The sequence below is a fragment of the Streptococcus caledonicus genome (assembly GCF_042656225.1).
GTDB lineage: Bacteria > Bacillota > Bacilli > Lactobacillales > Streptococcaceae > Streptococcus > Streptococcus caledonicus.
Genome location: NZ_JBHSOJ010000023.1, coordinates 1 through 57,671 on the forward strand (window position 1 = coordinate 1; position 57,671 = coordinate 57,671).

The 57,671-nt window shown below is 37.7% G+C and carries 46 protein-coding genes, 1 tRNA gene and 7 pseudogenes (1 of these 54 running past the window's edge); 42 read left to right on the forward strand and 12 right to left on the reverse strand.

What is annotated here, in order from left to right:
• Positions 1–110: 110 nt before the first annotated feature.
• Positions 111–230, reverse strand: a pseudogene (locus ACFPQ3_RS08490) (helix-turn-helix domain-containing protein); the annotation flags it as partial.
• 203 nt (positions 231–433) lie between these two features.
• Between ACFPQ3_RS08490 and ACFPQ3_RS08495 the strand changes: the two are divergent.
• The 3 genes and pseudogenes from ACFPQ3_RS08495 to ACFPQ3_RS08505 all read left to right on the forward strand — a co-directional run.
• A pseudogene (locus ACFPQ3_RS08495) lies at positions 434–1,155 on the forward strand (IS30 family transposase); the annotation flags it as partial.
• A gap of 28 nt (positions 1,156–1,183) precedes the next feature.
• Positions 1,184–1,417, forward strand: a pseudogene (locus ACFPQ3_RS08500) (ISAs1 family transposase); the annotation flags it as partial.
• A 265-nt stretch (positions 1,418–1,682) separates the two neighbouring features.
• Positions 1,683–3,014, forward strand: coding sequence for a uracil-xanthine permease family protein (locus ACFPQ3_RS08505; RefSeq protein WP_156805982.1), 1,332 nt, complete (start codon positions 1,683–1,685; stop codon positions 3,012–3,014).
• A gap of 42 nt (positions 3,015–3,056) precedes the next feature.
• Here ACFPQ3_RS08505 and ACFPQ3_RS08510 read toward each other — a convergent pair whose 3' ends face one another.
• The 6 genes and pseudogenes from ACFPQ3_RS08510 to ACFPQ3_RS08535 all read right to left on the reverse strand — a co-directional run bounded on the left by ACFPQ3_RS08510 (position 3,057) and on the right by ACFPQ3_RS08535 (position 9,242).
• Positions 3,057–3,551, reverse strand: a complete 495-nt coding sequence (locus ACFPQ3_RS08510; protein WP_156805983.1) for an AAA family ATPase — start codon at positions 3,549–3,551, stop codon at positions 3,057–3,059.
• A complete protein-coding gene (locus ACFPQ3_RS08515) occupies positions 3,548–4,585 on the reverse strand; it encodes a M42 family metallopeptidase (RefSeq protein ID WP_156805984.1) in 1,038 nt (345 codons plus the stop codon). Before ACFPQ3_RS08515 ends, ACFPQ3_RS08510 begins: the two co-directional genes overlap by 4 nt.
• 249 nt (positions 4,586–4,834) lie before the next feature.
• Positions 4,835–5,023: a hypothetical protein gene (locus ACFPQ3_RS08520; RefSeq protein WP_156805985.1), complete on the reverse strand. Its 189-nt coding sequence runs from the start codon at positions 5,021–5,023 to the stop codon at positions 4,835–4,837.
• A 135-nt stretch (positions 5,024–5,158) separates the two neighbouring features.
• Positions 5,159–5,620 carry a class Ib ribonucleoside-diphosphate reductase assembly flavoprotein NrdI gene (nrdI, locus tag ACFPQ3_RS08525; protein ID WP_156805986.1) on the reverse strand — a complete coding sequence of 154 codons (462 nt, stop codon included), beginning with the start codon at positions 5,618–5,620 and terminating at the stop codon, positions 5,159–5,161.
• 213 nt (positions 5,621–5,833) lie between these two features.
• A pseudogene (rsgA, locus tag ACFPQ3_RS08530) lies at positions 5,834–6,692 on the reverse strand (ribosome small subunit-dependent GTPase A).
• A gap of 196 nt (positions 6,693–6,888) precedes the next feature.
• Positions 6,889–9,242, reverse strand: a pseudogene (locus tag ACFPQ3_RS08535) (bifunctional 2',3'-cyclic-nucleotide 2'-phosphodiesterase/3'-nucleotidase).
• Between the two features lie 541 nt (positions 9,243–9,783).
• Between ACFPQ3_RS08535 and ACFPQ3_RS08540 the strand changes: the two are divergent.
• The 3 genes from ACFPQ3_RS08540 (at position 9,784) to ACFPQ3_RS08550 (ending at position 12,860) form a co-directional block, all read left to right on the forward strand.
• Positions 9,784–12,000: a RelA/SpoT family protein gene (locus ACFPQ3_RS08540; RefSeq protein ID WP_156805989.1), complete on the forward strand. Its 2,217-nt coding sequence runs from the start codon at positions 9,784–9,786 to the stop codon at positions 11,998–12,000.
• Positions 12,001–12,008: 8 nt separating this feature from the next.
• Positions 12,009–12,452: a D-aminoacyl-tRNA deacylase gene (gene dtd, locus ACFPQ3_RS08545; RefSeq protein ID WP_156805990.1), complete on the forward strand. Its 444-nt coding sequence runs from the start codon at positions 12,009–12,011 to the stop codon at positions 12,450–12,452.
• A gap of 78 nt (positions 12,453–12,530) precedes the next feature.
• The gene (locus tag ACFPQ3_RS08550; RefSeq protein WP_156805991.1) at positions 12,531–12,860 is read left to right on the forward strand and encodes a hypothetical protein; all 330 of its coding nucleotides are present in this window, start codon (positions 12,531–12,533) and stop codon (positions 12,858–12,860) included.
• A 233-nt stretch (positions 12,861–13,093) separates the two neighbouring features.
• On the opposite strand, the gene treR is transcribed toward ACFPQ3_RS08550, so the two are convergent.
• Positions 13,094–13,804, reverse strand: a complete 711-nt coding sequence (gene treR / locus ACFPQ3_RS08555; RefSeq protein ID WP_156805992.1) for a trehalose operon repressor — start codon at positions 13,802–13,804, stop codon at positions 13,094–13,096.
• A gap of 167 nt (positions 13,805–13,971) precedes the next feature.
• Here treR and treP point away from each other — a divergent pair.
• A pseudogene (treP, locus tag ACFPQ3_RS08560) lies at positions 13,972–15,471 on the forward strand (PTS system trehalose-specific EIIBC component); the annotation flags it as partial.
• Between the two features lie 96 nt (positions 15,472–15,567).
• A complete protein-coding gene (gene treC, locus ACFPQ3_RS08565; protein ID WP_156805993.1) occupies positions 15,568–17,193 on the forward strand; it encodes an alpha,alpha-phosphotrehalase in 1,626 nt (541 codons plus the stop codon).
• Positions 17,194–17,422: 229 nt separating this feature from the next.
• Here treC and ACFPQ3_RS08570 read toward each other — a convergent pair whose 3' ends face one another.
• Together ACFPQ3_RS08570 and ACFPQ3_RS08575 are read right to left on the reverse strand one after the other, a co-directional pair.
• Positions 17,423–18,673: an Nramp family divalent metal transporter gene (locus tag ACFPQ3_RS08570; RefSeq protein ID WP_156805994.1), complete on the reverse strand. Its 1,251-nt coding sequence runs from the start codon at positions 18,671–18,673 to the stop codon at positions 17,423–17,425.
• A 23-nt stretch (positions 18,674–18,696) separates the two neighbouring features.
• On the reverse strand, positions 18,697–19,671 hold the full coding sequence (locus ACFPQ3_RS08575; protein ID WP_156805995.1) for a dihydrodipicolinate synthase family protein: 975 nt from the start codon (positions 19,669–19,671) through the stop codon (positions 18,697–18,699).
• Between the two features lie 155 nt (positions 19,672–19,826).
• Between ACFPQ3_RS08575 and ACFPQ3_RS08580 the strand changes: the two genes are divergently transcribed.
• The 12 genes and pseudogenes from ACFPQ3_RS08580 (at position 19,827) to ACFPQ3_RS08635 (ending at position 25,958) form a co-directional block, all read left to right on the forward strand.
• Entirely contained in the window at positions 19,827–20,891 is a 1,065-nt protein-coding gene (locus tag ACFPQ3_RS08580; protein WP_232323203.1) for a LacI family DNA-binding transcriptional regulator, read from the forward strand.
• An 8-nt stretch (positions 20,892–20,899) separates the two neighbouring features.
• Positions 20,900–21,235, forward strand: coding sequence for a VOC family protein (locus tag ACFPQ3_RS08585; RefSeq protein WP_156805996.1), 336 nt, complete (start codon positions 20,900–20,902; stop codon positions 21,233–21,235).
• A gap of 236 nt (positions 21,236–21,471) precedes the next feature.
• On the forward strand, positions 21,472–21,921 hold the full coding sequence (locus ACFPQ3_RS08590) for a LytTR family DNA-binding domain-containing protein (RefSeq protein ID WP_156805997.1): 450 nt from the start codon (positions 21,472–21,474) through the stop codon (positions 21,919–21,921).
• A 5-nt stretch (positions 21,922–21,926) separates the two neighbouring features.
• On the forward strand, positions 21,927–22,250 hold the full coding sequence (locus ACFPQ3_RS08595) for a DUF3021 family protein (protein ID WP_156805998.1): 324 nt from the start codon (positions 21,927–21,929) through the stop codon (positions 22,248–22,250).
• Between the two features lie 9 nt (positions 22,251–22,259).
• Positions 22,260–22,643 (forward strand): DUF3021 domain-containing protein, encoded by a 384-nt coding sequence (locus tag ACFPQ3_RS08600; RefSeq protein WP_156805999.1) that lies wholly within the window; start codon positions 22,260–22,262, stop codon positions 22,641–22,643.
• A 107-nt stretch (positions 22,644–22,750) separates the two neighbouring features.
• Positions 22,751–22,885 (forward strand): 50S ribosomal protein L34, encoded by a 135-nt coding sequence (rpmH, locus tag ACFPQ3_RS08605; protein WP_002885866.1) that lies wholly within the window; start codon positions 22,751–22,753, stop codon positions 22,883–22,885.
• A gap of 222 nt (positions 22,886–23,107) precedes the next feature.
• Positions 23,108–23,296, forward strand: coding sequence for a hypothetical protein (locus ACFPQ3_RS08610; protein ID WP_156806000.1), 189 nt, complete (start codon positions 23,108–23,110; stop codon positions 23,294–23,296).
• 108 nt (positions 23,297–23,404) lie between these two features.
• The gene (locus ACFPQ3_RS08615; RefSeq protein WP_156806001.1) at positions 23,405–23,743 is read left to right on the forward strand and encodes a hypothetical protein; all 339 of its coding nucleotides are present in this window, start codon (positions 23,405–23,407) and stop codon (positions 23,741–23,743) included.
• A gap of 211 nt (positions 23,744–23,954) precedes the next feature.
• Positions 23,955–24,203 carry a hypothetical protein gene (locus ACFPQ3_RS08620; protein ID WP_156806002.1) on the forward strand — a complete coding sequence of 83 codons (249 nt, stop codon included), beginning with the start codon at positions 23,955–23,957 and terminating at the stop codon, positions 24,201–24,203.
• A gap of 8 nt (positions 24,204–24,211) precedes the next feature.
• Positions 24,212–24,411 (forward strand): annotated as a pseudogene (locus ACFPQ3_RS08625) (helix-turn-helix transcriptional regulator).
• Between the two features lie 137 nt (positions 24,412–24,548).
• Positions 24,549–25,334, forward strand: coding sequence for a GTP-sensing pleiotropic transcriptional regulator CodY (gene codY / locus ACFPQ3_RS08630; RefSeq protein WP_156806003.1), 786 nt, complete (start codon positions 24,549–24,551; stop codon positions 25,332–25,334).
• 72 nt (positions 25,335–25,406) lie between these two features.
• Complete coding sequence (locus tag ACFPQ3_RS08635) at positions 25,407–25,958, forward strand: cysteine hydrolase family protein (RefSeq protein WP_156806004.1); 552 nt, start codon at positions 25,407–25,409, stop codon at positions 25,956–25,958.
• A gap of 38 nt (positions 25,959–25,996) precedes the next feature.
• On the opposite strand, the gene ACFPQ3_RS08640 is transcribed toward ACFPQ3_RS08635, so the two are convergent.
• Positions 25,997–26,587, reverse strand: coding sequence for a VanZ family protein (locus tag ACFPQ3_RS08640; protein ID WP_156806005.1), 591 nt, complete (start codon positions 26,585–26,587; stop codon positions 25,997–25,999).
• A gap of 344 nt (positions 26,588–26,931) precedes the next feature.
• Between ACFPQ3_RS08640 and ACFPQ3_RS08645 the strand changes: the two genes are divergently transcribed.
• From ACFPQ3_RS08645 to ACFPQ3_RS08690, 10 genes are all read left to right on the forward strand, one after another.
• Positions 26,932–27,017: transfer RNA gene (locus tag ACFPQ3_RS08645), tRNA-Leu, on the forward strand.
• Between the two features lie 134 nt (positions 27,018–27,151).
• On the forward strand, positions 27,152–28,003 hold the full coding sequence (locus ACFPQ3_RS08650; protein ID WP_156806006.1) for a transporter substrate-binding domain-containing protein: 852 nt from the start codon (positions 27,152–27,154) through the stop codon (positions 28,001–28,003).
• Between the two features lie 475 nt (positions 28,004–28,478).
• Positions 28,479–30,494: an ATP-dependent DNA helicase RecG gene (gene recG, locus ACFPQ3_RS08655; RefSeq protein WP_156806007.1), complete on the forward strand. Its 2,016-nt coding sequence runs from the start codon at positions 28,479–28,481 to the stop codon at positions 30,492–30,494.
• Between the two features lie 152 nt (positions 30,495–30,646).
• A complete protein-coding gene (locus ACFPQ3_RS08660) occupies positions 30,647–30,865 on the forward strand; it encodes a hypothetical protein (RefSeq protein WP_156806008.1) in 219 nt (72 codons plus the stop codon).
• A gap of 334 nt (positions 30,866–31,199) precedes the next feature.
• A complete protein-coding gene (locus ACFPQ3_RS08665; protein WP_156806009.1) occupies positions 31,200–31,481 on the forward strand; it encodes a hypothetical protein in 282 nt (93 codons plus the stop codon).
• A gap of 132 nt (positions 31,482–31,613) precedes the next feature.
• Positions 31,614–32,636 (forward strand): LacI family DNA-binding transcriptional regulator, encoded by a 1,023-nt coding sequence (locus ACFPQ3_RS08670; RefSeq protein ID WP_156806010.1) that lies wholly within the window; start codon positions 31,614–31,616, stop codon positions 32,634–32,636.
• Positions 32,637–32,801: 165 nt separating this feature from the next.
• Positions 32,802–33,722 (forward strand): ABC transporter permease, encoded by a 921-nt coding sequence (locus ACFPQ3_RS08675; protein WP_156806011.1) that lies wholly within the window; start codon positions 32,802–32,804, stop codon positions 33,720–33,722.
• Positions 33,723–33,731: 9 nt separating this feature from the next.
• The gene (locus ACFPQ3_RS08680) at positions 33,732–34,619 is read left to right on the forward strand and encodes a carbohydrate ABC transporter permease (RefSeq protein ID WP_156806012.1); all 888 of its coding nucleotides are present in this window, start codon (positions 33,732–33,734) and stop codon (positions 34,617–34,619) included.
• 68 nt (positions 34,620–34,687) lie between these two features.
• Positions 34,688–36,295, forward strand: a complete 1,608-nt coding sequence (locus ACFPQ3_RS08685; RefSeq protein WP_156806064.1) for an ABC transporter substrate-binding protein — start codon at positions 34,688–34,690, stop codon at positions 36,293–36,295.
• 3 nt (positions 36,296–36,298) lie between these two features.
• Positions 36,299–37,666 carry a glycoside hydrolase family 32 protein gene (locus tag ACFPQ3_RS08690; RefSeq protein WP_156806013.1) on the forward strand — a complete coding sequence of 456 codons (1,368 nt, stop codon included), beginning with the start codon at positions 36,299–36,301 and terminating at the stop codon, positions 37,664–37,666.
• Positions 37,667–38,128: 462 nt separating this feature from the next.
• On the opposite strand, the gene ACFPQ3_RS08695 is transcribed toward ACFPQ3_RS08690, so the two are convergent.
• A complete protein-coding gene (locus ACFPQ3_RS08695; protein ID WP_156806014.1) occupies positions 38,129–39,658 on the reverse strand; it encodes a DUF5597 domain-containing protein in 1,530 nt (509 codons plus the stop codon).
• A gap of 105 nt (positions 39,659–39,763) precedes the next feature.
• On the opposite strand from ACFPQ3_RS08695, the gene ACFPQ3_RS08700 reads away from it, so the two are divergent.
• From ACFPQ3_RS08700 to ACFPQ3_RS08755, 12 genes are all read left to right on the forward strand, one after another.
• Positions 39,764–40,594: a helix-turn-helix transcriptional regulator gene (locus ACFPQ3_RS08700; protein ID WP_156806015.1), complete on the forward strand. Its 831-nt coding sequence runs from the start codon at positions 39,764–39,766 to the stop codon at positions 40,592–40,594.
• Positions 40,595–40,826: 232 nt separating this feature from the next.
• Positions 40,827–41,927, forward strand: a complete 1,101-nt coding sequence (locus ACFPQ3_RS08705) for a Gfo/Idh/MocA family protein (RefSeq protein ID WP_156806016.1) — start codon at positions 40,827–40,829, stop codon at positions 41,925–41,927.
• Between the two features lie 226 nt (positions 41,928–42,153).
• Complete coding sequence (locus tag ACFPQ3_RS08710) at positions 42,154–43,224, forward strand: Gfo/Idh/MocA family protein (RefSeq protein ID WP_156806017.1); 1,071 nt, start codon at positions 42,154–42,156, stop codon at positions 43,222–43,224.
• A 62-nt stretch (positions 43,225–43,286) separates the two neighbouring features.
• Positions 43,287–44,201 (forward strand): sugar phosphate isomerase/epimerase family protein, encoded by a 915-nt coding sequence (locus tag ACFPQ3_RS08715; RefSeq protein WP_156806018.1) that lies wholly within the window; start codon positions 43,287–43,289, stop codon positions 44,199–44,201.
• Positions 44,202–44,213: 12 nt separating this feature from the next.
• Positions 44,214–45,218, forward strand: a complete 1,005-nt coding sequence (locus ACFPQ3_RS08720; protein ID WP_156806019.1) for a sugar phosphate isomerase/epimerase family protein — start codon at positions 44,214–44,216, stop codon at positions 45,216–45,218.
• Positions 45,219–45,229: 11 nt separating this feature from the next.
• On the forward strand, positions 45,230–45,619 hold the full coding sequence (locus tag ACFPQ3_RS08725) for a C-glycoside deglycosidase beta subunit domain-containing protein (RefSeq protein WP_156806020.1): 390 nt from the start codon (positions 45,230–45,232) through the stop codon (positions 45,617–45,619).
• A 229-nt stretch (positions 45,620–45,848) separates the two neighbouring features.
• Positions 45,849–47,276, forward strand: a complete 1,428-nt coding sequence (locus ACFPQ3_RS08730; protein WP_156806021.1) for a PTS transporter subunit EIIC — start codon at positions 45,849–45,851, stop codon at positions 47,274–47,276.
• Positions 47,277–47,284: 8 nt separating this feature from the next.
• A complete protein-coding gene (locus ACFPQ3_RS08735) occupies positions 47,285–48,694 on the forward strand; it encodes a glycoside hydrolase family 1 protein (RefSeq protein ID WP_156806022.1) in 1,410 nt (469 codons plus the stop codon).
• A gap of 52 nt (positions 48,695–48,746) precedes the next feature.
• Positions 48,747–50,945 carry a helix-turn-helix domain-containing protein gene (locus tag ACFPQ3_RS08740; protein WP_156806023.1) on the forward strand — a complete coding sequence of 733 codons (2,199 nt, stop codon included), beginning with the start codon at positions 48,747–48,749 and terminating at the stop codon, positions 50,943–50,945.
• Positions 50,946–51,050: 105 nt separating this feature from the next.
• The gene (locus tag ACFPQ3_RS08745) at positions 51,051–53,465 is read left to right on the forward strand and encodes a GH39 family glycosyl hydrolase (RefSeq protein ID WP_156806024.1); all 2,415 of its coding nucleotides are present in this window, start codon (positions 51,051–51,053) and stop codon (positions 53,463–53,465) included.
• A 147-nt stretch (positions 53,466–53,612) separates the two neighbouring features.
• The gene (locus ACFPQ3_RS08750; RefSeq protein ID WP_156806025.1) at positions 53,613–54,671 is read left to right on the forward strand and encodes an AraC family transcriptional regulator; all 1,059 of its coding nucleotides are present in this window, start codon (positions 53,613–53,615) and stop codon (positions 54,669–54,671) included.
• A gap of 394 nt (positions 54,672–55,065) precedes the next feature.
• Positions 55,066–57,671, forward strand: partial view of a family 78 glycoside hydrolase catalytic domain gene (locus ACFPQ3_RS08755; protein ID WP_156806026.1) — the 5' portion only. The gene runs 10 nt beyond the window's last position; only the first 2,606 of its 2,616 coding nucleotides appear in the window; its start codon is at positions 55,066–55,068; the stop codon falls past the right edge of the window.

The window sequence follows — 57,671 nt, forward strand, 5'->3', positions numbered from 1 at the left end:
GTATTTAATGAGTGGGGAATGTTTTAAGGGGAGACGTGCTTTTCAGAGAAAGATTAAAGCTAAGTTAGGGAGACTTGGATGGGGGAGCGATTATCGGTGGGGTGCTTCTAGGAAACAGTAACATGAGATCTTAGGATGACTTTACCAATAGCTTTGAATGTTTCACCGCGTTCTAAGCTAAGTTGGATATCATTGCGGTCTGAGAGGGTAAGGTGTCTGTGTTTTGTAATAATAAGGACTCATTTCTAACGCAAACGTCTCAGACTTAATTCTACCATAAAAATCCATTTTAGACTAAGAACACTTCGAAAGCTAAAGTGGAACTTACTTTGGGAAATTACCCTCTCTGCGTTGTAAAATGAAGTGCAACAGAAAAGACATGTTAGTCTGATATACTAGAGTTCCCCCAACTCAGTATAGAAAGCAGATGAACATGTCCACTAATCATTCTACCAAAAATCGATCTTATTCACACCTCTCAGCCTCTGAACGAGGAGAAATTAGTGCCTATCTCAAGATGGGTAAGAAAACCGCTGAGATTGCTCGCCTTCTAGGTCCTCATCGCTCGACGATCAGTCGCGTGGCAGCGTCACTCAAGTTCAAGATAAGAATGGAAAACTCTTATACTCAAATGTCTACTTTCCAGACAGTGGTCAACGTGTCTATGAGACCAATCGACAAAATAGTACTTATTGCAAACTAGGAGATTGTTCCAAGACCTTCTTTGAGAAGTTGGAGAAGACTTTGAAATCCCAACCTCGCTGCCACAGTATCGATACCTTTGTCCAAACCTACAAAGAGGAACATCCGTTTGAAGTCATTCCGTCAACCAAAACAGTGTACCGTTACATCAAAGATGGCCTGTTGACGATTAAACCAATTGATTTACCTAAGATGGTGAGCATCCGAAAACGGTCTAAAGTCACATCTAAGGTCGCAAAGAAAGTCCTAGGTAATTCCATAGAAGAACGTCCTGAGTCAATTAACGACCGTTCTACGTTTGGTCACTGGGAGATTGACCTTGTACTCGGTAAGAAAACCAAGAGTGAAGCTGTTGTTATGACCTTGGTAGAACGCCAGACTCGGTTTGCCCTTGCTTGTAAATTGCCGAATAAGCAAGCAGAGACGATTAACGCTACAGTTAAGGAACTTCTTTAAGGATATTGAAACATTTGCTCGTTGTGTTAGAGGACATTGGTCGGTAGAAAGCATGCACTGGTTATTAGATGTTGTTTATCGAGAAGACCATAACCAAACCTTGGATAAACGGGCTGCCTTCAATCTGAATGCCATCCGTAAACTATGTCTTTATTTCTTAAAAGTCATTCAATTTCCTAAAAAGGATCTCAGTTATCGTAGAAAACAACGCTATATTTCTGTCCATTTGGACAATTATTTACCACAGTTATTTGGATAGTAGAGGTCGACTAATGGATATAAGTAGTTATCCACCTTTCAAAAATTGCTCCAAAGTACAAAAAGACTAGAAGAAGTTTTTCATGCGTTTGGCGTGAAATATTGGTTAATTATCTAGCATTTTGAAGTTATTTGTGATAGAATATCAAAAGCGTAGGTTTTTAAACTCATCCCGTGAGGTGAGAAAGACATTTCAGGAAAAACGAAGAGCCTATGACTACTAATTATAAGACTGGGCTCTTTTTGTGTGCCTAGATGGAGGAATCATGGAATTAAAAGTGCATGTTAGAGAACATGAGAATCATACAGCGTTAGATCTTGATGTTTCAAAGGTTGATTTGATTTTAGATGTTGAGGAAAAGCCAGAGTTTGCTCAAGGATTGTTGCTTTCTTTCCAGCACGTTTTTGCGATGTTTGGGGCTACGATTTTGGTGCCGCTTATTTTGGGAATGCCTGTGTCAGTAGCACTTTTTGCATCTGGTATTGGAACTTTGATTTATCAGGTAGCTACGAAGGCTAAGGTACCGGTTTATCTGGGGTCATCTTTTGCTTATATTACAGCTATGGCAACGGCTAATGAAGCTATGGGTGGAAATGTTTCGGCGGCTCAAACAGGTGTCTTCTTTGTTGGTTTGATTTATGTTGTAATCGCTGGTCTGATTAGTGTTTTGGGGACTAAGTGGATTGACAAGGTTCTGCCGCCAATCGTTATTGGTCCTATGATTATTGTCATTGGTCTTGGTTTGGCTAATTCTGCGGTCACTTCGGCTGGCTTTGTTGCGGATGCTGATTGGCGTAATATTTTAGTGGCTATTGTAACTTTCTTGATTGCTGCTTTTATCAATACTAATGGTAAGGGATTTGTTAAAATCATTCCATTCTTATTTGCAATTATTGGTGGGTATACCTTATCAATTCTTTTAGGACTTGTAGATTTTACCCCTGTCTTAAAAGCTGCTTGGTTCGAGGCTCCGCAATTCTATCTTCCGTTTAAAGCGTCTGGCTTTAAATCTTATGACTTTTATTTTGGACCTGAGATGATTGCTATTTTGCCAATTGCTGTGGTAACAATAGCAGAGCATATTGGAGATCACACGGTTTTAGGCCAGATTACAGGGCGACAATTTTTGAAGGAGCCAGGGTTACAACGTACGTTAATTGGTGATGGTGTAGCGACAGCCTTCTCAGCTTTTATTGGTGGCCCAGCTAATACAACCTATGGTGAAAATACTGGGGTTATTGGGATGACACGTGTTGCTTCTGTCTCAGTTATTCGTAACGCTGCTTTTATTGCCGTTGCCTTTTCATTCTTTGGAAAATTTACAGCTTTGATTTCAACGATTCCGAATGCTGTTTTAGGAGGGATGTCAATTTTGCTGTATGGGGTTATTGCGTCAAACGGATTGAAAGTATTGATTGAGCGTCAGGTAGATTTTGGTCAGGTTCGTAATTTGATCATTGCTAGCTCAATGTTAGTACTCGGTCTTGGTGGGGCAGTGCTTGATTTAGGAGCTATTACATTGTCTGGAACTGCTCTTTCAGCTATTGTTGGGATTCTTCTTAACTTGATTTTGCCGAAAGAATCAGTTGCAAAATAGATAAAAAGCAAACTCACTGTTATGGTTGAGTTTGCTTTTTGGTTATTTTTTGATGTCATTTAAGATAATAGCCATTGCTTCATCTAAGGTGTGTTCAGAGGTGAAATAAGTTTCTGAGAAGCGCTCCAAGTAATCTTTTTCGAGCCACCATCGCTTCATATCTGATACTGAAAAGTCGTTAACCTTGTCTCTGGTTTGATGGCGTCGGATGGTTTCTTGAAAGGGTAAATCATAATAATAAGCATAAGCATTGTCTCCGTAAAGCTCGGCTATTTTATCCCAAAGAGGGGCATACCAGTCTCTATGGAGAATACCTTCAATAATGACGATGTCATGATGCTGGTAGGCATGTTCGAGGAGAGTGAGGTAGAGAGGTATGGTCGGTGTTTCATAACCATCTTTGGCGTTTAGAATGAGGCGACGTAGGGTGTCTTGAGGAAGAAGAATGGTCTTTTGACCGAGTTTTTGTTGAAGTTGGAGCGCTAGAGTGGATTTACCGGACCCAGAATTACCACGAATGAGGATGAGCTGTTTCATTTGATAACTTCTGACTTGAGATAGGCATCAACTAAACGTTCGGTTGCCTCAACAGAATCAGTGTGCGTACGTTCGTAGGAATGGCTAGACTCAATACCTGCTCCGAGTAGAGCGTGCTTAACTTCTGCGCCAGCTCGCATAGCTGCAGAGGCGTCACTACCGTAATAAGGATAGATGTCGAGTTTATAAGGGATATTATTCTTTTCAGCTAGAGCTACCATGTGTTGGCGCAACTCGTAGTGGTAAGGCCCTGAACCATCTTTGACGCAGATGGAGACAGTGTATTCATCGGTTGCCTGGTCATCACCCATGGCTCCCATGTCAACGGCAAGGTATTCGACTGTTTCAGCTGGTAGGCTAGAGTTTGCACCGTGTCCAACTTCTTCAAAGGCTGAGAAATAGAAATGGGTGGTATGTGGCAACACGACAGCATTCTCTTTGTAGGTTTTGAGGAGTTTGATGAGAATGGCTGCGCTGACTTTGTCGTCGAGGTGGCGAGACTTGATAAAGCCTGATTCTGTAACAACAACGCGAGGGTCAAAGGAAATGAAGTCACCGACTTCGATACCTAGCGCACGTGTTTCCTCAGCTGTTGTGACTTTTTCATCCAAACGAATTTCCATATTGGTTTGATTACGCTCAGCAGTTCCAGCATCACGATAAACATGAACAGAGGTTTGGTGCATGAGGATAGTACCAGAGATTTCTTTGCTGTTTTTGGCAACGTGAACAGTACAGTTTTCGCCTTCGATAGCGTTATAAACAAAGCCACCTACTAAATCCATTTTGAGACGACCGTCTGGCTTGATGGCACGAACCATAGCACCAAGAGTGTCAAGGTGTGCGGTTACGACGCGGTGTTTGCTGTCATCAGTTCCTTTAACAGATACCATAAGGCCACCTTTGGCAGTACGGACAGGGGTATAACCAAATCCTTCAAGTTCCGCTTGAACGTAGTCCATAATAGTGGTTGTGAAACCTGTTGGTGACGGGATATTACAGAGGTTTATGATGTAATTGATGGTTGTTTGCATAAAAATCTCCTTCAAAAGTAGTGATAATATAGTAAACTGAGCAGGAAATAGAACAAGGCGAAGAGTTGCTGATAAAGTGAGAGCATCAAAGCGACTTAACGATTCCCGATTCTATATACCAGACAATACTTTTGGCCAATTCAAGCTCATCTCTAATAGGCAAGCCGTTCTCAAAAGCGAGAGGAATACTTGGTTATAGGTCTCTTGCTTTAACCATGGCATTTGGAAATAATCGGGTTAGTTGATAGCCTATTTTTGATAAAATCCCAAGGCTAAGAGATTGTCATTGGTCGTTATCAGCTGGCAATGAGAAAAGCCCAGTTTGTTTACTCCTTGATCTGCTAATGTTAGTAATTGACTACAGATTCTTTGTTGTGGAAGAAGGCTATCTGAGGATAGGATTTCAAAGTGTTGTTCATTGATTTTCCAAGTAACCATGCCATAAATCCTATTTTGCTCTATGGCGACCATTCCTTGACAGTCGAGTAGATTGATGGATTTTCCTCTGATAGCTACGGTAGGCTTCCCAATGTTGTTGGAAAAATTGGCGATATCATTCTAGTGACAGAGAGCTTAGTGGTTGGTAATCCATTGCACTTGTCTTTCTAAAATAACAGCTGCTAGGCGTTCAATATCAGCACTGGTCCCACGAAGTTCAAAATCGCCAAGGAGGGGAAATCCGAAACGTTTGCTGTATTGTTTGGCAGTAAGGATGTATTGGTGGTTGAAATTTTTATTGCCTGATCCAATAATGCCCATGCAGTTTTTAGCATTATCATGGGCAGCAATAAAGTCACCAAGTGGGCTGGTAAGGATTTCAATATCACCATGATCAACACCGTTCCCTCCTTCAAGATAGGTCGGAAGAAGTGCAATGAAGGGTTCTGTGACAGGGAAGGTCTCGTGATTGAGTTCCTTGATATTGATTTGACGTGTTGTGAGGTTGTGAGTTATTGCGAGATAGTCAGAGAGTCGTTTCACGAAGCTCTGCGTATTACCGCTAAGACTAATATAGACTAAAGTTAAGTCGGTCATAGTACTCCTTTCAAAAAATGCTAGTTTCATTATAGCACTTTTAAAAAGCTTGGTCATGGTAAAATCGGAATTATCTGAGATTAAAGTCGTGACAATGCTGAAGTGTTAATAACTTCTGATGATGTCAAAAATCAGAAATTTGAGGCGTAAGGGTTGTAATGGGACTAGCATGAGTAAAACAGCTGAGAGGTCTCTCAACTGTTTGTGATCATACTACATGATTTTAGCGTGGTAGTAGCAGTATCGTTCCCAAAGTTTTTCTGAGAGTTCCCCTCGCTCAAGAGAGTGTTTTACAGCACACTTTGGTTCGCTAATGTGTTGACAGTTGGAGAAATGGCAGAGCTTGGCAGTATCTAGAATCTGTTTAAATAGAAGTGATAAATCCAATTCTTTTACCTTATCAATTCCCTTAAAACCAGGAGTATCAATCAGTTGTATTTTCAATTCGGAACAATCTAACAAGAGACTACTAGTTGTGGTATGACGACCTTTTTCATCTGAACGTGTCTGGTTAGTTTTAACAGTTTTTTTCCCTAGTAGGTGATTAATTAGGGTTGATTTTCCGGCGCCAGAAGCCCCTAGAAGTAAGACTGTGTGATGTGGTTGAAGCTTGAATAATAGAGTTAGTATCTTGCGTGCTGATTGCTGACACATTGATTTGTGGGTACAGTTGGTTGATTTGGTCAAGGATGGATTGATAGGTAGGAACCAAATCTTTTTTAGTGAGTATAATGTTTAAAGCAATGTTTTCTTGAGAAAAAACTAAATAAAAACGTTCTAGTTTAGCTAAAGAGAAATTTTGATCTAGAGCAATTAAAATGAGTATTTGGTCAACATTGCTAGCAAGTACCTGCTCTTTTTTGATTTGGTGATCATCTTTAATGGTTCTATTGCTCGATTTTGTGACTAGATTTTTTCGTGTCTGAAGTGTTAGGTGATTTTGTTTATACTTAACAATGTCGCCAACATAAAGAGGAACATTGCATAGTTTTTTTAAAACAGTCAGTTCTGCGTCAGCATTTTTCAAAAGATAAGAGATACGAGTCTCTGAGATGATGCGAAATAAAGTCATAAGTTTCCTTCTGGAAAACTAGGTTGGGAAGAATGGGAAGTTTATCTGATTAGGAGCTAGTAGCCCGTTTTCCTATTTTAGACTAATAGACCTCGCTTAATCAGATGTCCATTATATTGTTTCATAGGTATCACTCTCCTTTCATAATGTTATTATACCAAAAACGAACCGCTGATTTAGCAGTTCGTTGGAAAAATTAATGCCCTTTCCGACGGATAAGTTCTGCAAGGCTTGCTAGCAGTCCAAATCCAAAGAAGGTTATGGCAACTGAATCAGCTTCTCCTGTTTTTGGTAACATGGTTGAGGATGCTTTTGCTTGTTGTGCTTGATAAGAGTGAGCTACAAGCTGATGGATGTCTTGACGTTCTTTTTCTGAAAGCGTTGGTTTAACGACAGTATTAATAGTTGGAACAGTAGTGGCTGGTTTGATGTAAGTGAATTTGAAGTCACCAAAGCCTCCAACACTGGAAGCTCCAATATATGAGATATCGTTGGCATTCCAATTAAGTCTTTAGCTTTCTCAGCACTTAGAAAACGTAAGTCTAAATTAGCAATGCTATCTGTAAAATACCAGTTGCTATCGGCGGATGGGTTGATTGTCTTTTCAGAAACAATATAGTCGATAATAGCTTGGCGATTTTCTAAGTTGAGTAGGTAGTTTACACTTGCATTTTTGACACCTGGGGAAGTTCAACTTGCACGATAGTTGTTTGTGACTACCATAAATTCTTGATTGTCAGCAACTGCTACACCGTTATATTTGAGGTTCCGAACGCGACTTGCATCTGCATTGACAAGATTACCATTACGATCATATTTGCTTGGTTGAGTCACATCGTATTCGTAAGTGACACCATCAATCACATCGAAATTGTAGGTACGGTAGTCTGTGTTGACGAGATTTTGCGGTTCTTTTTTATTTGGATCGATGGTGTTGAATTGTCCTGCTGACATTTCTAGCTATTCTTTTAAATCAGTGCCAGTGATTTTGAGGATAGCAGCAACATTATCATAGAGGTAAAGGTCGGCAACGTTTTTGATAGCGATTGGACCAGCAGGGATATCTGTATAGGCTGTTGGATCATTCCGTGTTCCAACTTTAAATGGAGCTGCAGCTGATAGAAGAGGGAGATTAGCGTACGGTGTGCCAGCTAGTTCTTTTTTAGCGTACCAAAGTTGTGCATTATTCACGATTTGAACAGATGAATTGTCTTTGACTAATGCAAAGTAGCTAGTAATAGGTGCGGTTGTTGTGCCAACTTGTTTCCGAACGTATTCGATGGTACCATTGTGAGCTTCTTTTGCAATGTCAAGGATAGTTTGATCAGCTTCAGATGATTTTGTATTAATTTTACGGATTGAGCTTTGACTTTTATCTTTGTTAACAGTCCATCTGCCATTTGTATAAGTGGTATTGAGGTCAATGATTCCTAAATGATCACCGTATTTTCCTGCCATGGTAACAGGGGTTCCGTTAATTAAAACGCGTACTCCACCAACACCAGCATATTTTTCGTAAAATCCAGTTCCTTTACCAGATGGAAATTCAGCGTGAGAGTGTCCTGTTACCACAGCATCAACACCTGAGATACTTGCGATTTGGTAACCAACGTTTTCTTCACCTTTTTCATAGTTATCATCACCGATACCAAAGTGAGAAAGGACAAGGATGAGATCCGCGCCAGCATTTTTCATGGTAGGGATAATCTCAGTAATAGCTTCGACAGCATCTTGAACAACAACCTTACCTTCAAGATTTGCCTTATCCCAGTTCATAATTTGTGGCGGTACAATACCTGTAATACCAATGTTGACAGTAACATTTTTGCCAGTGGTGTCTTTAAAGTTTTTTGGTAAAATCACATAAGGATTGAAGGCTAGTGCATTTGTTTTAGCATCACGTACATTGGCATTGAGGACAGGAATATCAGCGGTATCAAGAACTGTTTTGAGGTAATCTAAACCGTAGTTGAATTCGTAGTAACCAAGTGTGCTAGCATCAAAGCCAAGTGCTTCAAGTGCAGCGTACATTGGGTGCTGCTCACCTGGTTCAACTTTATCTATGATAGCCTTATAAGTACCGAGAGGAGTTCCTTGGATGAGATCACCATTATCAACAATGACAACGTTTGGATTTTCTGCTTTTGCTTTTTTAAGAAGAACGGCTGTTTTAGATAAACCTATATTCTGAGCTTCTTTATCTTGATAATAATCATAGTTGACAAGATTTGTATGAAGGTCAGTTGTCGAAGCGATACGAATATCAACAGTTTGCCCTTCAACGGGCGTTACGAGAGTTGTGTTTGGAGTAGGTGGATTTTCTAGAGAAGTCGCTATAGGTGTCTTATCAGTAACATTCTCAGTGGTATTTTCGATAGGAGCAAGACCTTCAGTAACCTCTTCTGTCGTTGAGGGTGCTTCAAGTGTAGGTGCTGTTACTGAAGTAAGTCCAGTTGTATTTTCATCTGCTTGAGCAAGGCTAGCGCTGGCTAGACCGGCTACTATTAAAGAGAGGGCAAGAGCATTTTTTGAAAAATAGTGTTGTGACATAATAAAACATCTCCGTTTGATAGTTTAAAATTTTTTTAGAAATTTTGGTGCTTATCCACTATACAATATGTAAGCGTTTTTTTAACTGGTTTTTAAAAATAACCGTATGTTATTCGAAACTAAAACATTTAATATTCGGTATATATGGAAGATGTTATCTTTTTTCAGGATAGAATAACTAATTTTTAATTGAAATATCTAGTTTTTATATTTAAATTTTCGGTTTTTACAGCTATTTTTTAATTTATTGAGTGTAAAGGGGGCTAGAATAATAGTTTGCTAGTGGGAGGAGACAGGGGAAAGTCACTATTTGAAGTGTTGAGCACTAGCGTTGAAAAAGAAAATAATGTGACAAATCAAGGCTATAAAAATCCTTTTTATTTCTTCTTTTAATTTGAAATGTTTGTGAAAAAATGCAGTTGTTGCCAGCTATTATTTTTAACAAAAAAGTGTTAAAATAGATAAAATAAAATTCAAAAAAGTCAGATTTAAAGGCTAGTTCAGAGTTAATATAAAAAATAGAAAGTGAAAGGGAGCGATTATGCCGAAAGAAGTCAATTTAACAGGGGAAGAAGTAGTTGCTCTCGTAGCTGAATACTTATCTGAAGAAGATGTGGCCTTTGTTCAAAATGCTTTAGAATATGCAACTCAAGCACATTTTTATCAGGTGAGAAAATCGGGTGAACCTTACATTATTCACCCTATTCAAGTAGCAGGCATTTTAGCTAATCTTCATTTGGATGCTGTAACAGTGGCTTGTGGCTTTCTTCATGACGTTGTTGAAGATACAGAGGTAACCTTAGACGATATTGAGGATGCTTTTGGAAAAGCGGTGCGAGACATTGTTGATGGGGTAACGAAGCTAGGTAAAGTTGAATACAAATCTCATGAAGAACAACTTGCTGAAAATCATCGCAAGATGCTCATGGCCATGTCTAAAGATATTCGTGTGATTTTGGTCAAGTTAGCAGACCGTCTCCACAACATGCGTACCCTAAAACATCTTCGAAAGGACAAGCAGGAACGCATTTCGCGTGAAACCATGGAGATTTATGCTCCGCTTGCTCATCGTTTGGGAATTAGTCGTATTAAGTGGGAATTAGAAGATTTGTCATTTCGTTATCTTGAGGAGAATGAATTTTACAAGATCTCTCACATGATGAATGAGAAGAGACGTGAGCGTGAGGCCTTAGTTGATGAAATTGTTGGTAAAATCACCACATATACTCATGAACAAGGTCTGTACGGTGATGTTTACGGACGCCCGAAACATTTATATTCTATCTATCGTAAGATGCGTGATAAGAAAAAACGCTTTGACCAGATTTATGATTTGATTGCTATTCGTTGTATTATGGAGACACCGAGTGATGTTTATGCGATGGTAGGCTATATCCATGAGTTGTGGCGTCCGATGCCTGGGCGTTTCAAAGATTATATCGCAGCACCCAAAGCAAATGGTTATCAATCCATTCATACAACAGTCTACGGACCAAGAGGTCCAATTGAAATTCAAATCCGTACCAAGGACATGCATGAAGTTGCAGAGTATGGGGTTGCGGCTCACTGGGCCTATAAAAAAGGGCAAACCAGTAAGGTTGATAGCAAGGAATCAGCGATTGGGATGAATTGGATTAAGGATTTGGTTGAACTTCAAGATTCATCAAATGGTTCTGCCAAAGCTTTCGTAGACTCTGTTAAGGAAGATATCTTCTCAGAGAGAATCTATGTTTTTACACCAAATGGAGCTGTTCAGGAATTGCCAAAAGATTCTGGGCCAATCGATTTTGCCTATGCCATCCACACGCAAGTCGGTGAAAAAGCTACAGGAGCCAAGGTCAATGGTCGCATGGTACCTTTGACAGCTAAATTAAAAACAGGTGATGTGGTTGAAATTGTAACCAATCCTAATTCGTTTGGCCCGAGTCGTGACTGGATTAAGATTGTTAAAACGACTAAGGCAAGAAGTAAGATTCGTCAATTTTTCAAAAATCAAGATAAAGAACTGTCAGTTAATAAAGGCCGTGAGCTTCTCATTGATGTCTTCCAAGAAAATGGTCTTGTTGCCAATAAATACCTAGATAAAAAACATATAGAGGTAATTTTACCGCGCGTGAGTGCACGTAGTGAAGAGGCGATGTATGCAGCGATTGGTTTTGGTGAAATTTCTGCTCTTAGTGTTTTCAATAAATTAACGGAAAAAGAGCGCCGTGAGGAAGAGCGTGCCAAAGCTAAAGCAGAGGCAGATGAATTACTAAATGGTGGAGAGGTTAATCGTAGCAATCGCGATGTTCTTAAGGTAAAAAGTGAAAATGGGGTCATTATTCAAGGGGCTTCTGGCCTTCTGATGCGTATTGCTAAATGCTGTAACCCTGTTCCGGGAGATACGATTGAGGGGTATATTACCAAGGGACGTGGGGTAGCGATTCACCGTTCTGATTGTAATAATATCAAGAGTCAAGACGGCTATCAACAGCGTTTGATTGATGTTGAATGGGATGGTAATACAGGAAAAGAGTATTTAGCTGAAATTGATATTTATGGTTTGAACCGTTCTGGTTTATTAAATGATGTGTTGACTATCCTATCTAACCAGACAAAAAATATCTCAACGGTCAATGCACAACCAACCAAGGATATGAAGTTTGCGAATATTCACGTATCCTTTAGCATTCCGAATTTAGCAACCTTGACGACGGTTGTTGATAAAATCAAGGTTGTTCCTGATGTTTACAGCGTTAGAAGGACAAATGGATAGGAGATAGAATGAAAATTATTATTCAACGGGTTTCTCAGGCTTCTGTCTCTATTGAGGAAGAAATTGTTGGAGAGATTGGACAGGGGATCCTATTGTTAGTTGGTATTGGTCCGGAAGATGGTCAGTCTGACTTGGATTATGCCGTTCGTAAAATTCTTAACATCCGTATTTTTTCAGATGAAAATGGTAAGATGAACTTATCCATTCAAGATATTGGTGGTTCGATTTTGTCGATTTCACAGTTTACGCTTTTTGCGGATACCAAAAAGGGGAACCGTCCAGCCTTTACAGGGGCAGCTAAACCAGAAATGGCTAGTCAATTTTATGATGATTTTAATGCTGCCTTGGGACAAGTGGTGCCTGTTGCTAGAGGACGATTTGGGGCGGACATGCAGGTTTCTCTTATCAATGATGGTCCTGTGACTATCATTCTTGATACTAAGCAACCGTAGTAGCGTCTGCTATTTTCCTCAAAAATAACAAATTTTCCGTCATAAAGGCATAATTTTTTATAATGAAAAGGAGAGAATATGAGAGTATTTGTATTGGTGATTTTGGGAGTTTACCTAACTTTGGTAACTCTGATGGCAGTTAGCGGGCATTTTGTAGGTAAGATTATTACTAAGCGAAATATGCTGATGACTGTATTTGCAGTAGTTGTGACGATTGCCTTTACTTACATCTATCTAGGTCAACATCAGCCAGCGGGAATTTATGGTGTTGCTGGAGGACTGTTTGGGATTTCTGCTATTGCACTCAATAACGGCATTGCAATGCACCAGCGTCCAAATGTTAAACATCATGTTATTAGAATGCTTATTAATATCGTCTTTTTAGTCTTCTTATATATGGTAAAATAGCAGAGCTAAGGAGTTTTCAAAAGAATTGAGAATATTGTCGTCAAAAGGGGATTGATATTTAGGAGGAGAGTGATATGTTACAGTTGATTTTAGTCATTTTAGCGATTTTATTAGGACTTTTACTCTTTATCTTTTCAGCTAATCAAACTCATTATTTTTGGAATGATAGGCTTAAGAAAAAATAATAAAGGCGCCCTGGTGTGGGCGCTTTTGTCTATTTAAGGGGTGAATATTTATAATTTTCTTCTTGCAAAATCAATAAATTGGAATTTTTCGAGTTTGTGTCGGCTTTCGGTGAATTGGAACTGGCGGTTATCGGCTAAGTAGACTTTAGAGCGTATACAGACCACGTGTTTATCGCTACCCAAATCTAATAGAATTTTGTCCTGATCACGTGCGTTGTCAATGGTGATTTGTTTTTGAGCATAAGAAATAGCAAGATTAAGCTCTTTTTCAAGATAGGCATAGATAGACTGCTCTGCTATTTCCCGTGAAATAGAAGGGACGATAGGTTTGAGGAGATAGTCAATATCAAGGACGGAGGCGATGCTATCGACGACCCGTTGGCGCGTAATACGAAAAATATGGGCACCGATTGGAAAACCTGTTAGCTTGCGTAAGTCTTTATCAACGATGAGATTGTTAAGGCTGATGACGTTAGTTTTGGAATTCATGCCGTGAAGGGCTACTAATTCTTGATAGCTGGAAAGTTCAGAAACTGGGAAATTAATTAATTCTTGTTTTTTGACTTGTGATCCACGACCTTGAGATTTGCTAATCAGACCTTCCTTTGTCAAAAGGCTGAGTGCTTTTCGAACGGTGTCTCGGCTGGCCGTAAATTGTTCACAAAGCTCCATCTCAGTTGGCAAGTAATGTTCTACAGGGTAATGCCCTGATAAAATATCCTGTTCTAATTCTTTATAAATACGTTCATATTTTTTCATTTGAAACGATTTTTAACTCCTTTTGGGATTGGATGTCTATATTTTACCATACAAGTTGTTGTTTTTTAAGAAAAATTACAACTTTAGACCCAAACAAGTTGCATACAAATTTAGTATCGGATACAATTAGACTTGTAAAAAATAATAAATCCCTGAGGAGAATTGAAATGGGAAAATTTGAAAAAGATGCCAAAGAGCTCTTGAAGCTTGTTGGTGGTAAAGAAAATGTCAAAGCAGTAACTCACTGTGCGACACGTATGCGTTTTGTGCTAAATGATGAGTCAAAAGCTGATACAAAAGCTATTGAAAATTTAGCGCCAGTTAAGGGTACTTTCACCAATGCAGGTCAGTTCCAAGTCATTATTGGTAACGATGTGCCAATCTTCTACAATGACTTCACAGCCGTATCTGGTATCGAAGGCGTGTCTAAAGAGGCTGCTAAATCAGCTGCTAAGAGCAACCAGAATCCAGTCCAACGTGTCATGACCATGTTGGCTGAAATCTTTACTCCAATCTTGCCAGCTATCATCGTCGGAGGTTTGATTCTAGGTTTCCGTAATATTTTGGAAGGTGTTGGTTTTGAATTTCTAGGCCAAGCTATGGCAGATGGCAAGCCAGTTTTTGATGCGCAAGGTGAGCCTGTTTGGAATACCATTACAAACGTTTCCACTTTCTGGAATGGGGTTAACCACTTTTTGTGGTTGCCAGGTGAAGCTATTTTCCATTTCTTGCCAGTTGGTATTACTTGGTCAGTTACTCGTAAGATGGGAACATCACAAATTCTTGGTATCGTTTTAGGTATCTGTTTGGTGTCTCCACAGCTTCTTAATGCTTATGCTGTAGCTGGAACATCTGCCGAAGAAATCGCTAAAAACTGGGTTTGGGACTTTGGTTTTGCTACTGTAAACCGTATCGGTTACCAAGCGCAAGTTATTCCAGCTCTTCTTGCAGGCTTGTCACTCTCATATCTTGAAATTTTCTGGCGTAAATATATCCCAGAAGTGGTATCAATGATTTTTGTACCATTCTTGTCACTTCTGCCAGCTCTTATCCTTGCTCACACTGTCCTTGGTCCATTCGGTTGGTGGTTAGGTCAACTTCTGTCAACAGTCGTTCTTGCCGGATTGACTGGACCACTTAAATGGCTCTTCGGTGCTATCTTTGGAGCACTTTATGCGCCATTTGTTATCACTGGCCTTCACCACATGACAAATGCGATTGATACGCAATTGATTGCAGATACTGCAACACATACAACTGGTCTATGGCCAATGATTGCTTTGTCAAATATTGCTCAAGGTTCAGCAGTTCTTGCTTACTATTTCATGAATCGTCACAGTGAGAAAGAAGCACAAATTTCACTTCCAGCAGCAATTTCAGCATATCTTGGTGTTACAGAACCAGCCCTCTTTGGGGTTAACGTAAAATATGTTTACCCATTCGTCGCAGGTATGGTTGGTTCAGGTATTGCAGGCCTCGTGTCAACAACATTTAATGTTCAAGCTAACTCAATTGGTGTCGGTGGTCTTCCAGGATTCATGGCAATTAATGTGAAATACATGGCTCCATTCTTCCTATGTATGGCAGTAGCGATCGTGGTACCATTTATCTTGACTTTCTTCTTCCGTAAAGCGGGTATTCTTACTAAAACAGAAGACGAAGCAAAAGCATAATGTTATAATAGATTAAAATGGAAAGGGGGCTTGGGTTATCAAGCTCTTTTTCTCTATATTATTTGAAAAGAAAAGGAAGGTCTCTAAAGAATGATTGATAAGACAAAAGTGGTTTATCAAATCTATCCAAAATCTTATAAAGACACAACTGGAAATGGTGTTGGTGATTTACGCGGTATTATTGAAAAAATACCCTATCTTGCTGAACTTGGCATTGACATGATCTGGCTCAATCCTTTTTATCCTAGCCCACAACGTGATAACGGATATGATGTTTCAGATTATACAGCTGTTAATCCAGATTTTGGTACTATGGCAGATTTTGAAGAAATGATAGCTGTTGGTAAAGAATATGGTATTGACTTTATGTTAGATATGGTGTTGAACCACTGTTCAACAGAGCATGAGTGGTTTCAAAAGGCTCTAGCTGGAGATAAGTACTATCAAGATTTCTTTATTCTACGTGATGAACCAACAGACTGGCTATCAAAATTTGGTGGTAATGCATGGGCACCATTTGGCGATACAGGAAAATATTACTTGCATCTTTTCGATGTGACTCAGGCGGATCTTAACTGGCGCAATCCAGCTGTTCGTGAAGAACTTTTTAAAGTCGTTAACTTTTGGAAGGCAAAAGGAGTTAAAGGATTCCGTTTTGATGTGATTAACTTGATTGGTAAAGATGAAGTATTGGAAGACTGTCCAATTAATGATGGTAAACCAGCCTATACAGACCGTCCAATCAACCATAACTACTTACACATGCTCAATCAAGCCAGCTTTGGACAGGATCCAAGCTTTATGACTGTAGGAGAAATGTCAGCAACAACAGTTGAAAATTGTATTCTCTATACTGCACCAGAGCGTGAAGAATTGTCAATGGCCTTTAATTTCCACCATCTTAAAGTAGATTATGAAAATGGTCAAAAATGGACTATCAAAGCCTTTGATTTCGAAGAATTGCGCAGCCTTTTCCATACATGGGGAGAAGGAATGAGTCAAGGAAACGGTTGGAATGCCTTATTTTATAACAATCACGACCAACCGCGTGCTCTTAATCGCTTTGTCAATGTTAAAAACTTCCGTGAAGAAGGAGCGACGATGCTAGCTGCTAGCATTCATCTGTCTCGAGGAACACCCTACATCTACATGGGAGAAGAAATTGGAATGTTAGATCCTGATTTTGAAAGCATGGCGGATTATGTTGATGTGGAAAGCCTCAATGCTTATCAAATCATGCTTGATGAAGGAAAAAGCCCAGACGAAGCTTTTAAAGTTATTACTGTAAAATCGCGTGATAATTCTCGGACACCGATGCAATGGGACGCCACAGCTAATGCAGGATTTACGACTGGGACACCGTGGCTCAAAGCAGGTAAATCATATCCTCAAATCAATGTAGAAGCTGAAAAAAATGGAAAAATTTTCCCATTCTATCAGAAACTCATTCAATTACGTAAGCAGTTATCAATTATTGCTGAAGGTGACTACAAAGCAGCTTATCAAGACCACCAGCAAGTCTACGCCTTTGAGCGTGAATTGGATGGACAGAAGTTGTTGGTATTAAACAATTTCTACGCTGATGAAGTGACTTTAGATTTACCAGAAGTGTATCAATCAGGTAACGTCTTAATCAGCAACTATGACGATGTTAAAGTTGGAGAAAAAATCACACTTAAAGCTTACCAAACAGTGGCTGTTTTGGTGGGGGGATAGATAGCAATAAATGAAAAACAGTACATTATTGTTTCGTTAAATACAATAATGTACTGTTTTTGTTTTATATTTTTATAGAAACTATCCATCGTCTAGTTTATTTGAATAATAGCTAAGTTAGTCATTTTTAATCCATTTTTAGACTTCAAACCAAAATGATTAAGTGATTTTAAACAAAAATTTAGAAACTTAGCTAATAGCAATAAAAGATGGTTAGATTCGAAGAATATTATCCAAATAATTTCATTAAGGCTGAAGCGGTAATGACTAAGACAAAGAAATAACTAATAGTCATAGAAATTTGCAATAAACGAGGTGCTTTAAAACCTGTGTGCACATCTTTACGCCAAATCATTAAAGTGACAAACAATCCTGCAACTGGTGTAGCAATTGCGGTTGCTACATTTGCTAAAAAGATAAGTTCGGTAGGAGAACCATTATAAGTAAAGCAAATAGCGCATGCAAAGGCTAAGCAAATAAAACATCCCCAACGAATAATTTTACATTCTAAAGAAACATCTTTATTTAAACCTGCGCTTAGTAAAACCATACCACGTTGAGTATTGCCTAAAAGTGAGGAAAATCCGGCGCCGAGAAGTGCTATCCCCATGACAAATTTAGCAAAATTTCCGAGGAATGGAACAAGTAAGTCTGCTAATTGAGCAGGTGCCTTGATTGCAATATGTTGAGGATTAAGTACAATTGCACCCACTAAAATAATAGCTCCAGATATCAAGACAACAGTTACTACATGGGCAATGGCATCCCAGAACATGGCTCCATTAAAAAGATCCTCTTTTTTCCATTTCTTTTCAGCGCCAAGATAGGTTCCGTAAATTCCAGCTGTAACGGCTGCATTGGTGGAAATATAAGCAAGAGCTGTAGTAAGGCTCCCTTTAGGTAGGCTCCAAGTTGTCAATCCTTTGCCCATTTCTACCCAATTAGGACCTCCTGTGGCGAATAAAGTAGCGTAAAACGCAAGAATCATTCCTAAAATACAGAGTAAAATCCCTTTTTCAACTTTTGAATATACTCCTTTGCTGAAGTAACAGTAAAGGAGTACTGCTAACATAATAAGTGCTCCAAGTTTCCAATCTATGCCAAACATGAGAGTCATACCGGCTCCAGTACCGCTAATGTTACCTAAAGTGAAGAACAAACAAGATAGGAAAAGAGCGATACCAACAAATGTTGAAGCAAAACCACCATAGTAATGTCTAATGGCGTGTAAAATTGGACGACCGGTTAACATAGAAATTCGGTAAGAGGTCAACATAAATGTTGTTCCCATGAAAATAATAGGAATGATGAGCCATAAGAGTTGATATCCATAACTAGCACCTAGCATAGCTGATGTTGTTATATTACCAGGGCCGATAACAACCCCTGTAAGAATAATTCCTGGTCCAATACGTTTTAAAATGTCACGAAAAGAGAGTTTTTTAACTGATTTGATGTCGAAAGGAGTATCCTGTGACATAAGACCACCTCATTTCGTGATAACTAATTTGTAAATTGAGACATATCAACTTCTGGTAAATTACTACGCTCTAATCCAAGTTTAATCCAGTCTTTTTCTTCTTGGTTCAACGGAAGAACAGGTTTTCTCATTAGTCCAGAACTAAAGATACCACGTTGTACCAAAGCTTCTTTCAAACGAGCGTGAGCTTCACCAGAAGGTTGGCCTCCGCCATAGATTGCTTGAGAAATGTGGTAAATACGATCTGACCAGTCTTGAGCTTCTTTCAAAGTGTGTTTATCAGGGTTTGCAAAAACTTTACGTGCTGGGCAGATGATTTCTGGAACACATCCTGCAAAGCCAATAAGAGCTCCGTCCATACCAGGGAACCAACTTACACACAAAGTTTCATCATGACAGGTAATGAGTGAGATGTCAGGGCATTCTTGACGAAGAAGACGGACATCATGTTCATAAATAGAAGTCACACGAGTACCCATCTTGATACATTTGACGTGATCGATTTCTTGACACATTTTAATCAAAGTTTCAACTGGATAGAATGCCTTACTTGTAGCAGGATAGAGGTGAATGATGATATCAATATCAGCACCTTCAGCTACATCTTTAACATATTCAAATGGGGCATCTGCGTGCATACCAAAGCGAAGCCACATATGAGGAGGCATTAGAAGAATACCATCTGCGCCTGCTTCTTTAGCTTCTTTAGCCATCTCAATAGACTCAGCTGTATTTTCGCAGTTTACACCAGAAATGATTGTCATAACATCGCCACATTCTTCAGCACAAATTTCAACGATACGTTTACGTTCTGCGCGTGTTAGGCCAGTGATTTCACCGGTATGACCATTACATACTAAACCGTCCATTCCTTTTCCATAAAATGTTTTAATCCAGCGAAGGTAAGCACGGAATTCTGGTTCGTTGATAGAGTAGTCATCGTTGAGTGGAACAGAAACAGCAGGGAAGATTGTTTTGAAATTTTTTACTTTAGCCATGATAGTGACTCCTTTATAATAATTTTAAATTTTGTACAAACGTTTGTTTACCAAAATGAGTATATTCTTTTTAGAAAACGCTGTCAATAGGTTTTTATTTTCTGCAAAAAATTGTATAAATTCAACGATTTCAACTCTTTGTGATGAAATAATTATTGAAATTATTTTTTTTAAAATATATAATCAATGTAGATAAACAAACGATTGTAGAAAGTAGTGAGGAAATGGCTACATTAAAAGATGTTGCTAAATTAGCATGTGTTGATGTTAGTACGGTTTCAAGAGCATTAAATAATTCTGCCTATGTACATCCAGAAACGAAAGCAAGAATATTGGAAGCGGTTAAGGAGTTAAGTTATCAACCCAATATATTAGCTAAAGGTCTGCGTCAAGGGAAAAGAAATACGATAGGTGTTTTGGTACCTCACCTGCATATGACAATTTTTGCAGAAGTTACCCAAGGAATTGAAGAAATGGCAACAAAAGAAGGGTTTGCTACTTTATTGTGTCATACGGAAGATTCTGCAAGTTTAGAAAAAGAATGTTTAAACCGATTGAGAAATGGCTTTGTTGATGGTGTTATTATTGCGGCGACTGGGCATAACAAAAAATTGGTTAGAGATATTCAAGCAAGTGGTTTACCAGTGATGCAGGTTATACGCAAAGTAGATGCTGATATCAGTAGTGTTACCGTTGATTATGAAACAAGTACCCAAGAAGCGGTTGCTTATTTTGCCAATAAAGGTTGTTCTCATATTGGTCTAATAAACGGAAGTATGAGTTTAGCTCCATATGCAGAACGATACAAAGGATATAAAAAGGAGTTGAAGTCTAGAAATCTTAAAGAAACAACGGCAGGGTTTGATCAACCTGTTAATACAATGGCTTATGGATATGATTGCACTAAGGCTTTGTTGCAACAAAATCCAGAGTTGGATGCGATTGTTGCTGCTGTTGATACGCAAGGAATAGGAGCGTTGAGGGCGTTGAAAGAGGCGGGTAAACGAGTCCCAGAAGATATCAAATTGATGAGTTTGACTGGACAAGAAGTAGGGGCAATGCTTGAAACTTCTATGACAGCCATGGAGATTCCCGCAAAAGAAATAGGTGCAAAAGCAGCGCAATTACTTATAGAGGAGATTCAAAATCCTCATAATTATCCTGTTGGAGCAAAGCATCTCATTTATAATTCAATATTGGTAGAGAGAGAAAGTACATGAGGGATTTTATGATGAATCGTTTACATCATGTTGCTATTGGAACAAAGAAGTATGACTGGTATGTTGAGGTTTTTAGCAACTTATTTGAAATGGAGAAAGAAAAGTCAGTAAATATTGAAGGTAAGAGAAAGATTTGGTTTAAACAAGGTATTCAAATTAACGAAGTTGTTGATAGTAGTCAACTAAATGGGAAATTAGATCATATTGCTTTAATGGTTAGTAATATTGAGAAGTTAGTTGGTGATGCGAAAAGTTATGGCATTCAGAAAATGGAACAGTCAGGGTATTGGCTACAATTTCCAGATGGTTTAAGTATTGAATGTTTTGAGAGAAAAGAAGGTTGACTTTAGCTTCTAATTTCTAAACGAGAAGCAGATGGTCTCTACAATCCAACTTCAGGTGCTGGTGTCGAAAAATAGAGTGACTTAGACTCATTGATTTTTTCAATGAGTTTTTTTGATTCCCCTAACCGCTCACCAGTCAATTTCAACCACTTAGCGCAGATTTGCCCACAAGCATGGAAGTTTTTGATAAGATAAGAGCATGAAAGATATCTTTTAAGAACGATGTGGGGGAAGTTATGAAGTGGCAATTTAAAGAGAAAAATATAGAGGAACTTGAGGTGACCTTATCAAAAGCTACTTATGATGAAGAAGTTGCGGATATGGTAAATTATTTGGAAAAATTTGGCGTTCAAACAAGAGAGATTCTACCTATAAAAACACCGGACAGGATTAAGTTAGTCAAGCAAACTGACATTATAGTGATTGAAGTGGATGGTCCACAATTGGTTATTGAAACTTTAGAAGGTCGACTATTGACAACAGATAGACTCTACCGATTTAAAGAACGTTTATCCAGTGAAGACATGATACAAGTATCAAAGCAAAGTATCATCAATATTCAGCATTTGATGAGTCTAGAGGCATCTTTTTCTGGAAACATGCTGGCGCTGATGACTAAGAAACTTAAAGTGAGTGTCAGTAGAAGATATTTAAAAGACTTAGAAAAACGATTAGGATTGAGGTAAGGAAAATGAAAAAAATAGTAAATGATATGGTAGTAGGATTAGGAATCGGCTCATTCTCTTATATGCTGGCACTTATCAGTGTTCAAGAAGTTAATGCTAAAATGATTGTGAGTATTTTGGTAATGAGTGCTCTGATAGGTCTCACTGCTATGGTTTATGAGCAAGAGAGAATCAAGGAAAATTATCGCGGCTTACTCCACATGATGCTGGTCTGTGGATTGGTAGCAGGAATGTTGGCATTTAATAGTCTGTTTAATTGGCTTGCAATTGCCATGACGGCAGTCATTTATATCCTTGTCTTTTTAACAGGACGTTATGTAATGAAGTAGGGGGACCATATGAAAAAAACAATAGTTTATTTGATTAGTGGTATTGGAATTGGTCAGGTAGTTTATCTAGCGATGATTCTGTTGATGGGGGTGGCTACTCAAAAGGGTTCTCAAATGGTGGTTGTAACAGCCTGTTCAAGCTTGATGGGACTTTCTAGTTATGTTTATGAATTGAAAATAGCACCACGTTTACGACAGCTTTTACACCTTAGCCTCATTTTTTTATGGGTAAGTCTTATGATGACTTTAAATGGTTGGTTTACAGAAGTTAACTTTCTATTTTTCTTTATCGAGTTTTTAGTGATTTATCTTGTTATCAGCTTTGTCATTTTTCAATACGAAAAGCAACAAACAAGAAGAATCAACCTAAAACTCAGCGAATTACGGAAATAGTTCTTGACAAGGAAGGCAAATTTTTATAGAATATTATGGTATGTTTAGTAACTGATATCACACTAGCCGGCTAAACGAATACGAAAATCTATGAGGAGGTATTCATTGTGAAACGTACATATCAACCAAGTAAAATCCGTCGTCAACGTAAACACGGATTCCGTCACCGTATGTCAACTAAAAACGGACGTCGTGTGCTTGCAGCTCGTCGTCGTAAAGGACGCAAAGTATTGTCAGCTTAATTAAAGTGAACAATGATTATAAGAAAAAGACTTAGAGTGCTCGAGACTCTAGGTCTTTTATTTTTTAGAAATCCATGACATTTTGTAAACTGTAATTGACAAAAAATCATATAAAAGTATGAGTAAGATGAAAAATATCAGAAGACAAGGAGAAATTGTTATGGCTAAACATAAACAAAATATCGTTAAAACTCAGTTGCTATTTATTTTAGTAGTAGGGTAATGGCACTTGTTGCCTTTGTTAGTGCTGTAAAATCAGATGAGCCTATTTTTAGAGTGATTTACTGGGTTAGTTTTCTTTTGCTGGTTATATTGTTTTTCTTATTAATCTGGGGCTTAAAATTTGCTAGGAAGTTTCAAGAGAAATTGGACAAGGGAGATTTTGAAGATAAGGAAGTACAAAAAATGTAGAACTTCCCTGTCTATGATGAACGTCAGAAACAATTTGTTCTCAAAAGTTATCAATACGGCTTTACCTTTACCATTTTTAGTGCCTGGTTTGGTTTGTTGCTGACACGCATGTTACCACATTTATTTTTGCCGTTCTTTTGGTTTATTTTCATCTTTGGTGGACTTGCGGTTAATGTTACCTATGCAATGTTAACAGGAGCTCACCCCTCGGTTGATCCCCGTTTTGAAAAACAGGGCTATATTTTGAGAATCTTACTCTTGCTATTTTCACTCATTGCTATCTGCATATCGATGATGTTGGAAATGATTACTAAAGGTTTAGTTTGGACAGAATTTTTCTCATATGGTGGCAGTGGGTCAATGCTCATTTTAGGATTATCACTATTTGCAATGGGAAGTTCAATCACTTATCGTCGCTATCTTGATAAACGAGAGGAGGAAGACTGATGTCATTTCTTTGGATGTTTATAGTTTTTGTTCTCTTGCCTGGCATTTGGAGAGTATTAGAGCTGTTTAGCGCATTTGATAAGCACCAACGATATTATCAATTAAAGTGCTATCAATGGCAATTGCAGGTGTTTTTGCTATTGCAACGGTGTTATTCCTTGTAGAAGAATGTCCTAATTGACTTGACTTTAGAAATAGTCTCTTTCTGATTATGGTTGGCGGTGTCATTCCTTTTACCGTCTACAGTATTTGGCATGATGCCTATTTTGAAGCACGGAAAAAGCCGTGGGAAGAAGTGAGTTATTTTCTAGTGATTCTTTTGATTGAGTTTTTATCATGGAAGGTTATTTTAAGTGAGCATTTTGAGTTAAAAGATAGCCTTTCCGTTATTATACAGGCGATTTGGATTGGTGTTGTTGGTTTGACAACTTTGGTCAAATTGATTGTGCGCTATTTTTAGAATAAAGAATGAAGAAAAATTTACGTTTAAAGGAGCTAGGATTGTGAAGGTTTTATCCTAGCAGGCATTAGCAGATTTAGTAGGCGTTTCTCATCAGACCATCAATGCCATTGAAAAGGGAGCTTACAATCCAACTATCAATTTATGTATTATTATTTGTAAGGTTTTAGATGTGACATTAGACCAGCTTTTTTGGCCAGAAGAATAGATTTTGAAAAGGTTTTCTTTGTTTTGGTATCAACCTTTTATAAAATTGTCAAAACTGTATCAAATTTTCTGAAAATTGTTGCTAAAGGTAGGCCTTTTTGGTATAATAAGCACGACTAAAAAAAGGAAAGAAGAGAAATGGCAAATCTACTTGAAAAAACGCGTAAAATTACCGCTATCTTGCAACGCTCTATTGACAGCTTAGAAGATGAACTTCCTTATAATGCAATGGCGGCTCAGTTAGCAGATATCATTGATTGTAATGCCTGTATCATTGACGGAAGTGGTAACTTACTTGGTTATTCTCTGAAATACAAGACTAATAACGACCGAACGGAAGAGTTTTTTGAAAATCGTATTTTTCCGGAGGACTATGTAAGAGCTGCTAGCCGTGTTTATGATACTGAGGCTAATATTCCTGTTGATAATGTTCTTACCATCTTCCCTGTTGAATCGAAAGATATTTATCCAGATGGTTTGACAACATTTGCCCCAATCTACGGTGGGGGGATGCGACTAGGTTCATTGGTTATATGGCGTAATGACAAGGCTTTTGAAGAAGATGATTTGGTCTTGGTTGAAATGGCAGCAACAGTAGTTGGTATTCAACTTGTGAACCTTCAGAATGAAAATCTTGAGGAAAAAATTCGTAAGCAGACAGCCATTAATATGGCGATTAATACCTTATCTTATTCAGAAATGCGTGCAGTAGCGGCAATCCTAGCGGAACTTAATGGCAGCGAGGGACGATTAACGGCCTCTGTTATTGCGGATCGCATTGGCATTACTCGTTCAGTGATTGTTAATGCCCTTCGAAAATTAGAATCGGCTGGTATCATTGAAAGTCGCTCACTTGGTATGAAAGGGACGTACCTCAAAGTAATTAATGAAGGCATTTTTGAAAAAGTTAAAGGATATGAGTAAAGCTCAAACAATAAAATGAAACAGAAAGAAGTTGGGAAATTCTCAGCTTTTTTCTGCCAATAAGGAGATTTTATGAAAAAAGCGCTGATTTCAATTGATTATACTTATGATTTTGTAGCGGATGATGGGAAGTTGACCGCTGGAAAACCCGCTCAAGTGATTTCTGAGCGCATTGCACAAGTCACTAAGGAAGCATATGACAATGGTGACTATATTTTCTTTACAATTGATCGCCACGACGAGGGAGATATGTTTCATCCTGAGACAAAGCTGTTTCCACCCCACAATATTGCTGGGACTTCTGGCCGCGACTTATTTGGTCCTTTAGCTGATTTTTATGTTAATAGCAAAGCAGACTCGAGAGTGTTTTGGATGGACAAACGTCATTATTCCGCGTTTGCTGGGACTGACTTGGATATCCGCTTGCGCGAACGTCAAGTGAAAACAGTTGTTTTAACAGGTGTTCTCAGTGATATTTGTGTTCTTCATACTGCTGTTGATGCCTATAATTTAGGTTACGAGATTGAAATTATTAGCTCTGCCATTGCCTCAACAACAGAAGAAGCACACCAATTTGCTCTTAGTCACTTTAAAAATGTTCTAGGTGCAACAATTTTAGACTAAATGAAAACTGCCCTCCTAATAATTGGAGAGGCAGCTTTTTACTGAACTTGTGATTTGATATAGCGTCCAGGTAAACTAGACCCGAGCCAGTTTCCTACTAGAAAGCTAAGGCTGTTTGCAATAATATCTCCAATGTCAAAATAACCTAGAGAAAAATGATACTGAGTCCATTCGACTCCTAAAATGAAGATGAGAAAGAAAAAGCTGTGTTTTAAGTTTGGTTTAAATAATAAGCCTAAAGGAATAAACATGATAAGATTGAGAAATACTGTAATTCTATCATAGTATAAATCTTGAAGGCTAACAGAAATAGAGAGATTAAAGCCACTTAATCCGATATTTTTACCAAATAATCCAAAAATAAGGGCAAATGTATAAATGGTATAGATAATGATGAGAGACGTTTTTTTGAGTTCTTTGGCATAGATTGGTCGAATAAGAAAAAAGAGACAGGTTGTAATTAAGGTCACAACAAAGGGGGTTGTGAGAAAGTCTGGAATAGGAAGTCGCCCTTGTGCAAAAAGGCGTACAGCATACCAGTAGAAATATCTAGTAAATACTTTGTAACCGATGAACCACAGACTTAGAAATAGTAGTGTATCTAATAAGAATACCCCTAATTTTTTCATGTTCCACCTCTCTTTGATTAATGTTGTGATTTTAAAAGTGATGTGTCCATTATATCAAAATATCACGTCTAGGTGGAAACAGGGAGATGATGGTAGTGAGGTTAATCGGTTTCTTTTTTGTGAAGGTATTGAGTTCACCGGCCTTTTGTTTAAAAGTAAGCTGATAAATTACTAATATATGAGTGGTAGTTATGGCTACCTTTCAAGTTGTCTAAAATAATATGTTGAAACATATTTGGACACTAGATTTAAAAATGTATCCAAATTTAGTGAAAATATGAAAAAGTTACAAAAAAGTATTGACAGACTGGGTGACTCTCTGCTATAATTTATTATGTTGCCGAGCGGGGATGGCGGAATTGGCAGACGCGCAGGACTAAGGATCCTGTGGCCGCTTTAGGCCGTGTGGGTTCAAGTCCCACTCTCCGCAGAATAAACCAGTCTTAGGACTGGCTTTTTAAATTTTTGTTGATAAAAGAAACCTATCGCTCCGATAGGTTTTTAATATTATACAAAGTCATGTCGTCGTGGTATCATAGTCTTATTATCTTTAGGAGGATTAACATGAAAAAATTAACTTTAGGAATCGTTGCATTCGCATCAGCAGTTTTGCTTGCAGCCTGTGGTTCAAATGAAAAAACAGAAAAAGCTGCAGATAAGGCTGAATCAAGTAAGGAGAAAATTGTTCTTGCAACTGTAGGGACAACAAAACCATTCTCATTTGAAAAAGATGGTAACTTGACTGGTTACGATGTTGAAGTTGCAAAAGCTGTCTTTGAGGGTTCTGACAAGTACGAAGTAGAATACAAAAAAACAGCTTGGTCATCAATTTTTACGGGACTTGATGCTGGTAAATTCCAAATGGCTGGTAATAACTTCTCTTACAGTGAAGAACGTGCAGCTAAATACCTTTACTCAGCTCCAACAGCGACTAACCCACTTGTACTTGCTGTAAATAAAGATAGTGGTATCAAATCAATCAAAGATATCGCAGGTAAAAAGACTCAGGTTGTTGCAGGGACATCAACTGCCTCAATGCTTGAAAAATACAATCAAGCAAGTGCTGATAAAGCAACTGAAATCAACTACACTAACGAAGACATTACACAAATGTTGACAAGTGTTGATGGTGGTAAATTTGACTACAAGATTTTTGAAACACAATCTGTGAAAACTATCATTGAAGATCAAGGCCTTAACAATATTGAATTGATTGAATTTGATGCTGCAGACCTTGGTGCAGATACAAATCCATACGTTTACTTCATCTTTGCGGATGGTCAAGACGACTTGCAAAAATTTGTAAACACACGTATCGTTGAGTTGTACGAAGATGGCACACTTGAAAAATTGTCTAATGAATTCCTTGGTGGAACTTACCTGCCAGAAGAAAAAGACGTTAAAGAAGCAAAATAAACAGGAAAAAGGATATCGCTTGACAGTCTGATTAAGCTTTGGTATCCTAAAAATAGAAAAAAGCGTTGAGCTGGAACTCATCGCCAACAGGACCGCTTTGCGGTGGTTCAATTTGACGAATTAAAAATAACCGTCCGACTGTTCAAAGCTTGCTGACGGTTATTTTTTGTCTATAATTGCTAAAATGATGATAATGATTAGTCCTATCACATCTACAAGTAAACTTGCAAAAGCGATGACAATCATTAAGTCACTAGCTGACAAAAGCGTTCCTCCTCTCTGTAAGATTTTGTGACTATCTTCATAGGCACCACCTCCGTTCAGAAACTTAGAACCACCGTCAAAACTTTCCTGTCACTTAATCATTCGTCAAATAAAGAAAATTGTTGTTTTGACTACCATTTTCTTGAAGAATCTTAAAAATCAAAAAGGGTGAGAAGCTGAGCTTTCTTGTCCTTTTTGATATAATGAAACTATGTTATTACACCAATCAATTGCAACGCTCAAAGGTTTTGGTCCCAAGTCTGCGGAAAAGTTTCAAAAGCTTGGTCTTTATACCATCGAGGATTTGTTGCTTTATTACCCTTTTCGTTATGAAGACTTTAAGAGTAAGTCTGTTTTTGAGTTACTGGATGGCGAAAAAGCTGTTATTACAGGGACAGTCGTTACGCCAGCCAATGTCCAGTACTACGGTTTTAAGCGGAACCGTCTTTCCTTTAAGATAAAGCAGGGCGAAGCCGTTGTTGCTGTTTCGTTTTTCAATCAGCCTTACCTTGCTGATAAAATTGATCTTGGGACTGAGGTAGCTATTTTTGGGAAATGGGAAGAGAAAAAGTCTGCGGTGATGGGGATGAAGATTTTGGCTCAGGTGGAAGATGACATGCAGCCAGTCTATCATGTTGCCCAAGGAATCTCGCAGACTGCTCTTGTCAAAGCTATTAAAGCAGCTTTTGAGAGAGGTGCCTTAGAAGAAATTAAAGAGAATCTACCAGATGTTTTTCTGATGAATTATCGTCTACTGGGACGCCAGGAAGCGGTGCGTGCCATGCATTTTCCCAAAGATTTGGCAGAATACAAACAGGCTCTACGTCGCATCAAATTTGAAGAACTCTTTTATTTCCAAATGCGTTTACAGCTTTTAAAGGTAGAAAACAAATCTGAGACAAATGGACTAGCTATTTCCTATGACAAGCAGAAAGTGGCTGATAAGATTGCTGCTCTGCCATTTCCCTTAACCAAAGCTCAGGAACGGAGTTTGTCTGAAATTTTAGCTGATATGGCATCAGGTGCCCATATGAATCGTCTCTTGCAGGGAGATGTGGGGTCTGGTAAGACCGTTATTGCTAGTCTTGCCATGTACGCTGCTCATACGGCTGGACTTCAGTCTGCTCTTATGGTTCCAACAGAGATTTTAGCCGAGCAACATTTTGAGAGCTTAACCAATTTATTTCCAGAGCTCAATGTCGCTCTTTTGACCTCTGGGATGAAAGCGGCAGTGAAAAAGGCGGCTCTAGCTGGTATTGCGGACGGTTCAGTGGAGATGATTGTGGGGACGCACTCGCTGATTCAGGACGCTGTGACCTACCACAATCTTGGTTTAGTTATCACTGATGAACAGCACCGCTTTGGGGTCAATCAGCGCCGTGTTTTCCGTGAAAAGGGTAACAATCCTGATGTACTCATGATGACAGCAACGCCAATTCCCAGAACCCTTGCCATTACAGCCTTTGGAGAGATGGATGTGTCCATCATTGATGAACTCCCTGCTGGGCGCAAGCCTATTGTCACCAGATGGGTCAAGCACCAGCAATTAGAGACGGTTTTGGACTGGTTAAAAGGTGAATTAGCCAAAGGTTCTCAAGCCTACTTTATCTCTCCTCTTATCGAGGAATCCGAGGCGATGGATTTGAAAAATGCAGTAGCTCTGCATGAAGAATTAACGGCTTATTTTAGTGATACCGCCACAGTCGCCCTTATGCACGGTCGGATGAAAAATGACGATAAAGACCAAATCATGCAGGACTTTAAAGCTAAAAAGTCACAAATTTTAGTATCAACGACCGTCATCGAAGTAGGGGTTAACGTTCCCAATGCTACAGTTATGGTCATTATGGATGCCGATCGTTTTGGGCTCAGTCAACTTCATCAGCTGCGCGGACGTGTCGGACGTGGCGATAAGCAGTCCTACTGTGTTTTAGTGGCCAATCCTAAAAATGAAGTCGGTAAAAAGAGGATGTCTGCCATGGTTGAGACGACTGACGGTTTTGTCTTGGCAGAAGAGGACCTCAAAATGCGTGGCTCAGGTGAAATCTTTGGGACACGTCAATCAGGTATTCCAGAATTTAAAACGGCTGATATTGTAGAAGACTATCACATTTTAGAAGAAGCCAGACGCGTCGCCTCGGAAATCGTCACCGATAAGAACTGGAAACAAGATACTCGCTGGGTAGCTATTGTTGAGCATATTGATACCAAAGGAGAGTTTGATTAGTGGTTGTAAAATTAGGGTTTAAGAGATAGGATGAATATGAGATAAGTAGTATAAACAACTTGTTAGAAGGGAGGCTTTTTGATAAATCAAGTTGTTTGCGATTAAATAATGAAAATCAGAAAAGAAAGGTGTATATTATAAAGAAAATATTTATGTTGCTAGCTTGTTGCTCATGCTTATTAGCTACTAATTCTATGGTATCTGCTAATGTGACTGATTCAATGTCGTCAGTAGGTAAGGGTGTTCCAGTATCTGAAGAGCAACTTTCTCATATTGATGAGCAAACCGACATCGCTGTAAAATATTTAGTCTTTGATGGTGATAGAATTTATTTTGATCTATCACTGATGAAATCTCAGAGGAAGCTTTAGATATTGGATTAACAATTGAAACGGTCAGCGAAGATTATACAAATGGAACATTTAAACCTTCTAATTATTTTAGAGCTGTATCACTTCCTATTTACGGTAATTATTGTGGTCCAGGTCATACTGGTAATAATTTTACTTTACCAACTATTGATTTATTGGATTGGGGGTGCAAGCAACATGATGAATGTTATAAACCTTGATCTCCTGGACAAAATTGTGCGTGTAATAGACAATTAGTTGAATTTATTAGAGTTAATCAACGTTGGATGCCTGAATCGGCACTTGGAATAGCTAACGCAATAAAAGTTTATTTTGAGACAGTGGGGCTTATAGGATGTTAAAAAGTATCAAAAAAATCGCTGATGATTATTTCGTACTAATTATCGGTATACCAATCCTTATGTGGTTATCTTTAGCTTTTGTTCCAAATCAATGGCTAGGTCAAAATTATTTTATTAGTAATACTTTACTTCTTAATGTATTTCCATTATATGGAATATGTTTAGTGATATTATCATTAGTATGTAAAAAAATAAAATATTTTTTATTTGGTCTACTATTCTTGTTTGCGTTCTTTGTAACGATGGCTTTAGGTTACTTATTTTTAGGTGGTTAACTCAATATTTAAAATAATAAAGAGGTTGGGATATTTTTTCTCAGCCTTTTTAGCTATTACGGCTTATTTTTTTGAAAAACTTTCAAAAAACAGGAAAAAGATTGGCAAACGGTTTCAAAAAATGATAAAATGATGAAAACTAATTGGGGAAAGGATACATTTAGCGTGGGACCTGTCAAAAAATCAATTACGATGAAAGATGTTGCTAAGTTAGCTGGAGTTAGCGTGGGAACAGTTTCGCGTGTGATTAATAATGAAAATGGAATTAAAGAGTTAACCTTAACAAAAGTTAAATCTGCTATTGAAGAGCTCAATTATATTCCAGATGCCTATGCGCGTGGCATGAAAAAAAATAAGACTGAGACAGTTGCCTTGATTATTCCAACAATTTGGCATCCATTTTTTGCTGAGTTTGCTTACTATGTAGAAAATGAGCTGAGCAACCAGAATTATAAAATGTTGCTCTGCAATATTTCCGGGTCCAAAAAGGAAATTGAATACATCACCATGCTCCAGCAAAATAAGGTGGATGGGATTATTGCGATTACTTATAGCCCAATCGAAGATTATTTAACGACCAATATTCCATTTGTGAGTATTGACCGTACTTATGACAATAAAAACATTGCCTGCGTGACTTCTGATAATAAGGCGGGTGGTCGTTTAGCTGCAAAAATATTACTTGAAAAAGGGTGTCAGCAGTTAGCTTTTATTGGTGGGCATAATCAGACGACCAATGAAACCAAAAATCGTCACAGATATTTTAAGCAGTTCCTTGAAGAGTTAGGAAAAAACTGTCATGTTTTAGACTATGATGAGGATATGGGAGATACCAAAGAACAAGTTAGAGATTTTTTGGAAGAGCATCCGGCTATTGATGGCATTTTCACGATTAATGACTTCTTGGCATTAGACGTTATCGAAATTTTAAGACAATTGGGTAAACGTGTCCCAGAAGATGTTCAGGTGATTGGGTATGACGGAATTCGTTTAGCGATGGAACGAAAAAATCCAGTGAGTACGATTAAGCAACCTTTGGAGGATATGGCTAAAGAAGCTGTTCAAATTTTGCTAAGTATTATAGATGGTGTGCCCCATAAGGTGCAGTCTGTGTTACCGATTTCTTTTATGGAAGGGCCTACGACAAAAAATTAATTTTTTATAAAATCTGTTGACAGAAATCGCTTACAATGATAAGATATTACTGTAATCAAATGATGCAATTTTTATTTAACAAAAAATGAAACGTTTCAAAGGTTTTTGGAGACAAAGACCTCCATCTATTTTTTAAAAAATGAAACGTTTCAAAAAGGAGGACCTATGGCTGTTGCTAGTGCTAAAAATACTGGTTTATGGGAACGCATTAAGCGTCAACGTTTCTTGCTCTTGATGCTTTTACCAGGACTTTTACTAACCTTTATCTTTCGCTATATCCCTATGTATGGGGTCTTAATTGCCTTTAAAGATTTTAACCCATTAAAAGGTGTTATGGGGAGTGATTGGGTAGGTTTTACAGAGTTCACTAAATTTCTCTCTTCACCAAACTTTATGGTTCTTTTGGGAAATACCTTGAAATTAAGTGTTTATGGGCTTATTTTAGGATTTTTCCCGCCAATTATCCTTGCCATTATGCTTAACCTATTGATTAGTGATAAGGCTAAGAAACGTATTCAGCTTATCCTATACGCACCAAACTTTATCTCAGTTATTGTTATTGTCGGTATGATTTTCCTTTTCTTCTCAGCAGAGGGACCTGTAAATGGAATCCTCGCGCACTTTGGCCTTAAGACAAACTTTATGACAGAACCAGATTACTTCAGACCATTATATATCTTTAGTGGTATTTGGCAAGGTATGGGGTGGGCTTCAACACTTTACACAGCGACTTTGGTCAATGTAGATACGTCGCTGATTGAAGCAGCACAGCTTGATGGGGCCAATATTTTCCAACGTATCCGTCACATTGATTTACCAGCCTTGAAACCAATTATTGTTATCCAATTTATCTTGGCAGCTGGTAATATTATGAGTGTTGGATACGAAAAAGCTTTCTTGATGCAGACTAGCTTGAACTTAACCGCTTCTGAAATCATTTCAACTTATGTATACAAGGTCGGCCTTGTTTCAGGGGATTACTCATACTCAACAGCGGTTGGTTTGTTTAACTCAGTGATTAACATGATTCTACTCTTCTCTGTTAATAAAATTGTTGAACACCTAAATGATGGTGAGGGACTCTAGGAGGTTACTATGAATACAAAATTATATACCGACTTCGACAGAAAAATTTTATTCCTTAATAAAATTTTAATTGCAGGTTTGGTTTTGATTACAGTTGTACCGATGGCCTACATTCTAGTAGCTTCCTTTATGGATTCACAGGTGTTAGCTATTAAAGGTATTAGTTTTAATCCAGATGATTGGACTGTTCAAGGTTATCAAAAAGTTTTTGGTGATGGTTCTATCTTACGAGGTTTTATCAACTCACTCATTTACTCAACAGGTTTTGCTTTTTTGACGGTAGCCATTTCAGTTTTGACGGCGTATCCGTTGTCACGTAAGGACTTGGTTGGTCGAAAATGGATTAATTACTTCCTTATCTTTACCATGTTCTTTGGTGGTGGCTTAGTTCCAACTTACTTGCTCATTAAAAATTTGGGTATGCTAAACACTGTCTGGGCGATTATCGTTCCAGGTGCGGTCAATGTTTGGAATATCATCTTAGCTAGAACTTACTTCCAAGGGATTCCTGAAGAATTGGTAGAGGCAGCGGTTATTGATGGTGCCAATGATTTCCAAATCTTTGTAAAAATTATGTTGCCACTAGCAAAACCAATCATGTTTGTTCTTTTTCTTTATGCCTTTGTAGGACAATGGAATTCTTATTTCGATGCCATGATTTACATCAAGGATCCAAATCTTGCACCGCTTCAATTGGTTCTTCGCAATATTTTGATTCAAAATGAAGTCAGTGCCAATATGATTGGTGCGCAGGCAGCTATGAATGAATTGAAGAAAATTGCTGAAATGGTAAAATATGCAACTATCATCATTTCAAGTCTCCCATTGATTGTAATGTACCCATTCTTCCAAAAATACTTCGATAAAGGTATTATGGCTGGTTCACTCAAAGGGTAATCCCTTCTCAAATCGTTATTATTTTATATAGAAAAACATAAAGGAGTTTTCTCATGAAAAACAAATGGATGACACGTTCAATGCTCGTTGTTACGACAGTCGCAACAAGTTTAGCTCTTACAGCTTGTGGTTCTAAAGATTCAGCAGCGAGTCCAGACTACAAATTGGAAAATGTCAAATTCCCACTTAAAGACAAAGTAACCCTAAAATTCATCACAGGTAGCTCAACTTTGGCACCAGAAGACCCTAATGACAAATTGATTTTCCAACGCATGGAAGAACAAACAGGTGTTCACATCGAATGGACTAACTACCAAGCAGACTTTGCTGAAAAACGTAATTTGGACATCTCATCTGGAGATCTACCAGATGCGATTCACAACGATGGTGCTTCTGACGTTGAGTTGATGTCTTGGGCAAAACAAGGAGTCATCGTTCCAGTTGAAGATTTGATTGACAAGTACATGCCAAATCTTAAGAAAATCTTGGATGAGCACCCAGAATACCGTTCACTAATCACAGCACCAGATGGGCACATCTATTCGTTCCCATGGATTGAAGAACTTGGTGAAGGTAAAGAATCCATTCACAGTGTTAACGACATGGCTTGGATTAACACTGACTGGTTGAAAAAATTAAATCTTCCAATGCCACAGACAACAGACGAGTTGATAAAAGTTCTTGAAGCCTTTAAAACACAAGACCCTAACGGTAATGGCAAAGCTGATGAAATTCCGATGTCATTCATCAACAATGGTGGTAACGAAGACTTCAAGCTTCTCTTTGGTGCCTTTGGTGAAGGGGACAATGATGACCACCTTATCGTAACAAATGATGGCAAAGCTGACTTTACGGCTGATAATGACAGCTACAAAGAAGGTGTGAAATTCATGCGTAGCCTTTATGAAAAAGGACTTCTCGATACAGAAGCTTTCGAACAAAACTGGAACAGCTATATTGCTAAAGGTGGCGAAAACCAATACGGGGTTTACTTCACTTGGGATAAGGCTAATGTTTCTGGTATGAATGATAGCTATGATGTCCTTCCAGTTCTCGCAGGTCCAAGCGGTAAGAAAAATGTCACTCGTACAAATAATATCGGTTTCTCCCGTGACCGTATGGTGATTACAAGTGCTAACCAAAACTTAGAATTGACTGCTAAATGGATTGATGAACAATATGCACCAGTGCAATCAGTTCAAAACAACTGGGGTACTTATGGTGATGATAAACAACAAAATATCTTTGAATTTGATGAAGCAACACAAAGTTTGAAACACTTGCCACTTGAAGGTACAGCGCCAGCTGAACTTCGTCAAAAAACAGAGGTTGGTGGACCACTTGCTATTTTAGATAGCTACTATGGTAAAGTAACGACTAAACCAGACGATGCTGCATGGCGTTTAGATTTGATTAAAGAACACTACGTGCCATACATGAGTAATGACATGATTTACCCACGTGTCTTTATGAAAGAAGAGGACTTGGATAAATTAGCACAAGTTGAAGCTGACATGATGGATTTTGTCGCTCGTAAACGTGCAGAATGGATTACTAAAGGTGGCGTTGAAGCAGAATGGGATAGCTATAAGGCTGAGCTTGAAAAATATGGTCTTTCAGACTGGTTGAAAATCAAACAAGACTACCTTGATAACTACCTTAAATCACAGGAGTAAGTTATGACAGAACGTTTTACTGTGGAAAGAGCCAATACTTATATTAAAGCGCCTACTGAGGCTCTCGACACAACTTTTAAACCCGAAAAACATTTTTCAGCACCGATTGGTTGGATTAATGACCCGAATGGATTTGTTTATTTCCGTGGGGAGTATCACCTCTTTTACCAATTTTACCCTTACGACAGTGTATGGGGACCAATGCATTGGGGACATGCCAAGTCAAAAGATTTGATTAATTGGGAGCATTTACCAGTTGCTTTAGCACCAGATCAAGATTACGATAAGGATGGCTGTTTCTCAGGCTCTGCTATTGTCAAAGACAATACTCTTTGGTTGATGTACACAGGTCATAATGTGGATCCAGATGGAAGTGTTCGTCAGATTCAAAATATGGCTTATTCAACTGACGGTGTGACCTTTACTAAGATTAAAGAAAATCCAGTGGCGACTGGAGATATTCTACCAGACGAGTTGGTAGCAGCAGATTTCCGTGACCCTAAACTTTTTGAAAAAGATGGTCGTTACTATTCAGTAGTTGCTGCTAAGCATAAGGATAATGTAGGAGCCATTGTCCTACTGGGGTCAGATGATTTGGTGAACTGGAACTTTGAATCCATCTTTCTTAAAGGTGAAGCTGACCAAGGCTTTATGTGGGAATGCCCAGATTACTTTAACTTAGATGCTCAGGATGTTCTTGTCTTTTCTCCAATGGGCTATCCAAAGGCAGGTAATAACTTTGCCAACCTGAATTCATCTGTGGCCGTTCTTGGTACAGTTGATTGGGAAACCAAAACCTTCACCTTAGAATCTGTTCAAGAAATTGATCATGGACATGACTTCTACGCTCCACAAAGCCTCGAGGATGGTCAAGGACGTCGCATTATGATTGGTTGGGAGCACACATGGGGACGTACGGTTATTCCACATGAGTTGCGCCACAGCTGGGCAGGTAGCATGAGCCTTCCTCGTCAACTGACTCTTGTTGATGGACGAGTGAAGCAGACGGTTCTTTCAGAAAGCATAGCGGAGCTTCCAAAAGTAGCTTTGGGAGATGTGGTGGCAGGAGCTGGCTACATTGATCTCTCATTAGAAGCTAGCCGTCATTTCCGACTCGGCTCAGCAGAAGACTTTGTGACCTTTGGTTATGATGCTGATAAAGTAGAAGTCTACATCGACCGTAGCAAATTGGCTTATCAGTTAGTTGGTGAAGAAAAATGGGAGACTACTCGCCGAGCAGTAACAGTGAAAGCAAAACGATTGCAAGTTGTGATTGATAAGAACTCACTTGAAATATTTGTCAATGATGGACAAGAAAGTTTGACCAGCGTTGTGTACCTTACACAAGAAAAACGACTAGAAGAGTTGTAATAAGAAGAAACCCTAGGATTCAATGAAGAGTCCTAGGGTTTTTATACTTTAGAATAGAGATTTAGTTGTTCATGAGGGCAAGAGGTCTTAAAGATGAAACCGATAAGTTGAATAGCATAATTGTAGTTATATTAAAACACCTTCTCTTATCTTTTTATAGCTATTTAGATTCCATATTTAGTATTGTATTTTTATGAGTACCTATCCTAAGATTGTGTGGAGACCTAAAAGGTCTGGGAGATCTTTTGAGGAGGGAAATGTATTGCAACTGAGACAATTTATCTTATAAGAGAGCTTGCTATTAAAAATAACTGAGCATATTATAAAGGTTTGTTCTGAGGTTTCTTAGAGGGAGGGGATTAATTATTAAAAAACTCAAATTCACATCAATCAAAAAGTACTAGCGCTGAGTCAACAGTTCTAGTACTTTATTAAAATTAAAAAATAAAGTGAATTTAAAAATCAATACTTATAGAGTTCGACCAAGTAACAGCTTGGTGTTTCAGGTAAGGTAAAACGCATTTTTTCATCACCATTGAGTATGCGACCTTTTTGCCATTCTTTATTGATAAATTGTCCTTCGCTGAGCTCGATAATGTCAACTTGGACATTTTCACCAGATTTTGGTGAGAAAGTAATCGTTGACATCATACCAAAAACGATGAATTTATTTTCAGTTAATTCAATGATTCCTCCTGAAGCGATTGGCTTACTATCTTGACGAGGTGCGTAGGCAATAAGAGCGTTATAATGTTGAAGGCTAATCAATTTACCATAATCGTGTTCATGGCGTTTAATAAAACAATGACGCTTATCTGATGATTCTAAAAGAAATGGTTTTAAACTTTCTACTAATTCATAACTTTTTGATAAGAATTTAGCACTATCTTTAATATCAAATGCAGAAGGATCAATATTTAGAGCTTGCATAACAGCCATTGGAGGCATGTCAACACTTTCTGGAGGCAATGTGATTTCTTCAATTCCAAATGGTGAATAACAAATTGCATTGTGTTGAGCGAAGGCATATAAACAATACGAAGCTGTAGTGGCATCTTTTCGAACTTCTGGTATGACTAGAGGATTATCGGCAGTCGCATATTCATCAATAACTTGGGCAACATAAGGCACATAAATATCTGGAGCTAGTGTAAATAGACTAGGAGCTATTGCTTTCCAAATAGGATGTGTTTCAACTACTGGGCCACCGCTTGGATAGGTACCAGGAGACCAAGGGTATTGACGTAGCCAAGCATTTGCATAAAATGGTAATGGATATTCAGCTTTGCCGGCTTGTGCAATAGTTTCAACAGCTTTAGCGTAATGATAAGCCATAAAAAATTCTGGAGCATTTTCACCAAAAGCTTCTTTCCAAGTTCCAGTTACCGACAAATGTTTCCCTAAATCAGTCGGAATAGGTGCATTAAATTGATCGTTAGCAATCTTACTATAATCACGATCAGTACCTAGAAGACCAATTTCATTTTCAATTTGGATCATAAGGACAGTTGAGTCGTTTTTATCCACCTCTTTAATATGAGCCATCAAGTGTCTAAAAGCTAGTGCATCTCGTTCAACGGCAACTTGACACAGTGGTGAGATACTGTTTAATCTCTTACCGCTAACAGTTTCAGCGCGGAAATAAAGATTAGCATCCTTTTTCATCCAGGATGGAACATACATGCTTTCTGCATTTTTCCATAAGCCAAACCATAGAAAAATGAGATGCATACCATTCTCTCTTGCTTGGTTGATTACACCATCAACTAAGCCGAAATCAAACTTTCCAAGTTCAGGTTCAAGACATTCCCAATATATTGGGACAATGACGGTATTCATGTTTAAGCCTCTTAGATTGGTCCAAACATCATTTTCCATGTAAGCTAAATTGCTAGCGCTGGAATTGTGTATTTCTCCAGCATAGCAAAAGAAAGGTTCGCCTTTTACAAATAAAGTATGGTGACCGTTGTGTAATTTTATTTCTGGAATCATTTTGTGAATCCCCTTTCATTATTCTTGTTTATTATTATAAAGTGGTTGACAAACTTGGTAAATCGTAATATATTTTTGTTTATAAAAAAATATTAAGGAACTGCTATGATTTCAATCATCCCTCCACAAATCACATCCCATGTATTACCTTTACAAGTCGTTCTTATCGGCATTAATCATGATCAAGAGCGTGTCTATCGTCCAACAGGCATGAGTTTTTTTCAATGGTTTTCGTGCCGTAAAGGGGTTGGAGAATTTATTGTTGGAGGTAAAAAGCATATTATTCGAGAGGGAGAAGGATTTTTAATTTATCCTAATTTTCCGCATGAGTATGAATCTCTGACTGAACATTGGCATCTTGATTTTATGGGATTTCAAGGAAGCTTAAGCCATATATTGTTGGAACAATTAGGGATGACGACATCTGGCGCCTATCATTTTTATGCCCAAACTCCTTTTGAAGAAAGTCTCTATGATATGGTCCATTTTTATGAAAAAGAACAAGATTATTCGATTGGCTTATCAATACGATGTTACGAATTACTGCTAAAATTACCACAGTTAACAGAACCTTTAGTAGAACAAAGTGATTCTAATTTTTCCCATGCAATTCATGCAGTTATTCAATATATTGAGCAACATTTTCAAGATGATATAAATCTTGATGATATTGCAAAAGCTTGCAATTATAGCAAAACTTATCTCTGTACTCTTTTTAAGAATGAGATGAAGCAAACCATAAATGAATTTTTAATCAGTTACCGTATTAGTAAAGCACGAATTAATTTGTTACAAAATCCAACAAAAAAAGTCTATCAAGTCGCTAAAGAATGTGGGTACTTAGATACTAGTTATTTTTGTAAAGTTTTTAAGAATTATGAGGGGAAAACGCCAGAAGAGTATCGGAAAAATAAGGTTTTGCAAGAGATGTTTTAAAGAAATAAACCATTTAAGTGACGATTAGGGAAACTGATTTTGTTGCTTAGATGGTTTTTGTTTTAAAATGAACAATTTTTAATGGTACTTTTTTAACATTTCTTTTTATTTTTATCTGATTTATTCAAAAAAATATTGATTTAAAAGCAAATAAGTGATGAGAAACTTTAATTTGATAAGTCTATAATACTAAGTGTAAAGAAAATCAAAACAAAAAACGGAGGTCATGAAAATGACAAAACTTAGATTTGGTATTATCGGTTGTGGTGGTATCGCAAACAGCAAACATTTCCCAGCTCTTGCAAAATTATCGGATGAACTTGAAATGGTTGCTTTCTGTGACATTATTGAAGAACGTGCGGTTAAAGCTGCAGCTGAATACGGTGTTGAAGGTGCACTTGTCACAACAGACTATCGCGATATTGCTAATCATCCAGATATCGATGTTATTCATGTTTTGACACCGAACGTCTCTCACTCAGAAATTACAGTTGCTTCACTTGAAGGTGGTAAACACGTTATGTGTGAAAAACCAATGGCTATTAACTATGAAGAAGCTAAAGCTATGCTTGATGCAGCGAAACGTACAGGTAAAAAATTAACCATTGGATACCAAAACCGTTTCCGTGCAGACTCACTTGTGACGAAAGAAGCATGCGAAAATGGTGAGCTTGGCGATATTTACTTTGCTAAAGCACATGCGGTTCGTCGTAAAGGCGTACCAACTTGGGGAGTATTCCCAGATAAATCAAAACAAGGTGGCGGACCACTTATTGATATCGGTACACACGCCCTTGACTTGACGCTTTGGTATATGGATAACTATGAACCTGAAATGGTACTTGGTTCAACTTACCAAAAACTCAAAGATAACCCAATGGGTAATATGTTTGGTAACTGGGATCCAGAAACTTTTGAAACAGAGGATTCCGCATTTGGATTAATTAAAATGAAGAATGGTGCAACAATCTTCCTTGAAGCAGCTTGGGCACTCAACATGATTAATCCGAAAGAAGCACAAGTAACCCTTTGTGGTACAGAAGGTGGTGCCGAAATGTTCGGTAAAGCATTCATGGACCAAGGTTATGTAGTCTTCAACCGTGCAGCACATGGTCAATTGGAAGAAATTCAACCTTCAGAAGCTGGTGGTGTGTTTGGATTTGCAGGCGAAAGTAAAGAACAACGTGACGTTGAAGCTCGTCAATGGGTAGATGCTATCCTTAACGACACAGAACCACTTGTTAAACCAGAACAAGCAATTGTGGTTACTCGCATCCTTGAAGCAATCTACAAATCAGCTGAGACAGGAAAAGCAGTAGTATTTGAGGATTAAAACAGTCCAGTGGACTGTTTTAACCGAGGCTAGAAAACAAGAGAGCCTCGTGAGTCCAGTGGACTGTTTTAACCGAGGTATAGAAATAGGGAGAGTCTCGTAAGTCCAGTGGATTGTTTTAGGTCGAAGCTAGGAAATGAAAAAGCTTCGAAAGTGCGGAAACTGTTTAGATTGAAGCTAGACTAATCTAGCAAAAAATATCAAATTGGCATGAGGTAGAAGGAACATGACAGAAAAGAAATTACATTTTGGGATTATCGGATTTGGCTTTATGGGACAAACCCATGCCAATATGATTACTAATGACTTAGATTATGCAGAAGTAGTTGCGGTTTGTGACATCAATAAATTGCAGTTGGAAAACGCTGATGCTTCGTACAAAACGTATTTGACAGCAGATGAGTTGTTGACAGAAGAAACTATTGATACGGTTATTATCGCTGTGCCAAATCACCTTCACTTGGAAATGGTTAAAAAGGTTGCGGCAGCAGGTAAAGATATCATTTGTGAAAAACCAGCCGCAATGAATGCAGAAGAATTTGCTGAAATGCAACGCGTTGTTGCTGAAGCTGGTGTGCGTTTTACCATCCATCATCAACGCCGTTGGGATAAAGACTTTAACATTGCTAAAGAAGTTTATCAAAGTGGTACATTAGGCAAAACGTATACTATCCAAAATAGTCTTTATGGATTTAATGGCAATATGCATGACTGGCACATCTATCCTGAATTTGGTGGTGGGATGCTCTATGATTGGGGTGTTCATCTTCTTGACCAAATGCTTTACATGGTGGATAGTGAGATTGATACGGTTTACGCAACGGTTAAAAATGTCATCAATAAAGATGTAGATGATTACTTTAATATTCAATTGCAATTCAAAAATGGTGTGACAGGACAAGTTGAACTGGGTACTTATTTCCTTAGCCAAGAAGATGGCTGGTTTGAACGTCATTGGTTCCTAGGTGGTAATGAAGGCTCTGCTAAGATTGATGGCTTCCATCCACAAGGAGAAATCACGCGTACAACAGACCTCCTTCGCAATGTTCCAGGTCAAATTACGATGACAGCTGCTGGTCCAACACGTTCATTTGGTCCAGCACCGGAAGGTCGAATTGTAACAGAACCGCTGCCAGAGGTGAATACGCAGCACCGTGATTACTTCGATGCGTACTACGATTATATTACTGGCAAAGGCGAACTAGTTGTTAAACCAGAACAAATCTTACGCTTGATGAAACTCATGGATGCGATTCGTGTATCTGCTAAAGAGCACCGTAGCATTTCATTTGAATAAGAAAAAGGTAAACTTGAGCTCGCGCCTGAGCGGGCTCTTTTGATTAAGAATGAGGAAAAAATATGAAATTAGGACTTGTATCAGCGATTCTTGGTGATTCAGATTTTTACGAATTGATTGATATCGTTGCTGAAAATGGTTTGAACTGTGTAGAAGTGGCATGCTGGCCACAGGGAAAAGCTGCGCGTCGCTACGCTGGAGTATCCCACATTGATGTGGCCAATTTGACCGCAGAAAAAGCGGAAGAACTCAAAGTCTATGCAGCTGGTAAGGGAGTGGAAATTTCATCGCTTGCTTACTATCCAAATCCGCTTGATGAAGATTTGGAAAAACGCCAAGAAGTGATTGAACACTTGTACAAAGTCATTGATGCGTCAGCTTTGATGGGTGTGAATATGGTAACGACTTTCATCGGACGTATGCCAAGTCAAACGGTTTCAGTTAATGTTGAGGAAGCCAAAAAAGTTTGGACACCAATTCTGACTCACGCTAAAGAAAAAGGCGTTAAAGTGGCGATTGAAAACTGTCCAATGCTCTTTACAGAAGACGAATGGCCAGGAGGACAAAACCTCTTTACAACACCAGCCATTTGGCGTCAGGTCTTTGAAGCACTGCCATTTGACAATCTAGGTATTAACTATGACCCCTCACATTTCGTATGGCAACAAATCGATTACATCGCACCGCTTTATGAGTTCAAGGATAGGATTTTCCATGTTCACTATAAAGACATCAAGGTTTATCCTGATAAATTGAAAGATGTTGGTGTGATGGCGACTCCGCTTCAGTACATGAGTCCAAAACTTCCGGGTCTTGGTGACGTTGATTGGGGTAAATATGTATCAGCTTTGACAGACATAGGCTTTGATGGTTATACAGTAATTGAAGTGGAAGATAAGGCTTTTGAAAAAACATTTACGGATGTGAAAAACTCAATTACACTTAGCGCACGTTATCTCAGAAATTTTGTGATTTAGAAAGAGGGAAAAATGGCTATTAAAACAGCAGTGAGCTTGTATAGTTTACAAGATGAATTTATGAATGGTCGCATGTCACTTGAAGACATTATGGCCTTCCTTGATGAGCAAGGTGTCGAAGGATTTGAAATACTTCCCGACCAAATGCTCCATGGTACTCCAAATCCAAGTGAAGAAACCCTTGCTGAGTGGGATCGTATTATGGCTAAAACAAAGGAAAAACCAGTCTGTGCAGATGTTTTCCTTAATACCAATCTTTATAAGAACAGGACATTGACACAAAAAGAATGTGTTGATCTCTTGATTGAAGAAATCAAATTAGCTAATCGTCTTGGTTTCAAATTGATTCGTTTAGTATCAATGGTTCCAGCATTTGTTATTAAACCTCTTCTTCCTTACTGTGAGAAGTATGATGTGGCTATCGCTCTTGAAATTCATGCCGGCATGAGCTTTACAGAACCAGAAACAGCAGAATTTATCGAAGAGATGAAACGTGTTAATTCTCCTTATGTAGGTTTGGTTGTTGATACAGGTATCTTCTGTGACCGTATTCCGCGTGTTTTCAATGAGTTCAACAAACAAGTTTTAGGTGTCAATCCAGATATCATTGATTACTTTAATTCTTTCTTTGACAAAGGCCTTGATGGGACACATGCTTTTGATGAGAATCATCAATTCCAACCAGAATTGGCAGCGATGGTACAACCAAAAGATATGCCGTATGTGATGTTGGCAGATGGTTATGAAAATACACCACTTGAGGTGATGGATGACCTCATTCCGTTCATCAAGCATTTCCACTTCAAGCTTTGGGAAATGACTGAAGAAGGTATTGAATACTCAATTGATTACAAACGTATCCTCCAATATTTGCATGACAAAGGTTATGACGGCTACGTTGCGACTGAGTACGAAGGCAACCGTTGGATTCTTCCAGGAAACCCAATGGTTGAAAAAGAACAAGTAGCAGCGCATCAAAAACTCTTGCGCGAAGCTATTGCAGAAATTGAAGGCTAGGAGGGAAAGACATGTTTGATAATAACGTCTTTAAAAAAGATTCTTGTAAAAATCGTGTAGTGGATGGTCAAACAGTTGGTTTTGAACTCGAAACCTTCATCACTTACTACCGTGCTATTCCATTATCAATGGTGGATGATATCCAAGTCAAGGTAAATGGTGAACAAGTGGCTCGTGAAGCCATTACATGCAGCCCAAATGGACAAGACTGGTTCACATTGGATGAAATGGAGACCGTGACTACCTATAAATGGGAATACAATGTCCCACTAAAAATTCGTGTAGCCCAAGAAGGCGGTCTTCCAAAAGGTGAAAATGATGTCGAACTCACCGTCATCACACGCACAGCCTACATTCCAATCCCAATTAAAGGTGTGAATTCACGTAAGGTGGTCGTTTAACGTAATAAAAAAAGGGTCATCATTTCAAATGGCTCTTTTTACTTTAAAAAGGGAAGTTTTAGGAAAAATTAATAGAGTTTTTAGGATTGTTCTAAAAACTCATGTTTTGATTCTGTTATGATAATTATGCTATTGGTGTGTGTTATTCATGCTATTCTGGTGAAAAAGTGCAATATTTTTGGTGTGTTATCGTTTACAATTGATTTATCAAAAACAAAGGAGATAAGCAATGGCTTATAAGAATCTTATCAATCAAATTATTGAACATGTTGGTGGGGAATCAAATGTTCAGAGTGTTGTTCATTGTGCGACGCGTCTGCGTTTTGTCTTAAAAGATGAAAGTAAATTCAATGTAGACGAATTAAAAAACTTAACAGGGGTTTTGACAGCCTTGCCATCAAGTGGGCAGTACCATGTGGTTATTGGTAATCATGTTCCTCAAGTTTATGAAGAATTAATTACATTATACCCTGGTACAGTTGCTGATGCTAAGAGACAGGAAGTACATGAAAACCAAGTAGCTGATAAAAAGAAAAATCCGTTAGGACTTTTCGTTGACACTATTGTAAGTATTATGTTGCCGATGGTTAATATTATGGCTGCTTCAGGGATTTTAAAAGGGATTGTTATTCTGCTTAATGCTTTGGGGTTTCTAGCGTCTGATAGCGGAGCTTACAACATCCTATATGCTTCTTCTAATGTTTTTTATTACTTTTTACCATTATTTGTTGGATATTCTGCTGCAAAACGATTTAAGCTTGAAGAAACGATTGGTATGGCTATAGGAGCAATCTTCTTCTATCCAAGCTTGGTGTCTTTGCTACAAAATACTGAAAAGGTTAAGACTATCTTTACGGGAACATTGATTCAGTCAAATGTTTCTACCGATTTCTTTGGTATTCCGGTTATTTTTAACGATTATTCGACGACGATTATTCCTACCATTTTTGCAGTGTATTTCACTTCTAAAGTGTATCATGCGATTAAAGGAAAACTTCCTGCTATTGTTGAAAGTTTTGGAACTCCGCTATTGACACTTGCCATTTCAATGCCAATTTCATTGATTGTTATTGCCCCGATTGCTAATATTATCTCGCTCTTCTTGGCCAATTCAGTTATGGCACTTTATAACATTAGCCCAACACTTATTTCGGCCCTTCTCGGAGGTTTTTGGATTTTACTAGTATCTGTTGGTGTCCACAGTGCGATTGTTCCAATTGCAATTGCAAACTTCTTTATCAACGGGTACGATGTTATCTTCCCAATGATTACAGCACATGGATTTGTTATCGCTGGTATTAGCTTTGCAGTTGCACTTAAGCAAAAATCAAAAGAACAAAAATCATTGGCATGGTCTGCGGGTTTCTCAGCTTGGATTCCAGGGGTTATTGAACCAGCACTTTATGGTTTTGTTTTGGAAAATAAAAAATTACTAGCAATGGCAAGTATCGTTTCAGGTATCGGTGGTGCGGCAGCAGGATTCTTTAAAGTAAAACTTGTTCAGCTTGCACCAGGTGGTATCTTTGCTATCCCAGGATTTATCGAGCAAGGTGGCAATGGGCTTCCAACAGGTTTAGTTGTAACAATTGCAACGATTGTACTATCAACCATCGCAGGTTTTGTCTTGACTTTGATGATGTATAAAGAGGAAAAATAGGTGATATGATGAAAGAAAACTTTTTATGGGGAGTAGCTATGAGTGCTTCTCAAGCAGAAGGAGGTGCTCTGTTAGATGGTAAAGGACTGGTCATGGATGATGTGGTTTCTACTGTCCACAATGAACGGTTTCAAGCGACAGCCAATCTGGAAATTGCTTTAAATAAGACCTATGATTATTATCCAAGTCATCAAGCCATTGATTTTTACCATCGTTATCCAGAAGACATTAAACGTTTCGCAGAGCTAGGAATTAAGGTGTTACGGACCTCTATTAACTGGGCGCGTATTTATCCGAAAGGTATTGAAGAGGAGCCGAATGAAGCTGGTTTAACTTTTTATGATAAGGTTTTTGATGAATGCTTAAAGTATGGTATCGAGCCTGTAGTGACACTGAATCATTTCAATACTCCTCTTGAATTTTACTATTCAGGTGGTTGGAAAAATCGTGAGTTGATTCATCATTTTGTCAAATATGCTAAGACGGTTTTTACGCGTTATAAGGATAAAGTCAAATACTGGATGACCATCAATGAAATTAACATGATTTTAAGCCTTCCTCTGGTCGGTGGTCTAATTAATCCAACTTTAGAAGAGAATGTTGATTTTGCAAAATACCAAGGTGCTCATTATCAGTTGGTAGCGTCAGCTTTAGCTGTTAAAGTGGGAAAAGAAATCAATCCTAATTTTCAAATCGGTTGTATGATGGGGGCAGGGGTAACTTATCCTTATAGTTGTAGGCCAGAGGATGTTTGGGAAGCCTTTCAGGCAAATGAAGAAGAATATGCATTGATTGACGTTCAAGTCAAGGGGCAATACCCTCACCTATTTTTATCTAAGTTGAAGCATAAAGGTCTAGAGCTAGATATGACAGCCGATGACTTAGCCATTTTAGAAGAAAATACCGTTGATTTTGTAGGACTTAGCTACTATAACACTCGCCTAACAGCAGCAGACAAATCAAGTTTGCAAACGTCCGGTGCTAATCTAATGGGTACCTTGAAGAATCCTTACCTCAAATCAAATGATTTTGGTTGGCAGTCAGACCCTCTAGGGTTTAGAATCACCTTAAATGAGCTATATTCTCGTTACCACTTACCCCTATTTATAGTTGAAAATGGCTATTCTGCCATTGAAACTTGTGATGGCGATCCTATTCAGGATGATTATCGGATTGACTACATTCGTGATCATCTGAAACAGCTGAAAGCTGCCATGGAAGATGGTGTAGATATTATTGGTTACACACCTTGGGCTGGTATTGATATCATTAGTGCAAGTACAGGTGTCATTGAAAAACGTTATGGTCTCATTTATGTTGACTTAGATGATGAAGGTAACGGTAGCCTAGAGAGAACACCTAAAAAATCTTACTATTGGTACCAAAATGTTGTTAAAACTAATGGAGAGGAACTTTAAGCGAGGTCATGTTTGACTTTGCTTTTTTACTTAGAGTAGGTAGAATATAAATATGAAAGTAACATATCCATGGGAACATGTCACCATTTCTCAATTATTGCAAGGTGGCACTTATTCACACATGTCTCAAGATGCCCAGATTCTCTATGTGTTATCAGGTGAAGTTGAAATAGCAGCTCTTGATTATACAATGACTTTTACAATGGGTGAATTTTTTGTTGTGCCTAATTTTTCAGAGTTTAATCTTCATTTTCGAGAGGTAGCGAGTCGAGTGTACTTACTCAATTTTTCCTACTTTACGTCTACGGATGAAGAGATTATGGAAATCTTTAAAGGTGATTCAAAGAGTAAAGGAGAAGCTATTACTTCAACGTTATCGACGTCTTTACAACAGCTCTTGAGATTGTATTACCTTAATTATGAGACGGCTTCTTATTGGGAAGTAAATGCTTTATATTTTCAAATTATTCATAAACTTGAACGGAAATACCTCATAAGGGTACCAAGAGAAAAGGGAACGTTGACAAAAAACTTAGTCGCAAGATTCATCAATCAGCAACTCACTCAGGAAGTAACTATTGAAGACTTAGCGAAACAATTTTACGTTTCCAAACAAACAATGACGCGTTTTTTTAAAGCTAATTTTGGAAAATCTTTGGGAAAATATTTGCAGGAGAAACGGTTTGAACAACTTGAAAAAAGGTTAGCAGAGACAAACCTACCAATCAATACCTTGGTTTATGATTTGGGATTTAAAAATTTGAACTCCTTTAATAGACTGTTTAAAGCCACTTATGGTTTATCTCCTTCACAGTGGAGGCGGCAATATACCAGGACAAGGACAACAAGTGTGTCACCAAATGTCATTGAAGAAATAAAAAACTTTCAGGAGTTATTGAATGAGAAGACGAGCCGAGTATCTGCCTCTGTAAAGAATGACTTACCTTCTTCAGTTTATCATCGAATTTGGAATATTGAACATCCAGAGTTATTATCGTTTGACAATTTGGAACAGATATCGAAGGTAATCATAGGAGATTACATAAGGTTACCATTTAATTTAGAGTACCTTTCAGAAAGGCAGTATCTTAATCTGCTGTCCTATTTTAAAGAAAGAAACCTCAAGTGTTATATCGTTGTTTCTGGTAATCACTCCGAAATATTAGTTCAACTCTTAAAGAAGTATCATACTATTTATGGCTATATTGCTACTCAAGATTTAGTCATTGAGGTCTGTGCGGATCTTACTCATGATGATTGGTTGGCAGATTATTTGAGGTATTATGGGATTTTCAAAAATGAGATAAAGGTATCTAGATGTGGTTTAGGCAACTTTTCAATGTATCGTCCACTGGATAATGTTGCCACAGATTTAAAAAAAGCTACCGAGTTAAGAAAAATAGATTTTTTGGCTTTAGATGCTTGCCCATTGATTAAGCAGCATAGCAAGTATTCTCTCAGAGAAAATATTGTGCTATCGTCGCATGTCAATAGAGTTTTTACTAGTTTATCTACATTTATTTCTAATTTGAAGGAATATATTAATGAATTGCCATTATATTTGACAGCTTTTAATCTTACTGCTCATTTTACAGATAATATCAATGATCATTTGTATCATGCTGGATATTACTTGGCTTTTTTAGATAAAATGTCTCCGTTAGTTGAGGCAATTGGTTACCGTAATCTTTTTGACGGAGATAGTATTGGTTTAACTTTGCAGGAATTTTCTGGAGGCAATGGTCTCATCACTCGATCAGGATTATTAAAATCAACCTTACAGGCAGAAAAATTTTCTCAGGCTCTACTGCCTAAAGTAATTGGTAAAGGGGAAAATATTATTTTGACTGCTGATGATTTTGATAACATCACTATTCTTGCTTACAACTATCAGCCAATGGGAGACTACTATTCGAGTGATAAAGATATGGATATCTATCAGAACCAGAATTATATTTTTAACATGCAGAGCCAATCCATTCAAATTGGTATCAATGACTTGAGAAATGGAAAATATAAGGTAACTTTTCATATTATGGATTATGAAAATGGTAATGGTGTTGATGTTTTAAAAAAATATACTGGATTAAAAATTATTGACGATAACATGTTACATTTTATAAAACAGCAATACAGTCCCAGAATTTATCAAAAAGAAGTGACAGTAACTGATCAGACTTTGAATGAAAAAATTGTCTTGAAACCCTTTGAGATTGTATTGATTAGTTATGAGTGGATCAATGTTATCTAACTAAACATGACGATGTGTTGGACCAATGAGATCAAATCAATTTTGCTTTTTTAACTTAATATGGGTAAAATAGTAATGTAAGCGGATTACAAATGGAGGATTAGGATGGATTTATTGAACCCGTGGGGACACATTGTGATAAGCTCTTTGAGAAAAAATGAGCAGTATCAGTTTTATGATAATAAAATTCGTATCGTCTATTCATTGAGAGGAAGTGTTTGTATCCGACAGGATGATCATGAGATAGTCTTGGGGAATAATGATTTTTTTATTATAACTAAAGCTCAGCGATATGATATTTCACAAACAGTGGGGAAAGTCTTTTGTTTTACCATAGATTATGTTAGAAATAGTTTATCGCCTACAGAGAGTCTATTTAAGGGAGATTCTATCACCAAGGTAAGAAGTGCTGATTTTGAAGTGACACAGTCATTAAAACACCTGCTTCTCCTGAAATCGCAAGCAGATACGGTATCAATTAACCAGTTATACCGAGAATATTTTACACTTCTGACAATATTAGAAAAATATTATGCTTTTTCTGTCACGTTATCTAAAAATGCTCAAGGTAGAAATCGCATCGAAGAAATTAAAAATTATATTGATGTGAATTTTGAAAAGGAATTGACCTTAACCAATTTAGCGCAGAGGATTTTTGTCTCTGAACAATACCTTTCAAAAATATTTAAAGAGGAAATAGGGATAGGGGTTTCTGAATACATCATTAAGCGTCGTTTAGAAAAAGTGCGTCGTTATTTAACAGAAACAGAACTTCCTATTACAGATATTGCCTTTGAATCTGGTTTTAGTAACATCAATTCTTTTAATCGATTGTTTAAAAAATATCAAGGTGTTACTCCAAGTGTCTATCGAAATGAGACCAAACAGAGTGTGATTATCAATTCAAGTCCAAAAGAAGTTGTAGAGGAAGATTTTACAGATGTGCAACAGTATCTTTCCGATGGTTTTAGCACCAGTCAGCAAAAGAAAATCCTAGTATCTACAGAAGGTGGTAGGAAGCTTGATACGGATAAATTATTGATTAATCTTGGATTTGCTGAGGATTTACTACATCGTTCATACATCAAATCCGTTAAACCAATCAGTCAGTACGCGAGATTTAAATATGGGCGTATCTGGGGAATCATTGATCAATCAATTTTAAAAGATGTTGATGGAGAATTTGACTTTACAAAAATTGATGATATTTTACAAGCGATTTTAGATTTAGGATTAAAGCCATTTTTAGACTTAGGACTCAAAGGGAAAACAGTACATGGCGCTAATCGGCAAATACTCAGTCATACAGCCTTGAAATTACCAACTCAAGAAATGGAAGACTTGTTGAGAAGGTATGAAGCACTCATTGATCACTGTATTGAGAAGTTTGGTGTAGAAGAAGTTTCCGGCTGGTGCATTGAATTTTGGAAGCCTGAAAAATCAGTGCTAGACTTTCTAAAGTCAGAACAATTGACCACATTTAACTATAAAGGGAATAAGATTGACTTGGCAACTTATCAAGGTTATCTCACCTATTTTGAACAATGTTATAAGCGGATTAAAATCTTACTTCCGAATATTAAGGTTGGAGGTTGTGGTTTAAATGTCTCTGTTGAAACAGAGATACTTGAAACGTTTTTAAAAGAATGGTCACAGCGTGAAATCCATCCTGACTTTTTGAGTTTGTCGATTTTTCCTATTGATATGACAAAAGATATTATGAAATTACCAAGAATGCGTATTTCAGCAGACACTGATTACACTCTTCAATCGGTTTTTAGTGTTAAAAGGTTACTAGAAAAACTTAATTTTGCTACCTTACTATACGTTACAGAGTTTAATGTTACAATTAATAGTCGTGATATTATCAATGATACTTGTTTTAAGGGACCGTATATTCTAAAAAATACCTTGCCAGTTCTAGACGAGATTGATTTATTGGGGTATTGGCAGTTATCAGATTTTTCTTCTTCTGCGACCGATGTTGCTAAGCAAGAATTCTTTGGTGGCTCTGGTTTAATCACAAAGAATGGTATCCCTAAACCAGCCTTCTTTGCCTTTGATTTTTTAGGGCATCTAGGAGATGTAGTGTTGCATCAATCTGATGGGCTGATGATTACAAAGTCAAGCACTAAATTGTTTATTTTGTCTTATCATTACAGCCATCTGAATGGAAGGTATTATTATGAAGATGATCATGTTTTTGATCGCTATAATGCCTTGGAAATGTTTGAGGCTGATGGAAAAAGTCAAATTGAAATCACATTGAAAGGCCTGCTAGAAGGTCGTCAGTATCAAATCAAACAGAGAAAAATGGGAATCAATGATGGTGCATTGATCCACCAAGCCAATAATTTTAGTAGTTCCATAAGGTATCGGGAAGATGAAATAAATTATATGCGATATCGTTGTATCCCCACCTTAAGTAGAGACATTCAAGAAACGATAGGCGATAGTCTGACAGTGTCGTTAGAATTAAATCCACATGATATGATTTTTATGGAAATAACATTAGATTAATGGTTATTTTCAGATTGTAAAATGTCATTTTGCTGAATTTATAGGCTTCAAAGTAGTGTTATTCATAAAAAAACACTAAGTGGATTGAGTGATTGTTAGTTAGTCAGAAAGTGCAAGAACATCAAATAGGGACGACAAGGAGGAAGTATGCTTTTAAAAGAATTGTTAGTGTTGAACGAAGTGGAGAGAAAACACAAAAACGTTTATTTAGCAGACCGAGAGAGACTCCTTTTTTCACCATTAAGATTTGAAGACTATAGCCGTCTTCTTGATGATGAAAGATACTATTTTGATTATCGACAATTTTATCAGCAAACGAGCCGAGAAGGTAAGGGGTTGACCATTACGAGAAATGTTCTCTATGAAGATACAGCTATTTATGTTTCTAGGCATACCAGATATGCTTTTCCAATTTTGCATAATCATGATTTTATTGAACTTGTTTATGTTATGAATGGAAGCTGTATTAATTATATTAACGGTCAGGCAATAGCAATGCATAAGGGAGATTTTTGCTTTTTAGCTCCCGAAACTGTTCATGCTCTTTTAGCAGTTAGTGATGATGATGTCATTATTAATATATTGCTTTGGAAAGAAAGTATGGAGAGTAGTTTTGTAGATTTATTCAGACGTGATGGTTATATTACGAACTTTTTTAAACAATTTTTACTAGAAGACCATTACGCCCCATACATGATATTTCATACAGATGGAGACAGGAAGATTTTAAATCAAGTGTTACGTTTATACGGTGAGTTTTTAGAGAAAGATGTTAACTATATTGAAATGATTGGTTATATTCTTAATGAGATTTTTATTGACCTTAATCGAAACTATTTAAGTACGCTTGAAATTGGAAAGAAAGAAAATTATTCTTCAAAAAGCAGTCTTTATCCGATGCTTAGTCTAATTCGCTTGAATTATCAGACAATAACATTAACAACATTAGCAAAACAGTTTTCTTATAGTGAAAGTTATTTGAGTAAATTAATCAAGAAAAATACTGGGAAAACGTTTAAGTTTATTGTTGAAGAAGCGCGTATTGATAATGCTAAAAAACTGTTATTAACGACAACGTTAAGTCTCACGGAAATTAGTCAGAAAGCTGGTTATTTTGATTCGAGCCATATGAATCGTGATTTTATAAAATGGTTAGGTGTCTCTCCTAAAAAGTGGTTAGAAAGCCAAAGTAAGGATGATAGATGACACGACGTATTGGAAAGTAGATTGTATGCGAATTTAGGGGACTATTAATAATCAAAAATGAATGAGAGATGCTTTAACGGTATCTTTTCATTCATTTTTTTATTTAACTTATTCTGGCTTCTTATTTTTTCGTATAGATATGGTAGTAATCATATTTTTTACTAATGAAAAGACAAAAAAATACAATTTATTTCCATATGTAAGCGTTATTATATGTACAAATTAGTCAGATAGGGAAGTATTCTTAAAGCTATAAACTTATAGAAGTGAAATAGAGTCAATTTATATTTCTAGAAATGAAAGTCTCATGTTAGTGTGGGATTACTAATTTCTTAAAATTTAGCTAAAAAGAAATTTCCTGTCAGATATTTGTAGAATAAACGAGGTAATGAATATGACACGTATTTATCATTTAGAAGTTGTGCCAGAAACGAATGCACGCTTTTCTTGGAAATTAGAAGGATTACTAGATCAAGTTGCTTATCAGATTAAAGTAACAGATTATAAAGGAGAACTTATTTGGAATAGTGGACGTGTCTCAAGTGAGAAACGTCATGGTATTCTTGCGCCAGCTTTTCCAAAAGAAAAACAGCTGAATTGGACGGTTGAAGTTGAATTAGAAGATGGTAGTTTTATAGAAGCTCAAGGGGATCCGTTCTTTACAAGGATTGAAAAATGGACCGCTAAGTGGGTAGAACCAACACGGACTAGAAAACCTTTGATTGATAAAAAATTGGCTTGGGAGGTCCGTAAATTTGAACAAGAACCTCTGGAGCGTTTGGATGCTCCAATCTATCTACGTCAAGAGTTTGAATTAGAGGATATTCCAGAAGAAGCATTGCTATATATGACTGCGCGTGGGATTTATGTTGCTTATGTTAATGGAGAAAAGGTTTCTGATTTATTTGCACCGGGCTATACAGCTTACCAAAAGCATATTGATTATCAAGTGGTAGATGTTGTGCCTTATTTGAAAAAAGGTAAAAATATTTTGGGATTCCTCCTTGCGGATGGTTGGTATACAGGAAAGATTGAGTACATTGGTGTAGGACAGCAGTATGGTACTGAAAATAGTTTAATAGCGGAATTGAAATGGTATCAAGATAGTGTTCTTGTTGGCTCGGTTATTACTGATGAGAATGTTCGTTGGACAGATCAAGGGCCAGTTCGTTTTGCGGATTTATATGTTGGTGAACATTACAGTCAGGCCCATGAATTACCAGGATGGCTGGATGAAACTTATGAGGATGGTGATTGGCAGGAAGTATCAATTAAAGAATATGGCTATACAGAGCTTACTTTGCAGACAACTCCACCGATTTCTATTTCCAGAACTATTCGTCCTCAGATTATTCGTACACCAAAAGGCGAATTGATTTTAGATGCAGGAGAAATTATTGTCGGATACACTTCTTTTAATAATCTTTCACTTGCTAAAAATACAACAGTTAGTTTTGAGCACAGTGAAACACTAGATAAAGAGGGAAATTTCCTTCAGAATATTTTAGGGCAAAATAAGGAACAAAAAGACTATTATGTCGCTGGCAAAGATGGACTACATTCATGGACGCCAGCTACAACCTTCCATGGCTTCCGTTACGTTAAGGTCGAAGGAACACTGGATTGTGATCCAGAACATTATCAAATTCATGTCATTGTCACCCCATTGCGAACTGCCGGGACCCTAGTGACCTCAGATGAGCGTCTTAATAAATTGCAAGAAAATATTGTCCGCTCTCAAGAAGGCAATATGATTTCTATTCCGACTGATTGCCCACAACGTGAGCGTACTGGTTGGACGGGTGATATGCAGGTTTATGCACCAACGGCTTGTTATGAAAAGGATGTTGAGCAATTCTTACGTCATTGGCTAGACGATATGCGCCATGAACAATATGATGATGGACAAATTCCTCAAGTTATTCCATGCCCTCCTTCTCATGATTACATGAAACCAGAAGGGGAAGAGGCAGTGAACACAGCAGGGTGGTCTGATGCGTCAATTATTGTGCCTTGGAGATTATATGAGTTTTACGGTGATAAGCAGATTTTAGAAGACAATTATGAGATGATTTCTCGTTACATGATTTCTATTGAAAATCGTATGTCTTTATTACCAAAAGATTATGGTGAGATGACTCCTGAAAGGCAGGCTTATCAAAAATACTTATGGAATACAGACTTCCAATTTGGAGATTGGTTAATGCCAAGTGCTGGAATGGATAGCGCTAAATATACCGGCAATGAAGTTGCAACTTTAATGACAGTTTTAACAACAGAATTGATGGTTAAGATTTCTACTCTTTTAGGTCATGTGGAAAAAGCTATGCATTATGCCGAACTTAATCAAAATATTAAGTCTGCCTATGTTAAAGAATACATGACTGAAGATGGTCGCATGACAAGTGATTATCAAGGAGTTTATGTACTTGCTCTTGCTACCAATACGGTACCAGACCATCTTAAAGTAGCGAGTTTGAATCGTTTGAAAGAACTCATTCATGAAAATGATGACCGTTTGGACACAGGTTTCCTTTCCGTTGCTTATCTCTTACCGTTATTGCATGAATTGGGTGAGAAGGAATTAGCCAATAAATTGCTTTTCCGTGATCAGTCGCCATCTTGGCTCTATGAAGTTAAAATGGGCGCAACAACGATGTGGGAAGCTTGGAATTGTTATGCCGAGGACGGAACACCCAGTGCAGATTCAATGAACCACTTTGCCTTTGGTTGTGTCGGTGAATATTTGTTTAGAACAATTTTAGGAATTGATAAGCAAGAAGCTGGCTTCCAAAAAGTTCTCATCAAACCAGACTTATACAGTGGACTCCACTATGCCAAAGGACTATACGATTCGATTTGGGGTCCAATTTCAGTTGATTGGAAGATCACAGGACGAAAAGCAGAGCTGGCTCTCGTTTTACCACCAAATGTAACAGCTACGGTGGAGTTTGGCTCAAAACGTTTTGATAATATTACTCATGATTTTAGAGTAAACGT

Coding starts and splice junctions, on each gene's coding strand:
- ACFPQ3_RS08595 (WP_156805998.1), top strand. CDS start 21,927: ATGAAAAAAATAGTAAATGATATGGTAGTAGGATTAGGAATCGGCTCA.
- ACFPQ3_RS08520 (WP_156805985.1), bottom strand. CDS start 5,023: ATGGTTACTTGGAAAATCAATGAACAACACTTTGAAATCCTATCCTCA.
- ACFPQ3_RS08505 (WP_156805982.1), top strand. CDS start 1,683: ATGGAATTAAAAGTGCATGTTAGAGAACATGAGAATCATACAGCGTTA.
- ACFPQ3_RS08750 (WP_156806025.1), top strand. CDS start 53,613: ATGCTTTTAAAAGAATTGTTAGTGTTGAACGAAGTGGAGAGAAAACAC.
- nrdI (WP_156805986.1), bottom strand. CDS start 5,620: ATGACCGACTTAACTTTAGTCTATATTAGTCTTAGCGGTAATACGCAG.
- ACFPQ3_RS08550 (WP_156805991.1), top strand. CDS start 12,531: ATGAGAGTATTTGTATTGGTGATTTTGGGAGTTTACCTAACTTTGGTA.
- ACFPQ3_RS08705 (WP_156806016.1), top strand. CDS start 40,827: ATGACAAAACTTAGATTTGGTATTATCGGTTGTGGTGGTATCGCAAAC.
- ACFPQ3_RS08715 (WP_156806018.1), top strand. CDS start 43,287: ATGAAATTAGGACTTGTATCAGCGATTCTTGGTGATTCAGATTTTTAC.
- ACFPQ3_RS08590 (WP_156805997.1), top strand. CDS start 21,472: ATGAAGTGGCAATTTAAAGAGAAAAATATAGAGGAACTTGAGGTGACC.
- ACFPQ3_RS08570 (WP_156805994.1), bottom strand. CDS start 18,673: ATGTCACAGGATACTCCTTTCGACATCAAATCAGTTAAAAAACTCTCT.
- ACFPQ3_RS08575 (WP_156805995.1), bottom strand. CDS start 19,671: ATGGCTAAAGTAAAAAATTTCAAAACAATCTTCCCTGCTGTTTCTGTT.
- recG (WP_156806007.1), top strand. CDS start 28,479: ATGTTATTACACCAATCAATTGCAACGCTCAAAGGTTTTGGTCCCAAG.
- ACFPQ3_RS08670 (WP_156806010.1), top strand. CDS start 31,614: ATGAAAACTAATTGGGGAAAGGATACATTTAGCGTGGGACCTGTCAAA.
- ACFPQ3_RS08730 (WP_156806021.1), top strand. CDS start 45,849: ATGGCTTATAAGAATCTTATCAATCAAATTATTGAACATGTTGGTGGG.
- ACFPQ3_RS08710 (WP_156806017.1), top strand. CDS start 42,154: ATGACAGAAAAGAAATTACATTTTGGGATTATCGGATTTGGCTTTATG.
- ACFPQ3_RS08665 (WP_156806009.1), top strand. CDS start 31,200: ATGTTAAAAAGTATCAAAAAAATCGCTGATGATTATTTCGTACTAATT.
- ACFPQ3_RS08700 (WP_156806015.1), top strand. CDS start 39,764: ATGATTTCAATCATCCCTCCACAAATCACATCCCATGTATTACCTTTA.
- ACFPQ3_RS08615 (WP_156806001.1), top strand. CDS start 23,405: ATGTTACCACATTTATTTTTGCCGTTCTTTTGGTTTATTTTCATCTTT.
- ACFPQ3_RS08600 (WP_156805999.1), top strand. CDS start 22,260: ATGAAAAAAACAATAGTTTATTTGATTAGTGGTATTGGAATTGGTCAG.
- ACFPQ3_RS08735 (WP_156806022.1), top strand. CDS start 47,285: ATGAAAGAAAACTTTTTATGGGGAGTAGCTATGAGTGCTTCTCAAGCA.
- ACFPQ3_RS08650 (WP_156806006.1), top strand. CDS start 27,152: ATGAAAAAATTAACTTTAGGAATCGTTGCATTCGCATCAGCAGTTTTG.
- ACFPQ3_RS08690 (WP_156806013.1), top strand. CDS start 36,299: ATGACAGAACGTTTTACTGTGGAAAGAGCCAATACTTATATTAAAGCG.
- ACFPQ3_RS08675 (WP_156806011.1), top strand. CDS start 32,802: ATGGCTGTTGCTAGTGCTAAAAATACTGGTTTATGGGAACGCATTAAG.
- ACFPQ3_RS08515 (WP_156805984.1), bottom strand. CDS start 4,585: ATGCAAACAACCATCAATTACATCATAAACCTCTGTAATATCCCGTCA.
- treC (WP_156805993.1), top strand. CDS start 15,568: ATGATTGATAAGACAAAAGTGGTTTATCAAATCTATCCAAAATCTTAT.
- codY (WP_156806003.1), top strand. CDS start 24,549: ATGGCAAATCTACTTGAAAAAACGCGTAAAATTACCGCTATCTTGCAA.
- ACFPQ3_RS08685 (WP_156806064.1), top strand. CDS start 34,688: ATGACACGTTCAATGCTCGTTGTTACGACAGTCGCAACAAGTTTAGCT.
- ACFPQ3_RS08680 (WP_156806012.1), top strand. CDS start 33,732: ATGAATACAAAATTATATACCGACTTCGACAGAAAAATTTTATTCCTT.
- ACFPQ3_RS08635 (WP_156806004.1), top strand. CDS start 25,407: ATGAAAAAAGCGCTGATTTCAATTGATTATACTTATGATTTTGTAGCG.
- ACFPQ3_RS08620 (WP_156806002.1), top strand. CDS start 23,955: ATGGTTGGCGGTGTCATTCCTTTTACCGTCTACAGTATTTGGCATGAT.
- ACFPQ3_RS08745 (WP_156806024.1), top strand. CDS start 51,051: ATGGATTTATTGAACCCGTGGGGACACATTGTGATAAGCTCTTTGAGA.
- ACFPQ3_RS08510 (WP_156805983.1), bottom strand. CDS start 3,551: ATGAAACAGCTCATCCTCATTCGTGGTAATTCTGGGTCCGGTAAATCC.
- treR (WP_156805992.1), bottom strand. CDS start 13,804: ATGAAAAAATATGAACGTATTTATAAAGAATTAGAACAGGATATTTTA.
- ACFPQ3_RS08720 (WP_156806019.1), top strand. CDS start 44,214: ATGGCTATTAAAACAGCAGTGAGCTTGTATAGTTTACAAGATGAATTT.
- ACFPQ3_RS08640 (WP_156806005.1), bottom strand. CDS start 26,587: ATGAAAAAATTAGGGGTATTCTTATTAGATACACTACTATTTCTAAGT.
- ACFPQ3_RS08660 (WP_156806008.1), top strand. CDS start 30,647: ATGTTGCTAGCTTGTTGCTCATGCTTATTAGCTACTAATTCTATGGTA.
- ACFPQ3_RS08540 (WP_156805989.1), top strand. CDS start 9,784: ATGCCGAAAGAAGTCAATTTAACAGGGGAAGAAGTAGTTGCTCTCGTA.
- ACFPQ3_RS08610 (WP_156806000.1), top strand. CDS start 23,108: ATGGCACTTGTTGCCTTTGTTAGTGCTGTAAAATCAGATGAGCCTATT.
- dtd (WP_156805990.1), top strand. CDS start 12,009: ATGAAAATTATTATTCAACGGGTTTCTCAGGCTTCTGTCTCTATTGAG.
- ACFPQ3_RS08740 (WP_156806023.1), top strand. CDS start 48,747: ATGAAAGTAACATATCCATGGGAACATGTCACCATTTCTCAATTATTG.
- ACFPQ3_RS08585 (WP_156805996.1), top strand. CDS start 20,900: ATGATGAATCGTTTACATCATGTTGCTATTGGAACAAAGAAGTATGAC.
- ACFPQ3_RS08725 (WP_156806020.1), top strand. CDS start 45,230: ATGTTTGATAATAACGTCTTTAAAAAAGATTCTTGTAAAAATCGTGTA.
- ACFPQ3_RS08695 (WP_156806014.1), bottom strand. CDS start 39,658: ATGATTCCAGAAATAAAATTACACAACGGTCACCATACTTTATTTGTA.